Consider the following 57,671-nt stretch of genomic DNA (forward strand, 5'->3'; position numbering starts at 1 on the left):
CTATTCCCTATTCCCTATTCCCCGTTCCCTATTCCCTATTCCCCGTTCCCTATTCCCTATTCCCCGTTCCCTATTCCCTATTCCCTATTCCCTGTTCCCTATTCCCTATTCCCTATTCCCTATTCCCTATTCCCTATTCCCTATTCCCTATTCCCCGTTCCCTATTCCCTGTTCCCTGTTCCCTATTCCCTATTCCCTGTTCCCTGTTCCCTGTTCCCTGTTCCCTGTTCCCTATTCCCTGTTCCTGTTAGTTTAACATACTAAGTTCGATAGAACCAAAATTTTATTCAATAGGGATAGAAAAGAGTTATACTTTTAACCTCTATAACTAATTAAAATAATGCTGTGTTTTATTGAAACTCAATTTCCTGTATCCAAGGTATCCAAGGAAAGTTATAAGGAACGTAAAGCCAACTATTCACAAACTTTAACAGGTTTAGGTAAATGGTGGGGGCGAAAACCTTTAATTTTAGTTAGGGCTATTATTTTAGGATTATTGTTACCAACTTCAGATAATCCTAAAAAAGACCGCGAAATCTTTCTAAAAATTTTGACAATGGATGATGACGGACTTTGGCAACGTAAAACCAAGTCTATCTCGATGAAAGATATTTATAGCCGATTGAACCCAACCGAAAGAGTAAAATGGTTCGCTGATGATTCTACTGATGAAAAGCCTAAATATCAAAAAGGAATTACTCAAATACAAAAGCAAGAATTACAGCAAATTATATTTAATACTTTTTCCTATGACGAGAAGTTAGAATATTGCGATCGCCCAGAACAAATATCTGGACCAACAACCGAAACCTGGCAAGAAATTAATGCCCATCTCCAAACTACCGCAGAGAATTTACCCCAATTAATTCAACAACTAGGAGAGCGTCAATTTGGGCATACTCCCCGTGTGGGTGATGCTTTTTGTGGAGGTGGGAGCATACCTTTTGAAGCCGCTAGAATTGGTTGTGAGGTTTACGCTTCAGACCTAAATCCTGTAGCAGCATTACTTACTTGGGCAGCTTTAAATATCGTCGGTGGGGGTGAAGAAGTTGCCCAACAAGTGCGAGCAGCACAGCAACAAGTTTATGATGCTGTAGATGCACAAATCACCGCTTGGGGGATTGAACATAATCAGCAGGGTTGGAGAGCAGATGCTTATCTTTATTGCAATGAAACTAAATGCCCTGAATGTGGTTGGTTAGTTCCTTTAGCCCCCAGTTGGGTAATAGGAGAAAAAACCAAAACTGTAGCTAAACTTGTTCCAGATACAGAAAATCGACGCTTTCAAATTATTATTGAATCTAATGTTTCTGCTGGTGATATGAAAACCGCGAAAGAAGCAGGAACAGTACACAAATCAAGTTTAATTTGTCCCCATTGTCACCAATCTACCCCCATGACCATGATTAGGGGTGATAGGCGTTCTAATAATGGGACAGAATATGGTTTAAGATTATGGGAGAATGATGATATTGTTCCTCGTCCTGATGATGTTTTTCAAGAACGTTTATATTGTATCCGTTGGGTAAAAACTTATATAAATGATCAAGGGAAAGAACAAACAAATCGTTACTATTGCACCCCAGATGAAGATGATTTAAACCGGGAATCACAGGTTTTACAGTTATTAACTGAACGTTTCCATGATTGGCAAGAGAAGGGTTATATTCCTAGTCGTAAAATTGAACCAGGAGATGAAACAACGCGACTACTGCGTGAACGTGGGTGGACGCACTGGCATCATTTATTTAATCCGAGACAGTTATTGATATTAGGAATATTTGCAGTAATAATTCATAAAACGATTAATAATGATAATCAGAAAACTGCTTGTTGTTTAGGATTAAATAAAGTTATTAACTATAACGCTAAATTAAGTGCATGGGATTCAACATCAACAAAAGAAATGGTGGTGTGGGTCTTTTCCAATCAAGCATTAAATACATTAATGAATTATGGAAGTAGAGGTTTTATTGCTACAAGTACATCTTGGTTTTATGAATTACAAGCTTGCGAGGCATTTGGTAAATTTATTGTATACACATCTGATGCACGAAATATTCAAGAATTTTGCAATATTTGGATCACAGATCCCCCTTATGCAGATGCAGTAAATTATCACGAATTATCAGAATTTTTCCTAGCTTGGTATGAAAAACATATAACTAAATCATTCCCTAATTGGTACACCGACAGTAAACGCGCCTTAGCCATTACAGGAAAAGATGAAAACTTCCGTAAAAGCATGGCTGAATGCTACCGTAACCTAGCAAATAATATGCCAGATAATGGCATTCAAATTGTTATGTTCACCCATCAAGATGCAGCAGTATGGGCAGATTTAGCCCTGATACTTTGGGCATCTGGGTTAAGAGTAACAGCCGCTTGGTGTATTGCTACCGAAACAGATTCAGCCTTAAAAGAAGGCAACTATGTACAGGGAACAGTCATCTTAGTTTTAAGAAAACAAACCTCAGAAGATACAGCGTTTTTAGATGAACTTTATCCCCAAGTGGAAACAGAAGTTAAAGCCCAACTAGACTCAATGTTAGCATTAGAAGATAACGAAGATCCTAACTTTAGTGATACAGATTATCAACTAGCTGCTTACGCTGCTGCATTACGAGTTTTAACCCAATACAAAACTATTGAAGATTTTGATATTACTTACGAACTGTCTAAACCCCGGACAAAAAGCGAAACCTCAGAGATAGAAAAACTAATTGCTGATGCTGTTAAAATTGCCTGTGATTATCTTGTACCCACAGGTTTCGACTCTTTCATCTGGAAAGGTTTGACCCCTGAAGAAAGATTTTACCTCAAAGGGTTAGACATTGAAACTCACGGTGAATATCGGTCTGGTGCATATCAAGAATTAGCTAGAGGTTTTGGCATTAAAGAATATAAATCAATGCTAGATAGCGGTAAAGCTAACGAAACTCGCTTGAAAACCGCCAGCGAATTTGCAACCAAACAATTAGGGGATATTGGCTTTGGCGCATCCTTAGTTAGAAACACTTTATTTGCTATTCGGGAAATAGGACGCACCGGAGAAGCCCAAAAAGGTAAAACTTGGCTACGAGATGAAATCAAAGATTACTGGAATCAACGTAAAAATATTGTTGCAATCCTGCAATTTCTGTCAGCAATGGGACAAAGAACACCGCATTGGCGACTCGATGCAGAAGCAGCAAGATTATTAGCAGGAGCAGTCAAAAATGATAGTATTTAATACTTAAAAAAATTGATTTTATAACGTTTAATTAAAAACTTTTCATAGCATAAAAAATGGTGATTCATAGATTTTCTTCCCGGCGGATAAAATTAGATCAATCCTTCCTAAATCAAAGACTACGGGGAGCAAAATCTTATGACCGTATAGCAGGATACTTCAGTTCTTCTATGTTGGAGGTAGCAGGAGAAGCCCTAGAAAGCATTACAGGATTAATTCGCATCGTCTGTAATTCTGACTTAGATGTACGTGATGTAGAAACTGCTAAAGCTGCTAATTTTGCTATGCGTAGGGAATGGTGCGCCTCTGAACCAGAGAAATTAAGTGACTATAGTAAACCACGTTTTTCACGTCTTTACGAGTTTCTGCGCTCCGGTAAAATGCAGGTAAAAGTTCTTCCCCTAGAAAAGTTTGGTTTAGTACATGGTAAAGCAGGGGTAATTACCCTTACCAATGGCAATCAAACCTCATTTATGGGCAGCACCAACGAAACTTATAATGCCTGGAAGCTGAATTACGAACTACTTTGGGAAGATGACTCACAAGAAGCTATCCAATGGGTACAAGAAGAATTTGATAGCCTTTGGAATAGTCCTTTTGCTTGTAATCTGTGTGATTTTGTCGTTGAAGATATTGGTCGTATTGTTGAGCGCAAGGTAATTCCCAGTGTTGATATTTGGCGAAAGCAACCAGAAGCCGCTGCTGCAATTATTGAAACACCTGTTTACCGCCAAGAATATGGACTTTGGGAACACCAAAAATACTTTGTCAACTTAACCTTTAATGCTCATCGCACCACTCATGGAGCAAGATTTGTTTTAGCAGATATGGTGGGTTTGGGTAAAACTATGCAGTTAGCCATGTCTGCAATGTTAATGGCGCTCTATGGCGACAAGCCTGTACTTATTTTAGTTCCTAAGCCCTTATTATGGCAGTGGCAGGAAGAAATGAAAAACCTGTTAGATATGCCCTCAGCGGTTTGGGATGGTAAGCGCTGGACAGATGAAAATGGTATTGAGTATCCCATAACCGATGCTGCTGGTATTAAAAAATGCCCCCGTCGAATCGGACTTGTTTCCCAAGGATTAATTACCAGCAAGTCTGAATCTGTGTCATATCTCAAACAACTAACCTATGAGTGCGTGATAGTAGATGAGGCACACCGCGCTCGCCGGAAAAATCTTGGACAAGATAAGCACCACGAAAGACCAGAACCTAATAATTTAATGGCGTTTCTGTGTCAAATTTCTGCCAAAACTAAAAGTTTATTATTAGCAACCGCTACCCCAGTTCAACTTTATCCCATAGAAGCATGGGATTTAGTCAATATACTTGCCTCTACAGAAAATGAATCAGTATTAGGGAATATATGGAGTCCTTGGCGCAATGCTCAAGAAGCAATATCAGTTGTCACAGGTGAACAGAATTTACCTGAAGATGAACAGGACTTATGGAGTTGGATTCGTAATCCTTTACCACCATCTTCTGAACACCGATATTTTCAAATGATTCGCCGTTCTTTAAAATTACCTGATAGCACAGCAGTAGTCCCTGGAGGTGGGTGGTCTAAACTCAAACAATCAGATCAACGACGGGTAAAAGATTTAGGTAAAAATTTTGCTCAACAGCATAATCCATTTATCCGTCATATTGTTAGAAGAACAAGAGAATTTTTAGAAAATTCCATTGACCCAGAAACAAATGAACCTTATTTACAGCCAGTTAAAGTAGAATTATTTGGTGAAAGTGACAAAGATGCCATTAGATTACCTCCATATTTAAAAGAGGCCTATGAATTAGCAGAAGAATTTTGCCAACTACTTAGTTTAAGAATGAAAGGGGCTGGGTTTCTAAAAACATTATTACTACGGCGAGTTGGTAGTACTATTCATGCAGGTATGAATACTGCCAAAAATATGCTTCAAGATTGGAATGATGTTCAAAATGAAGATGGCAATGAAGATGAAATTATTCCAGTTGAAGAATCAAAATCTTTGACATCTAATGAGAGAGAATTACTGCAAGCATTTGTCAATGCTTTAAAAGCTAACCAAGAAAGAGATCCTAAATATCAAGTTATTGTAGATATACTTTTAAAACAAGAATGGTTACAACAAGGTTGTATTATATTTTCTCAATATTTCGATTCAATATATTGGTTAGGTAGCCAACTTTCTCAGGAAGTTATTCAGAAAGAACCTATTGGAATTTATGCAGGTGGGCAGAAATCAGGAATCTTTTTAGGTGGTGTATTTAATAAACAAAACCGAGAAGAGTTAAAACAAATGGTGCGCCGAGGAGAGATGCGATTACTATTAGGAACTGATGCTGCTAGTGAAGGTTTAAATCTCCAACGTTTGGGAACTTTAATTAATCTTGATTTACCCTGGAATCCAACAAGATTAGAACAGCGTAAAGGCAGGATTCAGCGCATTGGACAACTAAGAGATACAATCTGTGTATATAATATGCGTTACAAGGGGTCTGTAGAGGATAGGGTTCACGAATTACTTTCTAATCGGTTGTCAGCAATTCATCAGATGTTTGGGCAAATTCCTGATGTTCTCGAAGATATCTGGATAGAAGTTGCTATGGGAGAAATTGCAAAAGCTAACCAAACCATTGATGCTATTCCTAAACAACATCCTTTTGAAATTAAGTACCATAAACTGGAGAAAATAGCTTGGGAGTCTTGTAGTCAAGTTTTAGACAGTAGTGATAAAAAAAAGCAATTATTACAGAGTTGGTACAATTTTTTGGGTTAAATTCCGAAACTTTATCACTCTATTAAATAATACTTGAATCAAATTGCTTTTTGATATTTCGCCATTTCCCCAAACGGCAATCTACAGCGATCGCACATTCCATATTCCCATAATGCCGGAATCTTAAACCGCGCACCACATTTAGGACACTTGGATAGTAACCGCAAATTATGGCGATCGCATCCCCCCGTTTCCTTAAACTGCCATTCAATCCGGTGACAAGGTGTTTCCGCATAACAAGCACCACATAACCGACTAAGCCATTTTCCTCCCACTTTTTCACTAAACGCTGCACCGTGCGGACTGACACATCAAGCTTTGCAGCCGCCTCCTTTAACTTCTGCCCATAACTTGTGCGATCGCACGGTTTAAGCAAACTTTGTATTACCTCTAACTTCCATTGGGTTTCCTCTGGGAGTTCTGTAACAATCACATTCATCTCAGGAGGTGTGTTACTTTCTTCTCATAAAGTTTCCGCAACATCTACTGATGTATAAACAGTAAAATTAAATACACTATATTCCGTCCATGAAATAATCTGACATTTAATTTGTCACTGAACTGGATTGAAGTATAGTATGGTAAAACAACTAAAGCCTTTGTAAAACAAGGATTTGCATCATGACATTAATTTGTTATAATGACATGTAATTATTCACTGTACAAATATGCAACTTAAAAGATGGGAATCTCCCCGTAGACAAGGGAGAAACGATAAAGGTAGAGGTGGTTCAGCAAGAAAGCGACAACTCAAAAAGCAAAGGCAAATGTTACGCCAACAACTAAAAGAAGGTAACAAACTAAACAACAACAAAAATTACTCAAAGGGGGAAGAAAAAAATCTTCCCTCTTTTTTTATAGAGTTTGTTAGCAAGATTGACCAATTTCTCAAAATTTAATCTAAACCCTAAAAAAACTCTTCTTCGTTACATAATTTAACTGTTACAATCATAGGCTTACTGATAAGCAAAACTACTTTTTTAAGTCAGGAAAAACCAGGTCATTACGTAAGAGTATCCGACGGTAGTGTAATGTTTGCATAAATAAAATCCTGGATAAATATGAAGTAATGATGAAGTTAGTGTTTAATTGTGCAACAAGTAGTGACTCTCACAGTAAGTTAATATAGGTTTCCCAAAAGTTATGATAATACTCAGTGAATGGCAAAACTACTGAGATAAAAATTTAACCTCTATGTATTTACGTATGAGCATATGATCAGCCTATAAAAAATCAAAAAAGCTGTCTCATTTGATTTTTGACTTTTAGCAATTCCTGAAGTGATGACTAGTTATTATTCCTAACACAAGGGGAATTTTATAGAGGGAAAAGCATTTCTACCTAGTCAAAAAGTAATTGATTTTCCTATTACTGCTTTGCCTTTTGATGAGCAAATACAAACAATCAAATACAAACAATACTGAGATGGGCGATGGTAAGTCAAAGCAAGTATGTGTGTGTACCAAACCTACACATGCTCATGGAAGCTCACTGCAACCCAGACTTTGCTTACCTATTGCATCCAGGGTTAGTATACATAGGTGTGTTATTTTTTTGTTCTGTTCATAGAAAAAAAACATCAGCTCAGTCATGGGAGGACCGTGCCAAACTTGTAACATTATTTCTTCTAAATTTTTTTTTCTAAATTTCCCCTCAAAGTACTTGACATAATCCAGGAGAATAGTGCTATATTGTTGGATGTAAGTCTTTGGGGCGTAGCCAAGTGGTAAGGCAGCGGGTTTTGGTCCCGCCATCCCTAGGTTCGAATCCTAGCGCCCCAGTTAAGGAGTAGAGTAATCTGCTTCTTGCTTTTTTTTCTTCAAAAACAACCTGCCATCACCGGATCACTGTGAAGATTGGATACTGGTGGGGTGGTATTTGCTGAAACTATGAACACAAATATTTCTGAGTCAATTTCCCTATTAGGTTCAGGTTTATTTAGAGGTTTTTGAGGAAACATCTTAACACTGACGGAATAAAAGTTAACAAGCATCTTTCCGCATCAAGATAAATTTTGATAACAAATTTTAAATATATGAAATTTCTGTATAGCTTTCTTCCCAGAGGTAAGTAAGCAAACAAATTAAGCCAACACAATGTTATAGTGATATGGAATTGCTTTTAGTTTAACCATATTGTCAGCACTGCATTGAAAACAATGTGCATGATATCTAGGTTATTTTACGACAAATATACCGTACTAGCTTGTTTGTCTGATATCACTAATCATGCAGTAGTTGGGTGGAAATAAAGCAACATAAGGCAAGAATGTAGAAAGTCAAGTAAATACGTTATTTTATCAAGACTAAATCGAATCTTTGGTCTGTGTAAATAATTTCAGGAGTTTAAAATAGAAATATCATGCTCCAGTCAAACACATCTCCGCAACTGTTATCACAATTGAAAACCCCTCAATTAAATGATCATAATAATCATGATGATGAACTAAATCTGGGTCAAGTTATAGCAGTTTTACGTCGCCGATTGTTGTTAATTATTAGCATGACAAGCTTACTAGCAACTGTAGCCGTATTGAAAGCAAAAACAGATCCCCCAGTTTATCAAGCTAAGTTTGATATTTCAACGAAGCGCATAACCCGAGAAAGTCAGGTTATAGCCAATGTACCTCAAACCCTCAATCTCCAACTGAATGTCAATGCTGGTCAAGAACAACAAGAACTAGAAACAACAATTACAGTTTTGCAGAGTCCGTTAATTATCGAACCTGTGATTAAACAACTCAAGGAGGAAGACCCGAACTTTATTGAAAGGCTGAAAGTTCAATATCCAGAGTATGTTGCCAGTCTTGAAGCTGAATATGGAGAAATCACTCCTAATTTACTTTACAAATTTTTTATCCACAATTTAACTATTACTTCTGCACAACCAGATATCATCAATGTTGAATTTGTCAACTCAGATGAGAAACTAGCTATAAATTTTGCCAATTTATTGGCTAAAGCTTATTTGAGTTACAGTCTAGATCAGCGTCAGTCAGATGTTGTTCAAGGCATTAATTTTGTTAATGAACAAAGAAAGCCTCTAGATGAACGGGTCAAATACTGGCAAAACGAACTGAGAAAATTACCCTTAGAAAATAGCTTAATAGACCCAATACAAAAATCTCAAATATTATCTACTCAAGTTGCAACTTTGAGACAACAGCAAATTGATAACAAAGTAGAGCTAGAACAGTTAATAGCCAGATATCATGACTTGCAAAGTGAGTTAGCATTACAGCCAGGAGCAAGGGCTGGTAATTCCTTGCTCAGTGAGCATAACCGCTACCAAAGTATATTGAATGAAATTCAAAAAGTAGACATTGAAATTACACAGAAGTCAGCCATATTCCAAAATAACAATCCCGTCATGGTGACTTTAAAAGAGAAAAAAGCTCATTTACTTCCTTTGCTGGCTCAAGAAGAGTTGCGGGTACAAAAAGATTTACAAAGCCGCGTTCCCACCCTGTCAGGGCTTGATAATTCTTTGAGAGAAAAAATAATCAATCTCAATAATGAAATAAGTGGCTTGGCAACGGTTAGCCGTAATTACGCCAACATTGAACGGGAATTACAAATTGTCACTGATGCTTTTACCCAATTTACAGCTGAACAACAAGCTTTACAAACAGAGAAAAGTCAAAAGCAGCAACCTTGGTTACTACTTGATCCTAAATTAGCCAAAGCCAACTATCCTGGTACCGTATCAGAAAGTGCCAGGAGGAACCTAGGGGTGGGAACTGCTGTAGGTTTACTATTGGGTGTCGGAACAGCTCTAGTTGTGGATAAACTCAGCAACATCTTTTATACAGCCCAAGAACTCAAAGATACCACAAAACTGCCATTATTAGGCATAGTACCTTTAAGAAAAGAATTACAAACAAATCACCAGAAAAATAATTTATCTCCAACAGTCCAAAAAGCAAATAACGCCTCATTTTTTGAAGTTTTTCCGTCGCTGTACACCAATATTTTGCTGTTGAGTTCAGATATTCCCATTCGCTCTTTCGTGATCAGTTCACCGAGTCAGGGAGATGGTAAGTCTACCATTGCTATACAACTAGCACAAGCGGCTGCCGCTATGGGTCAAAAAGTGTTACTTGTAGATGCTAACCTTCGTTGTCCCAGCTTACATAATCGGGCAGGACTGATGAATATTCAAGGATTAACTGACATCATTTCCCACGATTTACATTGGCATAATGTCATCGAGCCATGGCCTTGGGAAGAAAACTTATATGTCATGACTGCTGGACCAATTCCACCAGACTCAGTGAGACTGCTTGCTTCTGGCAAAATGCAGGAATTAATATATAATTTACAAACAAGTTTTGACTTAGTTATTTATGACACTCCACCTTTGTTAGGGTTTGCAGATGCTCACCTCATAGCTGCTCATACTAATGGTATTGTTTTAGTCGCAGGTTTAGGTAAGGTCAAACGTACTGCACTACTGCAAGTATTAGAAGAAATTCAAATATCTGGCACTTTTATGTTAGGAATAATTGCTAACAGATCCAAGGAATCTATTGCTGTATCACACAACTACTATCATCAATATTACCAGCAGAGTATAAATACTCAAATATCCAGTGAACAAGCAGAAAGCAATAATGGTTCCATTGGTGCAATTATGAATAAAATGAGAGGAAGTTAACCAAAATCATCGGATACAAGCTTCGCTATGGTATAGTATTTGCCCCGCTGGGTTTTTAATCCTTGTGACTTTCCCCTCATCTCCATATCTCCCCAAGGTGTTAGGTTGCAAACTAACTAGAGCATTAGTAAGGGAAAATTAGCAAATCAGCAGCTAGTTAATTTCCTTTGAGGACAGCTTCTTTTTTATTCTCAATAATTAGTCAGGAGATTGTAAAGCTTGATCTAAAACTTGCCGTGCATATTCTGCTTTAGCTCGTGCTTCTTGGTAACGTAAGTTAGCCTGAGCAAAGTTTTTCAGCACTTTAAAACCTTCCTTCAGTCGAGCAATTTCTTCTTCAGTGATGGGACTATCGGAAAACAAAACATCAACAGCTTTACGAATTTCTAGTGCATCAGCCCGTGATTCTTGCACCTTGAGCTTAAGTGTCGCTAAATTATTCAAAATCTGGACAGCTTGCGTAATAGCATCCTCGCCACTAGCAGAATCATTAGCTGATTCTTTAACTTCAATTAATTGTTGAGGGCCAAATCCCTCCTCCAGTTCCGTGGAAAGCTTACCTCCATCCATCAATGCTATCAGTTGATCCATAGCTTTCTCACGGGCTTTGGCTGAATCCTTTCCAGAAACAGTGAGTATAATTTCTGGACTTTGAGCTAGAGTATACTGAACCATATTTAGAACAGAAAAATTGCTGATTAACCAAGCCAAGGCTCCTAATTATAACATAGATAAACCCCGGTATGTAGAGTCCACACCAGGGGGATTAACTTAACTCAACTTTACTTGATACGGAGTCAGTTCGTCCCCGCGCAAATATTTTCGCTCCGGTAGAAAGCCTTCATGATCTGCCCACTCCAGCACGATGTAATCTAAAATCCGAGATTCAATTTGATTTTGTAAAACCTCCAATCGAAAGCCAATTACACAACCAAACTTACCATCCTCAAAAGCCACTAAATCGTTAATTTGGTGCTTTACAGGTGGAAATAATCGAGGTGATATATTATTCATAGCTCTATCCTTTTCTACTAAGGTTTTGAGTTAGAGGGGCAGTAAATTTGGCAGATTTGCTGTCTCTTGTTTATTTATATATATAATTACTTAATTTTAACCTAATGTCAATGATTATCTCTATTTTACTCATTAAAGCTTAATTTTTCTCCATCATACAAAAAGAAGAGACATAGCCAATACAACACATTCCACAAAACAGTCACAGACCATCCATTCTCCCCAAAGAAAGAGACGTTCTAGCGTAACATCGGTACTGCTTGCATTGTCATTGACTACAAAATGATGATTATCTAAGGTTTATGTTACATTAATCACAGTTATTTGCTGCTACCAAACAATGAACTATCCAGACTTTGTACCACAGGGTTATGAAGTGACCAAGGAATTGGGACGCAACCGGGAAGGGGGGAGAATTGCTTGGTTAGCGTCACAGTTACAGACAGGTCAACAGGTAGTAATTAAGCAGTTCTGTTTTGCTCAGACCGGTTCTAGTTGGTCAGCGTATAAAGAACATGAGCGGGAAATTCAAGTGTTAAAAGGACTGAAACACCCCGGTATTCCTGAATATTTAGGCGCATTTGCAACAGATGACGGCTTTTGCTTAGTTCAAGAGTATAAAAACGCCCAGAGTTTAGCAATCCAGCGCAGCTTTGACCCGGAGGAAATTAAACACATAGCAGTTAAAGTTTTAGAAATATTAGTATATTTACAAAATCGTATACCTCCGGTAATTCATCGAGATGTGAAACCGGAAAATATCTTAGTAGATGAGCAATTGAATGTGTATCTCATTGACTTTGGCATGAGTCGCATTGGTAGTCAAGAGGTGGCGGCTAGTAGTGTATTTCAAGGTACGCCGGGTTTTATCCCCCCGGAGCAATAAGGTGTTCCCTGAGATACTCAAAGTAAAATACAATTATCCTCAACTCAAACCCCCCATTGAGTCCCTACAACCAGAAACCCCAACCTCAATTCTATGGATGTATTGAAGATAAAACATTCTTCCGCCATCCCCAAGCAACCAGAAAGGGAGCCAATAGAGTGAAATTCCTGCTAGATACTAATACCTGCATTATCTATATTGCGTGACCAAAAAATTAATAAAAATTCTTAGCAACTATTACAGCATAAGTATCAGATTATCTTCCTGTCATAGCCAATAGGAAGATCAGCTGTTGCGTTCTTCTACACCGCTAAATAAACAGTGATATTATGCTAAGTTCCTTACAGCAATTGCAATCATCCCTCTCAGCTGTTGTCGGTGGTATAGGCTTTGCCGCTTATGGTGGGGGGAACTGCTTTATGTATGCCATTGCTCATCAACGCAGTCAAACAAATCACACACCTTGGATTAGTATCAACTGGAATGCTGTCAGTTTATCAGAAATCACCACTTCCACAGGTCCAGCCTTAGCAAATTTGGCCATGACTCATCAGGAGATGTGGCAAGTCACAGAAAGGATTTTGGCCCAACCTCCAGCCCCACAAATCACAGTTTCTCATACTTGGAGAATCATAATCTACAGTGATGTTCCGGTAAATGTAATTTTCATAAACTCGTTGTGCCATGAGGTAGGCTACTAACCCCTACCCCTTGGCGAAAATCAAAACAGCTTGTCAATATAAGCATTTAAATCACTGCGTTTGATTCGCCACCCCCTACCAATCACTTTCGCGTTTAATTCCCCCGCAGTGATGGCATCTTTGAGAAATTCCTTAGACAAACCAGTTAATAACTGTGCCTCAGCCATGGTCAGCAGCAACTTATCCGCCACAGGTACTTCGGGCTGATGATCGTTTTTACTCAGCAATCCTTCCATAACTGACGACAGCTTATCTAAAAGACCAATCTCGGCAAACTCCATCATCCTACCAGGTTTTTGTACTTGAATACCTATGTTTTGCTTTTGCTGTGTTGCTATTTGACGAGATTCAAAAGCAGGTTGTACAATGCCCTGGCCTAATTCCACCTTGAAAGCTTCCAATTCTGCTTGTTGAAAATTAGCAGTGGGATAAGTTTTCCCCTTCTCGTACCTAACACTGATTCGCCCCTGCTGTACATACCGCTCAAACACATGGACACTCACACCCAGAAAATCTGCGGCCTCTTGTTTGTTCATAAAATTACCACTAAATGTTACCAAGTTCTATCATGTCATTTGACCCTATTGGTCACACCCGAAGGCCAGGGGAAAATGAAATAGCCTTTGTTTGCGGTGGCTTCCCCTTGACCAAAAACAGGGAAGCCGGTTGAGAGTCACCCTTTTCAAAGTGCAGTAAGTCTTAATTTTTTCCAGATACTCATGCTCAAAAAACTAAAATAAAACTTTATACTTAAAAAAGATTAAAGCAAATTTTCATAGGAGGGAAGAGTCGTGACTCCCAATCCCACCATTATCCAGGCTGTAGAAAAATTGGGTTACCGAGTGACTGCCGGTGATGTATCAAGTCAAGTAGGCTTGAATATCGCCGCAGCTAATCAAGGGTTGTTAGCACTCGCTGCTGATGCTGGCGGACATTTACAAGTAGCAGACACAGGTGATATTGTTTACCAATTTCCGCAAAATTTCCGCGACATTCTCCGTAATAAACACTTTTACATGCGGTGGCGGGAATGGTGGAAAAAGGTTTGGGGAGTTGTTTTTTACCTGATTCGTATTTCTTTTGGTATTTTCTTAATTATTTCTATTGCCATCATAACTCTTACCATCATTATCATTGTTACTGCCTCTAACACAGATCGGGATGATAACGATAGGGGTAGCAGTTCTAGATCTGGTGGGCCTGGGGTATTCTTTTTCCCATTTCCAGATTTACTTTGGTACTTCAGCCCCAATTATTATGAAACGCGCTACCAAGAAAGGCAATATCACAGACAGCAACAAACAAGCCAACAAAGGGATTTGAACTTCTTTGAGGCTGTATTTTCGTTTTTGTTTGGCGATGGTAACCCCAATTCCAACTTAGAAGAACGCCGATGGCAAGAAATTGCTGGTGCGATTCGTCATCAGCGTGGTGCAGTGGTAGCAGAGCAAATTACTCCCTATCTAGACCATCTCGGTGAAAGTTATACACAAGAATACGAAGATTATATGCTGCCCGTTCTAACTCGATTTAATGGAGAACCACAGGTAAGTCCCCAAGGGCAGATTGTCTATTATTTCCCAGAGTTGCAAGTCCAAGCAGTCAGAACACTTCCTCAGCCAGTCCCCACCCACCTAGAAGAATATCCTTGGCGTTTTAGTGCAGCGAGTTCAGGACAAATTATGCTGGCTGCTGGGTTGGGTGTACTCAACTTTGGAGCAGCATTAATATTAGGAGGCTTGATAGCTGATGGTACAGCCGCCGCCCAACTGGGGGGATTAGTAGCTTTTGTAGAAGGAATTTATTGGCTGTTGTTAGCTTACGGCGCAGGTTTTTTAGGTATACCCCTAGTGCGTTATTTTTGGATTAAATGGCGTAATAAAAAAATTGCTGCACGCAACCGTCATCGTCTAGAGCGGAGTAAACTGTTAGCAAACCCAGATGACACTTTACAGGAAAAAATCCACTACTCACAACAGTTTGCCTCAGAAAAAATCATCAGCAATGAAGATTTAGTCTATTCCACCGAAACCGACTTACTCCACCAAGAAGTTCAGCGTTCTCCACAAATAGAGGCTGAATGGCAAAAGCGGCTACAAGAAGGAACTGGGGAGTAGGAGGAAAGAAAGTTATTGGTCATTATTGACCAATGACCAATAACCACCCTCATTACCTTGTTTTAATTGGCGTTAGAGCCACTCCTTGGTAGTAATGTCCTAAAATTTGCAAGTGGTTGGCTCCTTGTCGAGCTAAGTTGTATGCTCCCCACTGACTCATTCCTAACCCATGACCAAAGCCTAAACCTTGTAGTACAAAGTTACTATTTGCATCTCTACTGATACTAAAACGAGTGCTTTTCAGTTTGAGGGCAGTACGCACTTCTTCACCTCTTAGTACCCTTGTACCTTTATCACCAACAATTTTTAAAACTTTAATGCTACGAAAAGGTGAATAGGCTTCTGGAATCATGTCTTTAACATTGCCCACACCAGAAATTTCAGAGCTAATTTCATCAGGGGAAAAAGTTTTCACCCAGTTACAGGCGCTGATATTTTGATCATAGTCTTGAACAGCACGCAGATAAGCTAGGGGATTTCCCCAAACATCCTCAACATTTTCAGTGTGTCCCCCAGAACAAGCATGGAAAACAGAAAGAATAATCTCATTGTTATGTGTTAGTACTTTCCCGGCTGTGGCATCAACTGCGGTGTAAATAGTAGGAGATTCGCTGATCACTCCTTTGTAAATTTGCCAACGGTCTGGACTATCCCCTAAGTCATAGGTGGGATGATTGCGCTGTTGCTTGCGCTTATAGAGAGCATAGGTACGAGCTGCAATAGCTTGAGCTTTGAGTGCTTCCTGTGGCCATCCAGAATCCATTTCGCCACCGATGACACTGTAGAGATATTCTTCTAAATCAACCCAGTTAATAACATCTAAACCTTTATCTGTAGGCACAACCAAGGTCCTACCACGATACCAGCGATCGCCAATATAAACAAATCCATCACCTGTGGGTTCAATCCAAAATAAACCAGACTGCCATCTATCCAAAGCCACACCACCGGGGATACTCTGGGCATTAAATGAACTCATGGACGGTAATTGTCCAAGAGTACGGCCCGTACTATCTTTAACAAGGGCAGTTGTAGAACTGCCAACTTTGACTTGATTAACTCCCCTCTCAATTGCCACGCGCAGGATTACAGATGCTTGAGCCGGGGCTATTAAAGCTATCCACAAGAAGATACCTATCCACCAATGACGTACTTTGACCTGGGAAAATAAAGAACCTAGTAACAGTTGAAATTTCATAGTGTTTACTACTTCAGATCAGACTTTTATCTAATGTGGGGAGTTGCCCTTGTTTCATAATTATGCATTAGTCATTGGACATTGGGTTTTTCCTGTTCCTTACTCACCACTTACATCATTGGCAATAATTCCCACTAAGTTCAACTTGCTCAAAATTGCTATGGCTTGAGTCAATTCCTTGGGGGTGACATAACCCATCCGCCCTACCATGACAATTCCCTGACACAATGATGCTAGAATCCCCGCATCAACACTATCTAAAATTGGCGGAGCATCAATGATCACTAAATCATAGGTCTGCTCAAAGAACTTAATTAACTCTTGCATTCGCTGTTGACTTAGCAAGTTAACTATATCTTCTGGTGTGGGGCCAGCAGTTAAAACATCGATAGCAGGGTGAATAGGCTGGATGTAATTTTCAATTTCAGCATTTGCTTCATCAAGCAATAATAAAGATAATCCCCAGTCATTAGATAATTGTAAGATGTTATGTAGCTGAGGATACCGCAAATTAGCATCAATCAATAATATGCGCCCATGCCTGCGAGCTGCACTAGCCGCCAGCCCCAGAGCTAGAGTTGTCTTACCTTCTCTAGATAATGCCGAAGTTAACATCAAAGACTTTAGGGGGTACGAATGGTTAAATACTTGAATGTTTTGGTAGACCATATCGAAGCTTTCGTGACATGGTAACCAAGTATTAGTTTCAACCAAAGACAGAGCTAAATTTTCTCGCTGCTGCCAAAACAACATGGGTAAACGCTTTTTGAAATTACGCAGCGCTAACTTTGGCACTGACCCCAATAATTGCACTTTTGTCAGCTTCTGTAATTCTTGTAAAGAATAAATAGTGTAATTAAACATTCCCCAAGTTAAAGCCACTGCAATACCTAAAATGGGGCTAACTACAAATCCCCCAAGTACAAGTATTGATCTGCGGTTACTGGTAGCAGTTCCCAAATTTGGTTCCTCTAACACTTGCCAATCAAACCCTCCCTGAGAAATCTTTAATCCCAAATATTGTTGCGCTTGAAGTAATTGCTCAAGTATTTTGCGTTTAGTTTCTACTACCGGTAGCAAGCGGTTATACTCAGCTATGAGGCTAGGATATTTCCTCAGTTGCGAACTGAGTCGCCTTTCTGACTCAGATAAACTATTGTTATGAGCAATCAGTCCTTTAATAATTGTTTGCACCTGAATAAACTCTTCCACCAGGGAGGGGATAACTTCTGCTGTTTCCCCTTGTATCAATAGTAATTTTTTGCTATTGTTGTCTATTTTTTTGTCACCTAGCAGTTCTTGCATTTCTTGCTGCAACAGCGTTTTTTGACTTTGATGTTGCTCCTTCAGATTTTCTAATATTGGTGACTCCTCTGTGTAGCGCATTTCCTCCTTAGCTATTGCCAATTCAGTCTTTTTAATTTCATTCAATAGCCATTGGTAACGACTTGACTGATTTAAACGAGAAGCAATTTCTGCGTTCTCGGACAAAGCAATAATTTTTTCTTCCAGGTTATTGTACTGAGCTTGTACATTTTTTAGCTGTGCCCGGGCAATTTCTCGCTGTTTTTCAATCTTGGCAAGAGACTCTAGCACAATTTTACTTTGTACTTCCGGATCCACTATATTATGCTTACTACGAAAATTTTCTAAGTTCTTCTCGGCTTGACTCAGCTCTTGTTTAATATGGGGTAAGCGAGTGCTGACAAAGTTAAGTCCTTGATTCAGTTGTTCTTTTTGTTGCTGTATATTGTGGTCTTGATAAACTTTTAGTAAAGCTTGTAACACTTTTTGTGTTTTAACGGGATCATCCTCATAAAAGGAAACTTCAAATACTTGACTTCGAGGTTCATTAACCCCAGTCCTAGCTGATAACTGCTGCACTACTAAAGGTGATTTTTTGTCGTTATTATTACCTTTAATATCTTCTATGGTCAGATTTGGATAATCAGAATGCAGAATATCTACAGCTTTCTGAATTAACTTAGAACTCACCATTAGTTTCATCTGAGCAATGTAGTCAAACATTGGTTGCTTGGATTCAGTTAACTCATTATTTTCACCTAATTGGATATTATTTAACCTGACACCTTCATATAAATTAGAATGTACCAATATCTGCATCGAGCTTTTGTAATTCGGTTTGGTATTAATAGCTAACAAGCCAAAGATTGACATAAATATGCAAGAAACACCTAAGCACAAAAAGCGTCGACCCAGTAAAATTTTAGGTAGTCGTTTGACGTATAACGCGTTTATTGAAGAGTGATGAACCAGTTTGTTGTGATTCATACTTGTGTTAGCCACTATCCAATTCCTCTAATATCTAAACACAGAAAAAACATTTATGAAGATTATGAAGTCAATGGCGAAAAACAAATTTTTTTCAACCTATAGACCAAACATAATACTAAATATTTCTCATTTCAATTATGAAGAATTTTTAGAAAAAATCATCCGGCTAACTTCACTACAAAAATTAAGTAATATTCACAACAAGAATTAATAAATTAACTAATTCATTCCCCACCAGACATAACTTTTTAAATCTGACTGTAAACACAATTACCTATCTATTCAATGAGCAGCATCAAGTGTTAATCTCTATTGCCAGTAATAGAGAAAGTTTATGTCAACCAGGGCGCGAATAACCGCCATCCCCTTTTGTTCATATTCAGTTTTTTTTAACTACTGATTTCCGTTAATTCTACTTCCCGTCGCCTGGGCACATTGTAAGCCATGAAATCATAAGCCATATCTGTATGGGGAAAAATTGCCCTGGCTTCAAACAGTAAATCTTTTAATTCTATAATGTTTCCAGGAGCATAACGGGGACTGAAATGAGTCATAATTAACCGATGCACCCCAGCTGCTAAGGCTGTTTGCGCCGCCATTGTGGTTGTGGAATGCAATCGCTGAAAAGCTAAATCTGCATCTTGGTGAGCAAAAGTTGCTTCATGAATTAATACATCGGTATCTCGTGCCAATTCCACTGCACCGTCGGAATAAATTGTATCTGTACAATAGGCTATTTTGCGTCCTATTTCTGTGGGTCCGCATAATTCAGCACCATTAATTACTCGTCCATTAGCTAAAGTCACTGTTTCACCACGCTTGAGTTGACCGTAAATTCGACCGGGGGGAATTCCCAAGGCTTTGGCTTTTTCCACATCAAAGCGTCCCGGTCGGTCTTTTTCTGCTACACGATAACCAAATGCTGTAATGCGGTGATGTAAAAGACCACAGCTAACAGTGAATTCATCATCTTCATAAACGATTCCCGGATGGACAACATGAACTTTCACCGGATAGGAAAAATGTGTGTGAGAGTAACGTGTGCAGGCTTGGATATACTCATTTAATCCCGGTGGCCCGTAGATATCCACTCGTTGTACATTACCACCTAAACCGCAACTTGCCAGCAGTCCCATTAAGCCAAAAATATGGTCACCATGCAGATGGGTGATAAAAATTCGGGACAGTTGGCTCATTTTCAGGTCACTCCGCAAAATTTGATGCTGAGTACCTTCGCCACAGTCCAATAACCATAGTTCTGCCCTTTGGGGTAATCTGAGCGCTACGCTAGAAACATTGCGCGATCGCGTGGGTACACCAGAGCTCGTCCCTAAAAATGTGATCTGCACAGCGTTTTTTGGCCTTCCTCTTACTGAACTTTACGCCTAGTATTTCTTACTCTCTATATTGGCACGGTTTTTGGGCAAAATACTTTCCTCTGGACTAGGATATGTTTTGATAGTAATTGCATAAACTGTAATTTTGTAATTTTGTGACCCTTGACCTCAACTCCTAGCTATTGGTATGAAGGGCGTTGTCCTCAAACTGGTGATTTATTGAGATTGCCCCGCACTGCTCTTGTAGAAGCCATTGCTGGTGATTTAATGCAGCAACTAGCCAGGGATGAAATTTATAATCGTGAAGGCAAAATGTATGGTGTCTTGCTGGTGGAACTACCTACAGGAGAAAGGCAAATTTTAAAAGCATTTTCTGGTCTGCTCAATGGTTGCAGTGTAATTGAGGGTTGGGTTCCGTCAATTCCCGGACGAGACGAAGTAGCCAAAGAAGAAGCCCGCACCTTGGCCGAACTAGAAGCTATCAAACAAGAAATAATTACTCTCCAGCAACTACCCGCAAGACAGCAGTATGAAACTCTATCTTACGAATTTGAGCAGCAATGGCAACAGATGAGCGATGGCCATCGCCATTGCAAACACCAACGTCACCAAAAACGTCAGTTATTTAACCAACAACTCACCCAAGAAGCACTGACTAATGCCCTAGAACAACTCGACGCAGAAAGCCGTCACCAAGGAATTGAGCGCCGCAGATTCAAAGCCAAGCAAAATGCAGCGTTACAACCTTTACAGGAACTGATTACCGCAGCAAACAGAGAAATACAGGAACTCAAACAACGGCGTAAAGGACTATCCCGCCAATTACAAAGGCAAATGCACGCCGCCTATTCCTTGATGAACTTTTTAGGGCAATCCCTATCCTTGCAACAATTAATGCCCGGCAGTTCCATGCCCACGGGTACTGGAGATTGTTGTGCCCCCAAGCTTTTACACTATGCAGCTCAACATCAACTTACACCCATAGCTATGGCAGAGTTTTGGTGGGGGAAATCTTCAGAAACACAGGACAAAGTACAGGGGCAATTTTATGGAGCTTGTGTTGAGCGTTGTCAGCCGTTAATGGGTTTTTTGCTGTCTGGCTTAAAATCTCGGCCCCCAGCCTTGGTAACCACAAGTGATCAAGGGTTGAATTTACCGATTATTTATCAAGACCAATGGCTAATTGCTGTAGACAAACCCCCAGGACTACTTTCAGTTCCTGGTCGTCATCACCATAGCCAAGATAGTGTTCTCAGTCGTTGGCATTATTTTTACCCAGATGATGAGGAAATTATGACGGTGCATCGGCTAGATCAGGAAACTTCTGGTATTTTACTACTGGCGCGAGTCCGGGAAACCCACCGACAACTAAGCCGGCAGTTTCAGAAACGCCAAGTTCATAAAGTTTATGAAGCTATACTTTCTGGTTCTGTCAGCAAAGATCAAGGTGTGATTGAACTACCACTATGGGGAAATCCTCAACATCGCCCCCATCAACAAGTAAATTGGCAACATGGTAAACCCAGTGTCACACGCTTTCGGGTAATGGACACAAAAGGAGACTACAGCAGAATTGAGTTTATACCCCTAACGGGACGTACCCACCAGATCAGAGTTCATGCTGCGGATAGGCGTGGACTAGGGATAACAATTTTAGGCGACAAACTCTATGGATGCAGCGCTCCTACCAATCGGTTACATTTACACGCGAGAGAATTGACCTTTGAGCATCCACAATTGAAGCAAACAATTCATTTAATCGCAAAAACCCCGTTTTGATTTTTCAGCTTTAAAGCAGAAGTACAGAAGAGAAAATCTTAATTAAACTGGTAATTCACATCTACCGACTTGTACCGGCCAAACAAAAATAGCATGACAGGCATGGAATTTAAAAGCTCTCCTCGATTTTCTCTCGGTATGGAAATTGAATTACAACTGCTCAATCCCAATACCCTGCAATTGGTAGATGGCATTTTACCTTTATTGGCACAAGAACCGCAAAATTCCTTGATCCAACCGGAGTTTAATCAAGCCTCTGTGGAAGTTACCTCCCCGGTTTGCGGGGATGTCTATGAGTTAGAAGCAAATATTTTAGATATTCTTTCTCGCCTTAAAGGCAAATGCCAAAACTTGGGTATGGATATTTGTACAGCTGGTACTCATCCATTATGCCATCGCCTTACCACTGTCACACCCATTCCCAGATATTTAGCCCAGCAAACTGTATCGGGCTATTTAGCAGATATGATGATGACTTTTGCTCTGCACATTCATGTTGGTATGCCCTCAGGTGATTCAGCTGTAGACATCATGGCTAGGCTAAAGCCTTATCTCTCCATTTTACTGGCGTTGTCTGCTAGTTCACCTTTTTGGTGGGGGCATGATACTAGCTTTGCTTCTTATCGCCACCGCTTTTTATCATCCATGAGAACCTATGGTGTCCCTCCCAAGTTTGCAACCTGGCAAGATTTTGCTGATTTCTTTACCACAGCCCAAAAGGCCGGTATGTTTGACATTATCCGGGATATTCACTGGGATTTGCGACCCCAACCTAATTTAGGAACTTTAGAAGTCAGGGTGATGGATGCTCAACCAACGGTGAAAGAGTCAATCATGCTGGCAGCTTTTGTCCACTCCTTAATAGTATATCTCTATAATTGCCGGGAACAAACAACCACAGGATTTTTGTTAGCTCCCTTACCTTGGTTGATGGAAAAAGAAAACCTTTTTAGAGCATCGCGTTGGGGTTTAGATGCCAATTACATCGAAGATTGCCAAGGTAACAGCAGACCAATCAGGAATATAGTTAAGGATATTTTAGAAGACCTGGCAATCACTGCCGATAGTTTAGCAGAACAGCCTTATTTGAATTTGTTGGCACAACGATTAGAAACAGGCCCTAGCTATATCCGCCAACGACGAGTATTTGAAAGTACAGGTTCTTTAAAGGCGGTAGTTGCTTCTTTAGTCAGGGAACTAGAACAGGAATTGACATTGCATCAACAATTGTAATTGACTTGATTCAGCAAAGCTTGTTTTTTAGCTACGATATATCTTGGCGCGAATTAACAGCTTATCCGTGGGTACACCATCCAAAACAATGACTATTCAAAAATCAGACTACAATCCCAGTGGCGTAGGTCAACTCAATGGCAACATTTTCGGTTTGCCATGTGATTATGAGTCTGCCAACTTGATTGTCATTGCTGTACCGTGGGAAGTAACTGTATCCTACGGTGCTGGTACAGCCAACGGGCCACAGCGAATTCTCCATGCTTCGGTGCAACTAGATTTGTTCGATTTCGACAATCCTGATGGTTGGAAACAAGGAATCTTTATGATGAAAATTCCCCAGGATATTTTAGAAAAAAACGCACATTATCGCACCTTAGCCGCAAAAATTATTACTCGACTGGAACAAGGTCAACCACTGACCACTGTACCAGATTTAACTTCGGTATTGTCAGACATTAATCAAGCCGGTCAACAAGTAAATGAATGGTTATTCACCCAATGTCAAACAGCAATACAACAGGGGAAACTTGTTGCAGTCATTGGTGGTGACCACAGCGTACCTTTGGGTTACTTCCAAGCATTAGCCTCTCATTACCCCAATTACGGCATTTTACACATTGATGCCCACGCAGATTTACGCCATGCTTATGAGGGATTTGAGTTTTCCCACGCATCTATTATGTTTAATGCCCTGAAAATACCGCAGATATGTAAATTGGTACAGGTGGGTTTGCGTGATATTTCTCATGATGAAGTAGCCATGATTGACCAATCACGCGATCGCATTGTTGGTTATTACGACCCAATCATCAAACAAAAACTGTACGCTGGTAACACTTGGATTGATTTATGCCGAGAAATTATCACTCATTTACCAGAATACGTTTACATTAGTTTTGATGTTGATGGACTTGATCCCAAACTTTGCCCAAATACAGGTACTCCTGTTCCTGGGGGGTTGGAACTAGAGCAAACTTTTACTTTATTCCGAGAATTAGTAAAAAGCGGACGTAAAATTATTGGTTTTGATGTCTGCGAAGTCGGTGATGCTGAGTGGGATGGTAATGTCGGGGCACGAATTGTTTACAAACTAGTGAATTTAATGGGTTTAACTAAAAATGAGGTTGCTCATAACATTGGATCCCGGAGCTAGTGGTCTTCACAATCCTTCGTTTTATCCCTTACTATGCAAAAATTATTTAATCACAGTTAAAACCTGAGATGAAAAAATCATCATCGCCACTCAATGGCATTTGGCTATTTCTGATTGTTTCCGCCACTGTAGTGGCAGCTCATAACGGCAAGATGAGCACTTTAACAGAAGCCTCCTTTAAAGCAGCTGAAAGTGCTGTAACCCTAGCTATTGGACTCATCGGGGCGATGGCTCTATGGTTGGGAATTATGAAAGTTGCCGAAACCGCAGGGATGATGCGATTCATTGCTCGCTTAATTCGTCCACTGATGAGCAGACTGTTTCCCGAAATTCCCGTTAATCACCCGGCTATGTCGGCAATGGTAATAAACATGGCAGCCAATGCCCTCGGACTAGGAAATGCCGCCACCCCCATGGGTTTAAAAGCAATGGCAGAGCTGAATAAACTCAACCCCCATCCAGGAACGGCTACAGATGCCATGTGTTTGTTTTTAGCCATTAACACCTCATCGGTAACACTGTTACCCCTCAGCGTAATTACTGTCCGCGCCAGTGCCGGGGCGAGCAATCCAGCCGCAATAGTCCTGCCCTCAATTATTGCCACTATTATCTCCACAGCGATCGCTATTATTGCTAGTAAACTTTTTGCCCGCCGTGCATCCTCTAGCCTGACTTCTGTAGAATATGAATTAGAAACTACCCCAGCAGACAGCAAAACCCCAGTCGATGAAACTCCCGAATCCGAATTAATTCCTCCCGGTATGATGGGCAATATTGTTTTCGCAGGGCTAATAGTAGCATTTTTAGCGGCTGTATTTTATCGCCTCTCAATCCGAGGATTGCCTTATATCTTTAGTATGGTTTTTATCAGTAACCTTTCTAACTGGTTACTCCCGATTTTAATTTGTTTATTTTTGTTATTTGGCTATTTCCGGGGTGTGAAAGTTTACGAAGTTCTCACAGAAGGAGCAAAAGAAGGCTTTGAAATAGCAATTCGCATCATACCTTTTTTAGTAGCAATTTTTGTGGCTATTGGAATGTTTCGTGCCAGTGGCGCTCTTGATATCCTCACAGCCATATTTTCTCCCATTACCTCACTCATCACCCTACCACCAGAAGCCCTACCAATGGCATTAATTCGCCCTCTTTCAGGTAGTGGGTCATTTGGGTTAATGTCAGAAATTGTTAAAAATGACCCTGACAGTTTTCTGTCTTTTCTTGTTTCCACTATGCAAGGTTCAACGGAAACTACCTTTTATGTAATGGCAGTTTATTTTGGTAGCATTGGCATTGTTCGCACAAGTTACACAATCCCGGCAGCGCTATGTGCTGATGCAGCTGGAATGTTGGCATCTTTGGTAATTTGCCGACTCATGTTTTAATAAAAATCAGGCATATAGCAGAGTAATCAATGCTTATAAATATCAATCTTTTAGATGAGCTTCTTCACCATTTTTAACTGAATTGGGGTTAAAATGGTGTTGCGACGTTGAGGATTTACAGGGCGCTGATTGACTAATTCTAAGTTATAGCGAGAAATAACGGTTGCTAAAGCAAGCTTCAGTTGATAAAAGGCTATTTCCCCTCCAATACAACCCCGCATTCCCCCACCAAAAGGTAGAAACTCGTAAGGGGAAAAGCGATGATTCAAAAAACGTTCTGGTTTAAAGACCTTTGGTTCTGGGTATATATCTTCCCTCTGATGAATGAGATAACTTCCCACAGTGACTAATATGCCGGGATCAACTTGATGACCGTTGATTTCAGTTTTTGATTTCACCAGTCTGGGAATCATAAACAATGATGGCTTGATCACGAATATTTAAGGCTGGAATACAATCAGCTTTCCAATAAGGAGTTTCAAACTTCATGGATTTATTAAGTGTAATTGGTCTATGAACTTTAATACCCAATTGCTTTAGTGTGTTTACTAGTTCCTCAACATCCTCATTCAACTCTTCCAGATATTTTTTCTTGAGGGTATGAGTTCTAGAATTTGCACTGTCAAAGGCACTTTCCTTGTTGCTACTTCCATAATAAGGATAACAAAATGCTGAATAGGCAACATCATGGAAAAATACTTTGAAAGACAGCTCTAAATCTTGGGTGTTGTAGTTGATTGGAGAACCAACAACTACTTCTTTCAGTTTAGACCACTCATTAAAACTATTGACCATATAAATCTTTCTTTGCAACTCGGTAGTAATGTATTTCAACTCAAAACTTAGGTTTCCCTGGCAAGAAATTTGCTGTATTTTTTGGTTTATCTGGGAGTTATGTATTCAGGTTCCACTAAAGAATTAGCTGTGTTACCACAGAACGTATCAAAATGTTCTATAACTTTTGCAACGCTTTTTTCCAGACTTTCTTCATCAGTTAAACATTCTACTTCTGGTTTTAATGGTGGCTCATAGGGATCATCAATACCTGTGAAAAACTTAATTTCACCCTGACGAGCCCGTTTATATAAGCCTTTGACATCACGGGCTTCACAAGTCGCCAATGGTGCATTGACATAAACTTCTATGAAATTATTACCAATTTTTTGGCGTACCTCTTGCCTGATATCCCGATAGGGTGAAATAGCGGAAACTAGTACTATGACACCATTGCGAGTTAATAACTGAGCAACAAAACCAATTCGTCTAATATTTTCATCTCTATCTGCTCGACTAAAGCCTAAATCTCTGGTAAGATTTTGTCGGACTATATCCCCATCTAAAATCTCTACTTTTAGTCCACGTTCCCGTAATATTCTAGCAACTTCCGCACTAATAGTCGTTTTCCCAGAACCACTCAATCCAGTGAACCAAATCGTTGCACCAATATTTTGCATTACCAACTCTTTTCTCAGATAAATTTACTCTTTTATTTTCTGTTTATTCAAGGCTCATAGCTATGGTCAATACGCCTAATATTACAACAGAGTTAAGATTATTTGTTTTGGCTATAGGGCAGAAACTACTTGTTAAGCAATTTCATCTAGTGAATCATCGCTCTGATGTTTTCACACTACACAGAATTTGTCAATACTTTACTTCTAAAAAAATAAACTTTATTCTGTCTGTGTAATACCATGGTAGAAAGTGGTTCCTTAACATTAGGAATAAATTTATGTGAACTTCTTTAACGAAAGTCATATATCATTGGAATTTGTGATACAAGTTGCAAACAATACTTCTTAAGTTTAAGTCGTAATAGCTCATTTAATTGCTTCCAGGTGTATTGATGACATTTTTACTTATAAAGTCAACTTAAAACCTGATTATGGTTATACTAAAAAATATCTTTTTATCAAACTTTAGTTATTTTACGGAAATATCTAATGAATATCCTCAAAACATTGGCTGCTGTAATTAAAGTTATATCCACAGTTTTTATCTCCAGTGCCATTGGCTGGGAATTATGGAATATTTATGCACTCATGAATAACATTAGTATTCCCAGTAGCCTAAATTTTATTTTTTGGTGGGAACGGTTTGCGATTACAGCACACTTAATTGCAGCGGTAATTGCAGCGTTTTATGCCCCAACAAAAGAAAAAAGACCTATGAAATATGCGATTTATACCTTTTTTGTGGGTACAGTTTCTTTAATAGAACTCTTTGCTCACGAAGAAAATAGTAGCAAGAAACCAACATATTTGAATGATTTGTGAAATCTCACTGACCGTCAGAAAGTCTATAACGATAAAGAATCATGTTTTTATTTTCATACGCCTCTGACATTCTTCTTCGCAGTGGAGAACATTTAATATTAGTAAGTATAGCCATGATAGTGGCTATTTGTATTGGTATACCTACGGGGATTTTTATCAGTCGTCAACCTCAACTAGCACCTCCTATTCTAGGTTTAGCAAATGCTATCCAAACTATCCCTAGTTTAGCAATATTTGGGTTTTTAATTTCCGTTCCATTTTTAGGAGGAATTGGTAAAAATCCTGCCATAGTTGCTTTAACTCTTTACGCTTTATTACCCATAATTCGTAATACTTATATTGGTATTAATAGTATAGATCCCGCCATTAAAGAAGCTGGTGTAGGAATGGGGATGACCGATAGAGAATTATTATTAAAAGTAGAAATCCCCCTGGCTTTAGGAATAATTTTAGCAGGTGTAAGAGTGGCAACGGTAATATCCGTAGGAATTGCCACTATTGCTGCTGCTATTGGTGGTGGTGGTTTAGGAGTGTTTATTTTTCAAGGAATTGCTACCGTTAATAATCAATTAATCTTAGCAGGAGCAATACCCGCCGCTTTTATTGCCTTAGTTGCGGATTTTACCTTGGGTTTTTTAGAAAAAAGACTAACTAAACAAACACAAAATAAAGCTATAACTGCTATTGCTATAGTAATCTTAGCTGTAATTATAGGTAGTTTATTATTATTTAACTATCAACAAACACCAGCTATGATTTCTATTGGCTCAAAAAACTTTACTGAACAACTTATTTTAGCCGAAATTTTAGCACAACAAATAGAAAATCACACGAACTTAAAAGTAGACCGTCGGTTTAATTTAGGGGGAACATTTATTTGTCATGAAGCAGTGAAAGCTGGAAAAATAGCTGGTTATGTGGAGTATACAGGTACAGCATTTACAGCCATTTTAAAAGAAAAACCAATTACAGACCCTCAACTTGTCTATGAAAAAGTCAAAAAAGCATATGAAGAAAAATATAAATTATCAGTTATGCCATTTTTGGGATTTGAAAATACCTATGCTCTCATTATTAGAGGAGAAGACGCTAAAAAATGGCAAGTTAAAACAATTTCTGAAATTGCTAAATATACTCCACAAATGCAAGCAGGTTTTGGGTATGAATTTATTGTGAGGGAAGATGGTTATCCAGGATTAGCAAAAACATATAATCTCAGCTTTACCCAATCACCTCAACAAATGGAATTAGGGTTAATGTATAAATCTTTGCTAGAAAAGAAAGTAGATATTATTGCAGCTAATTCTACAGATGGCTTAATTCCGGTTCTAAACTTGGTGATTTTGGAAGACGATAAAAAATACTTTCCACCTTATCAAGCTGTACCTGTTTTTAATCAACAAATTCTGCAAAAATATCCAGAGTTAATAGAAACTATTAATCAATTAGCTGGTAAAATTTCTACTACAGAAATACAAAACATGAATTATCAAGTAGATAATCAATCTCGTCCCGTACAAGAAGTTGTCAGAGCGTGGTTAAATTCTCAAGAATTATGATTCAATAAATACTTATATGGTGGGAAAGAATGTAAAGACATTCCAGAGAAGTTCTCTACAATGGTATGGAATAATCAGAAATCAAATATGGCAGAAATATCATATTATTTCGGGAACAAGGAACATAACTTCATTTTTTCAAATTAAGGCAATATGGGCCACTACTCTTTGGATCATGGGTTGAGAGTATTTTTCCATCAACCCAGAAAAAGAAACATCATAATGTTCCTGAATTGTTAATCCATGGATTTTCATGACTGATATCTTTATCACTTACCATCCCCAAGTACCTGGACCACCTTTGAATGGTCCGACAATATCCGCAGTGATCCATCCGCCATAAAAATCACCAGCTTGGGGTATGACTAGCTGACCATTGACATAACAAGCATCCATTAAAGCGGCGGTAAAACCATAATACTTTTCCATGGAAAGAAAATTAGGCGTTGGAGCAAAATATCTCCAAGCTGCATATTTTATCTGCTTATCACCAATATGAATATGATAGTATTGGTATGCACCTTTCCATTCACAGATATTTTTCCTAGGTGTTTCAACCAGATATTCTAGTTTGATGTCTTCTGGGGGGAAATAATAGGTAGGAGGATGACTGGTTTCTAAAACTCTCTTTCCTCTAGTGGTTTCTCCTAAAATAATACCATTACAAATGACTTTTAAGTGTTTGTCAGTATCTTGTAAAATAGCAGGACGGGGATAATCCCAAACAGATTCTTGTCCTGGTTGTGGGGGGATAGGTTCTGGTCTCATGGTTAATAATTTCCTCTGTTCAAGTGGTAATTAAAATGTTAAGGAATTTTTGATTAACTCAGGTTTTGCACCCCTACCTACTAACCCAGGTAAATTAAAAATATGCGCGATAAAGCTAAGTCATTTTTATGGCACTTCCTGGGTAAATGAAGGGTTTTGCTTTTTTACTGAGTAGTAAAGTTACATCAATTTTTACTAGTGGAACATATAAGTTAATTACATTCAAACTGTATCATTTCTTGAGTTTTAATCAAACCCCTGGGGATGACTGACATTTCATGCTGATATCCCTACCCAATACCTCTTAACCAAGCCAGCCACGATTCCTGAGTCAATCCTCTAACAATTTCAACAAATGCACTTCCACCACCACAGGGAATTCACAGAAGAATTCCCCCCAGGCAAGCAAATATCTGGACAACAAGTACACTGAATAACGGTAAAATTAACAGCTCATCTCAAAATTGCCTACTTGTTAACCCCATGTATTGCGACTACCTGGTACAAATTCTGACCGCCCGTGTGTATGATGTTGCTCAGGAAACACCATTGGAGTATGCCCCTAACCTCTCCACACGACTGAATAATCAACTGTTGCTGAAGCGGGAGGATATGCAGTCAGTTTTTTCTTTTAAGCTCAGGGGTGCTTACAACAAAATGGTCAATCTTTCACCGGGATTATTGGCGCGGGGTGTAATAGCTGCATCAGCGGGAAATCATGCTCAAGGTGTAGCCTTGGCTGCTAGTCGGCTAGGAACACAAGCGATGATCGTTATGCCCGTCACTACCCCCCAGGTGAAAATAGATGCAGTCAAAGCCAGGGGGGGAGAGGTGGTCTTACATGGCAATACCTACGATGATGCTTATGCTTACGCCCGGCAAATGGAAGCCCAAAAGGGACTCACTTTTATTCATCCCTTTGATGACCCTGATGTTATCGCTGGACAGGGGACAATTGGGATGGAAATTTTGCGGCAATATCAGCAACCCATCCATGCTATTTTTGTCGCTATTGGTGGCGGAGGATTAATTTCGGGAATTGCAGCTTACGTCAAACGATTGCGTCCCGAAATTAAGATTATCGGCGTTGAACCTGTGGATGCTGATGCTATGTACCAATCAATCAAAGCCGGATACCGGGTGCGGTTGCCCCAGGTAGGTTTATTTGCCGACGGGGTCGCAGTGCGGGAAGTGGGAGAAGAAACTTTTCGTTTGTGCCAAAACTATGTGGATGAAATTATTTTAGTTGACACAGATGATACCTGCGCTGCCATTAAAGATGTGTTTGAGGATACTAGATCCATTTTAGAACCAGCAGGTGCTTTAGCGATCGCAGCTGCCAAAGCCTATGTTGAAAGAGAACAAATCCAAGGACAAACCTTAATTGCCGTTGCCTGCGGTGCCAACATGAATTTTGATCGTCTGCGTTTTGTGGCAGAACGGGCCGAGTTCGGAGAACGTCGCGAAGCTATCTTTGCAGTGGCCATTCCCGAAGAACGGGGTAGTTTGCGGAAGTTTTGTGAATGTATTGGCAACCGCAATCTTACTGAATTTAACTATCGCATTGCCGATGAAAAAGAAGCTCATATTTTTGTAGGTGTGCAAATTCAAAATCGTGCTGATGCCCTCAACATAGTAGAAACCTTTGAAAGTTCAGGTTTCAAAACCATTGACTTAACAGATGATGAACTGACAAAATTACACCTTCGCCACATGGTAGGTGGACATTCTCCCCTGGCCCATAACGAATTACTCTATCGTTTTGAGTTTCCCGAACGTCCCGGTGCGTTGATGAAATTTCTCGGTTCCATGAGTCCCAACTGGAATATTAGTATGTTCCACTACCGCAATAACGGGGCAGATTACGGACGAATTGTGGTGGGAATGCAAGTACCTCCCCAAGAAATGCAGGAATGGAAAGCATTTCTCGATACCCTCGGTTATCGTCATTGGAATGAAAGCCAGAACACTGCATACAAGCTGTTTTTAGGTTAAATTCCGTAAGACCGAGGATAGGGCTTGAGCAGTGTCTGAGCTTGATAAACGTGAACGATGTTGATTTGCACCCCACCTCGGTTAATTGGTATGGTTGCAATCTCAGTTAAGCTGCTAAAGTGATGGCGATAACTAGCCATTAAGTCTTCTCTGTTGTTAAAGGCTCCAGTGGTAATGTAAAGTGCGTCTTTTCCTAACCATTGGTCGGGTTTTGACCAAAAAGCAAAGCCACGCAAATCTTGACCAATGTCAAAGCAAGTAATGGGTGTGTTAGTTATGGGTTGAAGGGACATGGCAATGAGTCCACCGAGGTAATAACGATTAGTAAATATAAAGCTGGATTTCTCTAAAGCTTCCCGCAAAATAGGAGATTTAACAAAGCCATACCGTATTTGCTCAATATCAATCAGTTCTGTGGAGGGGTCGTTTTCAGGAGCTAAAAATCCTCCCATAATGCTGTATTGGCTCGGTTTTTGGACTATTCCTGTGGTCACTTGCAGTAGAAGAATCAGCAAAATAGTACCAACCATTAACCCGGAACCTAAAAGCCATCGCTTTACCCAACACCGCCATTGCTGTTCCCAAATAGTTACTTGTTGTCCCAGCAACAAAGTTACTCCCCAAAATCCTGGCATTGCCCAAGCTGGTAAAATTTGCCGATATCCCCCCATGAGGGTAAACCCTACAGTTAAGGGCAGAGATAACCATAAAATCAATAGTTGAGCATCTCCTAAATTTTGTTGATAGGTTCGTGATTTCTGGAAAAAAAATTGAATAGTTTTAGCTAGGGCTACGCGCAAACTCACCCACCAAAGGGGCAATCCTATGGTTGGGAACAGATAACCAATTTCAGCTAAACAAACACCTGCTACACCCAGGAGACTATAGCCACCTGTGGGTACTGCACGTTCTGACTGAAAACGCAAGGATACCCAATCATGGTGTAGATTCCACAACAAAATAGGAGATATGGTAATTATGAACAAGCCTAACCCTAGCCATGTCCAAGGGGAAAGCAGTGCACGGCGATGACCTGGACTTGTTAAGCAAAAACCAACTAACCCAAAGCCTAAAACAAAACCATGATATTTACTTAAACAGGCTAATCCTACCACAATCCCCAGTATGGCTAAACGGTAACTGGGTAAGTAGATGGAAGATGAGCCGCTTTTTTCCTTCAACACATCGGGCTGAGGAAAAAATTCCTCGGCTGCACAATATAAACCACCTGACCAAAACAACATCAATGGAGCATCCGGCAGACTCAGAATACCAAAGCTAATGGCAAAAATGGGACTGATAGTTGCGATCGCTAAAGTAAACAGCGCAGCTTGAGGAGAAAATAATTTTCCCCCAGTCAAATACAATAACACCAGACTGCCTGTGTAACAAATCAGCGCACCCAGGCGAATTGTGAACTGAGAAACAACTCCAGTTAACCACGGCCCCAAGCCAGTTGTCAGCGCTACCATCACTGGATGATCAAAATAGCTCCAGTTTAAGTGCAAGCTGTAGAGATAGTAATAAGCTTCATCAAAAGTAGGGTAGAGCCAGAAAGCTATCAAGCCTCGAAACAGTAGTCCCCCAACTAGCAAAAAAAGCAACGACTGATTAGCTTTTTGAACTAACCATTTTTGAGCTATTTGCATTTACTGGCATTCCTAAAAAAATTTAACTGGATCATACTATAGACATCTCCAGAAATCAAATATGGGTCTTCGGTTAACCGTTGTAAACACATTCCGTAGAACCTCTCTACATTCTTGGTTAGAGATGTCTAAATATATTACGTGAAAAACTCGAGCAGGAAAAAAAGTAACTCTACCCTGCACCCTAGGTCAGTCTATTGCAGAGCGAAACGCCGGAGTCGGGAAAAAGTTCTGAAATGCAGCCAACCTCTGATTTGCAGGTTCTGGGGCAGAGTTCCAAAGAGTTTCGTAGTAGAAGAAGGTTACACCTAAGCCCCGTGCTTGGGTAGCCCTTACCTGAGACTTAATTTGCTGCATAGAAACAGGTCGATTTCTTAAACCTGTCATAATACCGATAGCCGTGGGAATTTTTTGTTGGGCTTCTTGAATTTCTCTGCGGGAAATCTTACTAACAAAGCTTTCCAAATCAGGACGATAAATCTGCACAATCAGCTCGTCTACAATATTCTGCCCTATCCAAGCCAGCCAGTCTTGTAGTTGAAACTTATAAGCAAAATCGTAGTAGTTGGGAGCCACCGAGAAAATGGCTTTGGGTTTTCTGGCCTTTACAGCTTGATGGATTTGCGCCATCAAGGCTGTGATTTTATCTGCTCGCCACTTTATCCAGGCTTCATCTTGAGCATTAGTAGGGGGAGGATTTTTGGTTTCTTGGGTATACAAGCGAATTGTGTATGGATCATAACCAAATTCATGAGGTAAACTCATATGATCATCAAACTGAATCCCATCGACATCATATTGAGTGACAACCTCGACAACAAGATTGGTAATAAATTGCTGTACTTCTGGATGGAAGGGATTAAGCCATACAACCTCACCAGCAGCACTAATGGAGGTTTGAGTACCATCTTGCTTTTGTGTCAACCACTGTGGATAATTCAACGCCAATTCTGATGTTGGCGGAGCCATGAAACCAAACTCAAACCAAGGAATGGCCAGCAGTCTTTGGCGATGAGCTTGGTTAATCAAGTCGGCGAGAATATCATGTCCATCTGAACCTTGAAAAACAAAGGGTTGAATCCCCGCGCGTTGTGCTACAGCACTAGGATACATGACATAACCAGAATTCCATATCACAGGATAAATCGTGTTAAAGTTTAGCTGCCGTAATTGAGTCATAGCCCACTGCACTTTGGCGCGATCTTTAAGGGTGTCAAAGTCATTGTTGGTAATCCAAACTCCGCGAATCTCCGGACGCGGTAACTGTGGGATATCTATATTGCTCGTAGCTATGGCAGGATTTAAACTTTTCAGTAGCACTACCGTAATAAATGATATGAAAACTAGAATTGGAAAAAGACTCTTGACCGACCTCATAAACTTAAATAATGCATTAGCTGCCCACGCCCGCAAGATTTTTGGGCGACGAAATTTACTAGCCATATCATTTACGAACATCTATGCTAACTCAAGGATTTGTTAATTGATAATTAGTGGTTTTCCATGCATGCTAAATGTTTGCATTCCAGAAGCCGAAGCAAACTTAGCATAGTTAAATATATGACGTAACTAGTAATATAGAAGTGCCCGCTAGAAAAATTTTTCTTCCAGTATTATAAATCCTTTGTTTAGTAACCATAAGGTTTTTTAGTTACAGGTAATCCTAGCTATACCAATCCCTGGTTTCAGAAATACTATTTAATTTTGGGTATAAGTTAGCACTAAAAATTATGAATAATCAAAAAATATCTGGGCGAAATCACATCAGGCCTAGTCAAGAGAATATTTTTGCATACTCTTAGCAGTACTTACTTTCTTTACCATAAATTGTCATATTATTTGCACTATCTTGTTTGTCGCCCTGTCAGCTTTTTTGGTTGATTACTTTGTCTTGATGTCACAGACTCGATGGCGAGATTAGTGCTATTTTATTTTTGCACAAACTCCTTTACTCTAATCGCGATACAAGCTATGACACTCAATTTATATTTACTGCGACATGGAGAAACTACTTTTAGTCAAACTGGTCATTTCTGCGGTGAAACTGATGCCGAGTTGACAAAAGAAGGGATACAGATGGCAGAGAGTTTTGCTGATGTTTATCAAAAATTGCAGTGGGAGGCCATTTATGTTAGCCCGATGAAGCGCACAATTGCAACTGCCAAGCCATTGTGTGATGCTATGGGTATGGATATGCAGTTGCGTGACGGACTTAGAGAAGGTAGTTACGGCCAGTGGGAAACTAAGAGTAAATCCTTTGCCCAGGAAAATTACGCAGAAAACTATGTCAAATGGTTAACGGAACCTGCTTGGAATGCACCACTAGGTGGAGAAACTGCGGTAGATATTGCTAACCGTTCTATGCCTGTAATCGCTGAAATTCAAGAAAAACATCCCCAAGGTAATGTTTTAGTAGTTTCCCATAAAGCCACAATTCGGATTATACTTTGCAGTTTACTGGGTATTGATTTGGGACGCTATCGCTATCGGGTGAATATTTTGGTCGCGTCAGTAAGTATGGTTAAATTTGACGTTCATGGTCCTTTGTTAGAAATATTGGGCGATCGCCATCATATACCGGATCATATTCGCTTTCGTCCGGGAACATAATAGTCCCTGTTAGTAGTTTTGACATACTCACCGTCCTCAAGGAGCATTCGGTAGTTCCGGCGGAACGTCTCCACTTCGGTAGTTCCGCCGGAACCTATGCAACACCGATTTTCAGACCAACTTGCCGATAATTTTCAAACATTCTCTTAACTATTTCTTTACCCATAATTTTATATTTTCCACTTAAAATAAATTGTCTAAAAAATCTAAACCTTAAGAAATACCCATTTATGCAAGTTAAAAAAATAATTAATTTTTTAGTTTGTTTACTATTTTCAGTATTGCTAATTGCCACTCCCGCTTGGGCAATAAATGTTTTATCTGGTGATCAAGTAGAGTTGAAAACCACATCTAATCTTGGTGTACCTCTTCATAGAATTTCTTCAACTAGTGTAGTCGGACGCGCTGCAGATGGAACAATTGCCGAAGTGGTAGGAACTGCTAATAATAACAATTGGGTGGAAATTAAACTACCAGATGGTGAAGAAAGATGGATTATAGAGAAATATATCAGTCGAGTGATTTCTTCTGAACCTACACAATCACAACAAGAAGAATTACCATCCGCATCTCAAGATAAGAGCGAAAAAACAGCTATTTTCCCCGGTCTAAGTGGAGAAGCATTGAAATCTCAGTTAGCAGCAGAATATCAGGTAAAAAATAGCCTCAATTACGATTTAGCTAGAGACTATATGTATAGTCAACTAGATAACGATCATGGGATAGTTAGAGGAATTTATTCTGACTATGCTGTTCAAGTGAATCCTAATTCATCCAGTCCTAGACGCGATGCTTTTCAAGGAGGAATTAACGCTGAACATTCCTGGCCGCAAAGTAAAGGTGCAACAGGAATAGCAAAAAGTGACTTACATTCTCTCTTTCCCGCCAGAGCCAAGATCAATAGTCTGCGTAGTAGTCTACCTTTAACAGACATTGATGACCGTCAAACAAATTTGTGGATCATCAAAGATCAAGAGTTTCGTTCTATTCCCAGCGTCAGTATTGATGCTTACAGCGAATCTGTTGCTAGTGCTTTTGAACCGAGAGAAGAAGTCAAAGGTAATCTTGCCAGAGCCTTATTTTACTTCTACACAATGTATGAAAGCCAAGCAGATGCGAGTTTTTTTCGTCAGCAGAAACAAACCTTGTGTAAGTGGGATTCCTTAGATCCATTAGATGCACAAGAAATCAAACGCAGTCATGCTATCGCACTCAAACAAGGAAATGAAAATCCCTTTGTGCTTGATTCCACCCTGGTAGACAGAACCTACTGTAATCAGTAACAAATAAGGAACAAATAACTCAGTTTTAACCACAGAACAAAGAGCAATTTCATTCGCTTCTAGAATATCCGCTTATTTCCAACTCCCTTACCGGATAATTAACTTTTAGGGAAGTCTACAATGAGTAAATATGCAGATGAGCCAACAACTATCCATCCCCAGTATGGGCTGTGGCACTTGGGCATGGGGTAATCAATTCCTCTGGGGATACAATGAAAGCATGGATGAACAGTTACAAGCTGTTTTTAACCTCTGTGTCAGCAACGGTGTAACCTTGTTTGATACCGGCGATTCCTACGGAACCGGCAGATTAAATGGCCGCAGTGAATCACTCTTAGGACGATTTAGCAAAGAATATCAAGGCGTAAATCAACATCATATTTGCATCGCCACCAAACTGGCGGCTTACCCTTGGAGATGGACGCGCCAAGCAATGGTCAAGGCTTGTCAGTCATCTGCTCAACGCTTAGGCAAAAATGTGGATTTAGTTCAAATGCACTGGTCAACAGCCAATTATGCACCTTGGCAAGAATCAGGCTTATTGGATGGTCTTGCTGATTTATACCAACAAGGTCTAGTCAAGGGGGTAGGCTTATCTAACTATGGCCCGAAACGACTGCAACGAGTATATAAAAAGTTTGCAGCGAGAGGAGTCCCCATTACCACCCTGCAAGTACAATACTCTTTACTGTCTACCTATCCTGTGACGGAATTAGGACTGAAAGATGTTTGCGATCAATTGGGGATAAAATTAATTGCCTATAGTCCCTTGGCCTTGGGCATATTAACCGGGAAATATAGCGAAAAAGGCAGTTTACCCCCTGGTATCCGGGGTTTATTATTTAGGCAACTATTACCAGGAGTGCGATCGCTTTTAGAATGTTTGCGAGACATAGCAGAATCCAGAAACAAAACTATGTCTCAGGTAGCAATCAATTGGTGTATCTGTAAAGGAACTATTCCCATCCCTGGGGCAAAAAGTTTAGCACAGGCAAAGCAGAACGTTGGTGCTTTAGGTTGGCAGTTAGATTGTGGCGAAGTTGCCGCTTTAGATCAAGCTGCTGCAAATACAGATAGAAAAATGGTACAAAATATCTTTCAAACCCAGTAAAAAATCCCCCACTCCCCAGACCCTGACTTTAGAAATCTTCAGGGAAAATCCATTTAGGCGGTTCCGTCATTTTTTTTAGCAGACGTTCTTCCGCCATTTCTAGCATTTGGTCTAAAGAAGTTTCTTCAATAAATTTGCTTGTGGCTTCTCTAAATTCGATATGGGGGCACTTATCCCCTAAAATACAGCCGTTAACGCAAGCTTCAACGCAATTAATTTTTTGTTCCACAGTTAGTTCCTCTCTTTAAAATATAACTTAAGAATTGTGATTTATCGCGGAAATCCTTTATCCCAACCTTGACGTAAATCAGCTAATACTTTTTGTGGGACATTTTGTGGGACATTTTTATTAGTTTCGTAATACCAATAGTTAAGGAACTTCACCTCGGCAATCAACTTTTTATTTTTTATGTAAATCAATTGCCCATGGAATTTTAACAGTTTTATCCGTTTTACGAAGTTCTAAAACTTCCATAATCTGACCATTAGCCCAGTTATAACCATGACCTCCCACCCCAGGAGCTTTTCTAAATGCCGTTTCTTGGTTGTTATTTGGTATTAAGGGTGTTTTGAAACTAAGTAACATTGCTCGACCTCCAATGTTTTTTACTATCTCCCTAACTAATATATCCCCATATCTACCTAATGTCAACAAGTTTAGGTAGATTATTGTACAGCTTTGGCTACATTTGCCAGAACCATACAGCCTTGCTGAGAACACTGTGATTAACTCGATTACCTACGTCACTAACTCTTGTACTTTCTTGGTTAGTACCACAGCATGAACATAGGTAGGTGTGGTCAAGCTGGATATTCAAAACTTTATAAAGTTCTAGAAAATACAGCCAAAACCAAGAAAAGCCGTCGTAGAACCACACAGTTTTCAACCCAAATTTTAGACAAAACTGCTGCTAGGCTAAAAGCATATATATATTGTTTTGCTAAAAAGTTAGCTCATGTCGGAACTCTTAGCTGTTACTGGAACCATCGCCGCCATCGCTACTGCTGTCATACCTCAACAGGGTAGTGTAAATATTGTCCGGGTATCTGGTTCCCAGGCAATAGCCATCGCTCAAGCTTTATTTTATGCACCTGGCTATCAAGTTTGGGAAAGTCACCGCATTCTTTACGGTCATATCCGCCATCCCCAGAAAAAGCAATTGGTGGATGAAGCTTTATTATTAATCATGCAAGCCCCCCGTTCTTACACCCGTGAAGATGTAGTAGAATTCCACTGTCACGGCGGAATAATGGTGGTGCAAGAGGTTTTACAACTGTGTTTAGAACAAGGCGCTAGACTTGCTCAACCAGGAGAATTTACTCTCCGGGCTTTTTTAAATGGGCGACTGGATTTGACCCAAGCCGAAAGTATTGCCGATTTAGTGGGAGCGCGATCGCCCCAAGCCGCTCAAACTGCCCTAGCTGGTTTACAAGGCAAATTAGCTCACCCCATCCGCCAGTTACGCGCCAACTGTTTGGACATTTTAGCAGAAATTGAAGCTCGCATTGACTTTGAGGAAGACTTACCTCCCTTGGACAATGAAACTATCATATCAGATATTCATCGCATTGTCGGAGAAATTACTCAATTATTAGCCACAAAAGACAAAGGCGAACTGCTACGCACGGGTTTAAAAGTGGCAATTGTCGGGCGGCCAAATGTTGGTAAATCCAGCTTGTTAAATGCTTGGAGCCAGAGCGATCGCGCCATTGTTACTGATTTACCCGGTACAACCCGCGACCTTGTTGAATCCCAGCTAGTTGTCGGTGGAATTCCTGTCCAAGTGCTGGATACAGCCGGCATTAGGGAAACAGTAGACCCAGTAGAAAAAATTGGCGTAGAGCGATCGCGCCGTGCGGCTAGTGCGGCTGATTTAGTATTATTAACTGTTGATGCTGCCGCAGGATGGACAAAGAGTGACCAAGAAATTTATACACAAGTACAACACCGTCCCCTAATTCTAGTCATCAATAAAATTGACCTGCTAGAACCAATAACTATTGACTTCAGCAAATATCCTAATAAGATTGAAAAAATAGTCACCACAGCAGCAGCCCAAAATCAAGGTATTGAAGCGTTAGAAACCGCTATTTTAGAGAGCGTCCAAACAGGAACAGTGCAAGCTGCTGATTTAGATTTAGCCATTAACCAAAGGCAAGCAGCAGCCTTAACTCAAGCTAAAATATCTCTAGAACAAGTACAAGTCACAATTGCCAACCAATTACCCCTTGATTTCTGGACAATTGACCTACGTGGTGCTACTCAAGCATTAGGAGAAATTACCGGAGAGAAAGTTACAGAATCAGTACTTGATCGGATTTTCAGCCGTTTCTGTATCGGGAAATAAATTAGCAAACCAGTCTATTTTATCATCACTTGATTAAATTAAAAAATGTCCCATATAGCTGAAATTAATGCTTCCAATTCCTTAATTGTAGGAGCTAGTCAAGGTATCGGTTTAGGTTTTGTCAAAAAATTGCTAAAAGATGATAGAGTTGCCAAGATTTATGCAACCTATCGTGAACGTGAATCAGCAGGGGAATTAATCACATTAGAAAACCAATATGCTGACAAATTAACTTGTGTATCCTTAGATATTACCGAAGAATCGCAAATTGCCGAAGTTGCCCAACGCATCAAAAACGAAGTCCAAAAATTGCACTTAGTAATTAACTGTGTAGGCATATTACATGACGACACTTTGCAACCCGAAAAAAGTTTAAAACAGATTAATTCTCAAAACTTACTGCGCTACTTTCAAACTAACAGTATAGGAGCTATACTACTAGCTAAACACCTGTTAGCCTTATTTCGCCACAGTGAAAACAGCATTTTTGCCAGTATTTCCGCCAAATTAGCTAGTATTGGCGATAACCACCTTGGTGGTTGGTATGGCTACCGAGCTTCTAAAACCGCACTGAATATGTTTATGCGAACAGCTGCTGTAGAGTATGGGAGAAACTGTCCGAAAACATTGGTAGTCACTTTACATCCAGGGACAACAGATACACGCTTGTCTCGCCCATTCCAGAAAAACCTACCTGCGGAAAAGCTCTTTTCAGTAGAACTCACTGCTACTCAGTTGCTGTCTGTAATTGAACAACTTGAGGAGGGTGATAGTGGACAATTTTTCTCCTGGGATGGAAGTAAGTTACCCTGGTAATTAGTAATTTGCCTCGTTGAGGATTGTGTTTTATTGGAGTGAGAAAAGAAGCGAACCCGCCAGCGCGGGTGAAAAACTTTAATCTTCGGTTGAGTGTTAATTCGTAAATTCAATTAACTTGAATCCCCAAGGTTTCATAGCCGCAAGTGCGATTTCTCTATCTATACCTTCATAAGCTTCCCATTCAGAATGCTGATCTTTAGGATGTCCATCACCTACATGACCTGCAACTTTAATGACCGGAACGCCCCCCAATTCATTGCGCTCCATTCCTTTGGGAATCACAAGTTGAAGTTTGTGTCCTACGAACTTTGATATACTCGAATTAGCTACAGATTCACGGACTAAACAAATATCAGCAGCAGTTCCCCAAGTAGTTTTGTAGATGTGGAGAAAGGATATATAGGTTTCCGGTCTGTTCGCTCTTTTGAGAACTTCCACTTTTCGTCATCCTTATTTATGTACTATTCTGATGAAAAGACAAACTGTGAATTATCGTTTTTATGATAACTCTAACTCTGTCGCAGATGATACGAGTAATTAATACCTTAAACCTTATAACTGAGGTTAATTATTCATTCTCCCATGAACAATTATGATCCATTCATGAATTCAACGAGGTTTTATCAAAAGTTTTTCTAACGAATCTTTTCCGGAACACCGAGCTAATCAGGTAACTTCCCCAGTGGATTCAACATCTAGCCGTCAGCATCCAGATACCACTTTGACCCCAACAACGATTAAGCGAGTACAACAAGGTGTGGCTGCGGCCAACCATCGCTCTGTAACTCAAACAATTGCGGAAGTTCTACAACGGTTAGAAGCTATAGCTCAAGGACATCCAGAAACCAGAGTTCATGCTTTAATACGTCGCTGTGTATTGCGATCGCTCATTCATGTTTTGTTTCGGGTACGAATGGAAAACCTCCACAGAATACCGGAAAAACCAGCAATTCTAGCGGCTAACCATCTTCACCATCTCGACCCCTTGCTGTTGCTGGGGGAACTCCCCACCCATCCCCACTACTACGTTCTCGGCGATGCTCGTACCCTCTATAACAAGTTCTGGAAACGTTTGACCCTGGGTTTAGTGGGAGGTGTGATTCCATTAAAACGCATATGGAAAGAAGAAATCGCTGTTATGGAAGCTGCAAAAGCCGGACGAGAAGACCTAATGGAACTAGCTACAGCAATTGAGGAGACTGTACCCACAGGGGGAGATATACAAACACTACGACAAATAGAGCGTATTGTCTTGGGAATTTTGTCTCAGGGGGATGGATTAGTACTGTTTCCCGAAGGACGCTTAGGAAGCGCTGAAGGACATTTACATCTCCCCCTCAAACGAGGAACCGTGATTTATGCTTTGCGGGCTGGTGTACCAATAGTACCAGTTGCAATCATTGGTACCCATGATCTTTATTTAAGAAAAGACTTAACTGTGCGCTTTGGAGAGCCACTATACTTTGCTCAAACTTCCAGAATCAATCGCCAAGAAGTAGATACAGCTTTAGAAGTACTACAAAACGCCATGCTTAATCTATTACCCACCAACTATCAAGAACCACCAGGACCGAAAGTTTTACGTAATTTCCTCAATCATATGTTGTTATGACTTTTCCCCCACAGAAAACCTTCAGTGCAAGGTTTTCAATTCCTGGGCTTAGGGGAATTTGATACTCCCCCCACTAGAACTTGGGAGAGCGTGAATTAACTTATACTTCTAAAAAGCTATCCACTTTGAAATTTGACGTTCCCTCCCAACAGTGGTTTAAAGATGCACTAATTTGAGCATCCGCTGATTCCAGGGATTCCCTAGAAGCATTAAACTGTACTGCTGTGACAACATACTCAAAAATAATTACAAACTGCTTTTGAGGAGAAATTCTCTCGACCACGATTGTTTCTCCAACTTTGGGAATTTGCGGTAAATTCACCACAAATCTTTCCTGTTTCGGTTTATCTAATGGATTTTTAAAATTGAAGTATTTGCAGTAAACAATAATTTTCATGACCAAAAAATCTCAATTCAAACATCCAAGTTTGAAACATAAAAATTAATTATAGTAACTATTCTGCCAACTTGTGACATGGTAACCAAATCAGGTAAAACCCAGCAGTTATCAGTGGTTTCTAGGAATAATTCGACACCAGGGAGCGAACTGATAGCTGTCAAATACTTGTAATTTTAATCTTATTTACCACTCCATAACCTTTGTAAAAACTGAAAAACTTTCACAATTATCTCTTCAAGCCAGAGTATAGCACGATCCAGCCACTCTAAAACTTGTTCCAAAGCATCCTTGTCATAGCCGATAAAAGTTGCTTTAACCTCTATCCACTCAGGCTGGGACTCAACTTGGCTATGGAGGGGATTCTCTGTGATAGCTTGGAGATTCAGGTTTTCAGAGACATTAACAGCATTTTTTGGTGTCAGAGTGACATGGCGGCTCGATTGCGAATTTTGTAACCAATTAGATGTGGCTTTTGGGTTACTTTTCACACTGTTTTGCGATGTAATTGACTGATCAGCAAAACTATGAGCATCACCAAATAAATCACTCCAATTCAACCAAGTATCTTTGGTTAAATCTTCATTTTGTAACTGTCTGCTTTGAGGCAAAACTTCCAGAGGGATAGGTGATTTTATCTGACTATTTTTCTCAGGAATTTTTTTATATTTTCTCACACCAAAAAAGTAATTAATTGCCGCTTCAATCAAAGCGGGAATATTGATTTGATGAGTTTTTAAACCATCAGTATTAACTGTAATATCTCCTCTAGCACCTACCTGTTCTTTGCCGTAAATAAATATATTTAGCTGAACTTGTGCAAGTCGAATAATTTCATGGCTACGCTGTTGCACTGGTAATAAAGCACTGTTTTCCCAGTGGGCAATAGATGTATCTAAGAATGCTATTAATTTATCAATTTGAACTAAATTTGTTGGTGTGCTTGCAGGCAGTGCTGGTACATTAACTGCAATTCTGCCAGTGATTTTGGCGAAAATATCGTTAATTTTCCCTAGTAATTTACTCTGTGGTTTATTTGCATTTAACTGCCAATAATGCCAGTAATTACCAACTTCACTGATAATTCGCGCTTCTAATTTTGCCTGTTGCTCAGGTGTCAAAATATCCAAAATTTCATTGTCGGTAGTGACAAGTACCACATGACCACTAACCAAATTTGTGGCAACTCCGCGCACTTTTGGCAAATAGCCCTCGATATTTGCGCGGGGATTCTGCGAAGTTGTCCATTGCGCCGAGGTAGGTTGGGTAGGGGGATGACGCAAAACTTTGGAGGACACAAAACCCCAAAAAGTCAAAGGAGCAGATTTTGGCTGGGAGGATAAACTTTTGACTGCTTCTAGGACATTTTCAATTGGTGTATCAGCAGTTGGGAAAGTTTCGGGTTGTGGTGCTTGAGACTTGAGAATTTTAGGAACTGATGACCTAGGATTCAATAACAGGTATATGGGGTAAAGTAATAGTTCCACACCCCACTGAGTTGCAACTTGCAAATGCCGAAAGGTGTGATCCCACTGTTGTGTCAACCGCCGAGATTGCAGGTGGACAAACTTAAGTAGTCTGCTTTGATAACGGCCAGAGGAACCAAGAGACATGATAGTGATTTGTAAGTTTGAATCTTGTTGATTGGTGAGACTCCCGCCAAACAATAATTATTGTAAGTAACCTGATCTTAACGAAAATATGACCCCGCCCATATCAAAATCCCATACTAAATTTATCTCAGCAACTATTGACCAACTGCGTTCTTTTTGTCAAGTTAATATTCAGTCTTGTTGGCTATACCAGGAATCTGACTGCAATATTGCTGATCTCGCCACATCTGATTTGTCTGCTTGGCATCCTGTCCAACTCAATACTCAAGAACATATTGCCTGGACCAGGGGAAAAAATATACTTTGGCTAGTACAAAAATTGGTAGTTCCCCAAAATTTACACGGTTATACTTTAACTGGATTGTCTTTGCGGCTGGTGTTGCTTTGGTGGGCAGATTTAGCTGAGATTTATGTGAACGGGGAGTTAGTGCTGGAGGGAGACTTATTTGATTGTTCGCCAAGAGTGCTGCTTAGTCAAGGGGTAACTCCTGGTGACGAGTTTGTTGTGGCTTTGCGTTTAGTCAGTCCTGGTCATGATCATGGTGCTTTAGTGCGATCGCTTCTTGTTTATGAATCCAATGATGATAATAATCCTGATCCGGGTTTTTTAGCCGATGAGTTAGCGGTGGGACAACTTTTTTTAGAACGGTTTGCGCCAACAAAGTTAGATGCTTTGGCTGAGGTTTTACATCAGGTAACTCAGGATTTAGGCCCAGAACAGAGAGACAAGGAGGAAGTTTTTGCCGTCCTGCGTACTCATTATCGGCGTGTAACGCACTGCATGGAGGGTTTAAAAAGTAAAATCCATAAAATCTATTTATTGGGTCATGCCCATTTAGATTTAGCATGGCTTTGGCCTGTGAGTGATACTTGGCAAGCTGCACAAAATACTTTTGAGTCAGTGCTGAAGTTACAAGCTCAGTTTCCCGAATTGGTTTTTTGTCATTCCACTCCAGCCCTTTATGCTTGGGTTGAAGAACATCGCCCGGATTTGTTTGCCAAAATTCAACAACAGGTAGCGGCTGGACGTTGGGAAGTTGTGGGCGGTTTGTGGGTAGAACCGGAACTGAATTTGATTGCTGGTGAATCCATTGTCCGTCAACTGTTATATGGTCAGCGCTACACCCAAGCAAAGTTCGGTCACCTTGCTGCTGTGGCTTGGTTACCCGATACTTTCGGTTTTTGTGCAACTTTACCCCAGTTTTTGGTGAATGCTGGAATTAAGTTTTTTGTCACACAAAAGTTGCGCTGGAATGATACTACTCAGTTTGAGTATGAAGCTTTTTGGTGGCGATCGCCTGATGGTAGTGAAATTTTTAGTGTCATGTCTGCACTCATCGGTCAAGGAATTGACCCGGTAAAAATGGCAGCATACGCCTGTGAATGGCAAAACAAAACCGGCTTACAAGATAGTCTCTGGCTTCCTGGTGTTGGCGACCACGGCGGCGGACCTACCCGTGATATGTTAGAAACTGCCCAACGCTGGCAAAAATCTCCTGTGTTTCCAGATTTAGAATTTACCACTTCACAAAAGTATTTACAGCATATCCAAGACCAAGCAACCAAGCCCTTCCCCACATGGAACGATGAACTATATTTGGAATTTCATCGCGGTTGCTACACCACCCACGGGGATCAAAAACGCTGGAATCGACGTTGTGAAAACCTATTATATCAGGCTGAATTATTTGCTACATTAGCAACTCTTACCTGTGGCGCGATGTATCCCCAAGAAGAAATTGCCACAGCTTGGAAGCAAGTATTATTTAACCAGTTTCACGATATTTTACCTGGTTCTGCCATTACCCCAGTTTATCAAGATGCACTTCCAGCCTGGCAGCAAGTCGAAGAAGTAGGAACCAAGATATTACAAACTTCTCTACTGGCCATCGCTTCCCAAACTATTCTACCTCCACCCCCCCATCCTCAAGCACAACCAATATTTGTTTTTAATGCTCTCAATTGGCAGCGTTGTGAGGTAGTATCTGTCACATTACCTTCATCTCATCAACAATGGCAAGTCCAGGATATTTCCGGTCAGCCAATGATTTCTCAATTGTCAGCATCTTCAAAACTGCTGTTTTTAGCTGCGGAAATTCCTCCCGTTGGCTACCGCATATTTTGGATTTTACCCACATCTTCATCTCCCCAAGTCCCCAATTCCCCAGACTGGACTTTAGAAAATGAATGCTTGCGGGTGATAATTAATCCTGACACCGGAGATTTATCTAGCGTTTTTGACAAAATTCATCAACGGGAAATCTTAACTGGTGCAGGTAATCAACTACAAGCCTTTGAAGATAGCGGTCAATATTGGGATGCCTGGAATATTAATCCAAATTATACTCAATATCCTTTACCACCCACACAGCTAAAATCTATTCAATGGATAGAACAAGGAATAGTAGAAAGTCGTATCCGGGTAGTGCGTCAATTAGGTGCATCGGAATTTTGTCAAGATTACATTTTACAAGCAGGTTCACCAATGTTAAAAATTGCCTCTACTGTCAATTGGCAAGAAAATCAAGTCATGGTGAAAGCAGCTTTTCCTTTGAATGTAGAAGCAGATTTTGCTACTTATGAAATTCCTTGCGGTGCAATTCGTCGCCCAACTCAACCCCAGACACCCGCACAACAGGCTAAATGGGAAGTTCCCGCTTTGCGTTGGGCTGATTTAACAGGGAAAACTGAGAAAGATACTTACGGTGTCAGTTTACTCAATGATTGTAAATACGGTTATGATAGCCAACCGCATCAATTACGCCTCACCCTACTACGCAGTCCCAACTGGCCTGACCCAGAAGCCGACAGAGGACTTCATCAGTTTACATACGCTTTGTATCCCCACGCCCATAGCTGGGAATCAGCAAACACAGTCAAGCGCGGCTATGAATTGAATATTCCTTTACAAGTAATTATCAATCCCTTGATTACTCAAAATCAACTCACACCCACAGTACCCAACACCTCCGCAGAAGTGAGATTTCTGGATTTATCCGCTGAAAATTTAATCTTAATGGCCTTCAAACCATCTGAGGATCATCCCCAGCAATTCATCCTGCGGTGTTATGAATGTCACGGAAAAATAGCCGAGTTATCCTTACAGAGTGATTTAAGGCTGAGTTTAGGAAATGAAGTAGATTTATTGGAATTTAACTCATCTGGGCAACAAAACTTAATCATACAGCCGGGCAAAATTGCCACTTTCCAAGTAAACAGAGAACAGTGAACAGGTTGAGCAGTTCTCAGCCTGTTCACTGTTCCTACAATCTAGTCTTCGTGCTCTTCAAAGGGGTCGGCTAATTGCTTACTAGGAGGTCCGAAGGAAATGTAAATTGCATAACCAGTAATGGCAACTAAGGCAGCGCCAACGGAAATGCTAACAACTATTGCAGGTTCCATAAATTAACGATTAATTATGAGTGCTATTCTTATAGAATATTACAGAAGATGAAAAAAAGCTTTGGTAACTGATCTTAGGTGAACTATGGCACAACGCACTAGGTTAGGAGATATTCTCAAACCGCTCAATTCCGAGTACGGTAAAGTGGCTCCGGGTTGGGGTACTACGCCTTTAATGGCTTTTTTTATGCTCCTATTTTTCGTGTTTCTGCTCATTATTCTGCAAGTTTACAATAAGTCTTTATTAATTGAAGACGTAATAGTTGATTGGCGGAGTTTAGGCGGCTAACTCAATACAATGAATCTGTACCCGGCTTGTCCGGGTTTTTTTATGGGTTTTAACATCTTCCTTTTAAGTACCGAAAATGTCCCAAGGAAAACGTTAGCCTTAAATAAGTAAGCATGGTATAGATGAAGAAAGGATGTCAGTTCCGACTCTGCACCACCCAGCTAGACTGCATTGTGTATTTAAAGGAGAAACCGCATGAATATATTTGGTATCGGTTTGCCGGAAATGGCTCTAATTATGGTAGTAGCATTGTTAATCTTTGGGCCAAAAAAGCTGCCAGAAATTGGTCGCAGTATTGGTAAAGCAGTTCGCGGTTTTCAAGAAGCTTCCAATGAATTTCAAAACGAGTTTAAACGGGAAGCTGAACAAATAGAACAGGCGGTGAAAACTTCTGCTCAAATCGAACCCAAGCAAATCGAAGCAGCTAAATCTGAACAGGATGCTGCTGGGTCTTCCCCAATGAGTTAGGGAAGACATTGGGAACAAATTGATTTTAGGCAAAATGACCGAAGCTGTGACAAAACAATCTCTGGTAATTCCGCAACTAATTGTCGGGTTGGGAAATCCAGAGCCTAAGTACGACCAAACACGCCATAATATTGGCTTTGCTGCTATCGATGAACTCTCTCGTTCTTGGCTAATTCCTTTAGCAGAAAATCGTAAATTTCAGGCTGAGTATGGTGAGGGTATAGCCCCAGGTAACGGTAAAGTCCGCTTACTCAAACCGTTGACCTACATGAATAAGTCTGGACAGTCAATCCAAGCTGTCACTAATTGGTATAAATTACCGCCAGAGTCGGTGCTGGTGATTTATGATGACATGGATTTACCCCTGGGTAAGACTCGTTTACGCTTGTCTGGTTCCGCTGGGGGACACAATGGCATGAAAAGTGCCATCGCTCATCTTAACAGCCAAAACTTCCCACGGTTGAGAATCGGTATTGGTAAGCCAAATCATAGCACTAATGGGGATAACTCCGAATCTATCTCTCATGTTCTCGGCAAATTTTCTCCCTCTGAAACTCAACTGACATCTCTCATTCTTGGTTTTGTCGTTGAGTGTGTGGAATTTAGCCTCAAACAGGGAGTGGAAAAAACCATGAATCTTTGTAATAGCCGCACTGTTGAGCTTTCTGCATAAGTTCTATGTCTGGGCAAAGTAATATACCCTCACCTCTTAATTAGGATGGGGGTATATTAATCAATTGTATAGGGATTGCCCTCATCTCCCCTGTCTTGATTGGGTGGGGAGGGTCAAGTAAGAATATAAGGTGAAATGTTATTGCTTATTTGAGGCTCTGCCCTAAAGCAATGTTAGTACTTACCCAAATAGGTTAATTAAAAACGTCGCTTGCGTCTAGCTGATACCGCCTTACGCTTGCGCTTTTCTAAAGGTGTTTCAAAATGCCGATGGAATTTTACATCAGCTAATATACCAGCTTTAGAGACCTGGCGTTTAAACCGACGCAAAGCTGAATCTATACCTTCGTTTTCTCCTAGAACGACTTGGGTCATTCTTACCGTGTCCTCATAATCAATAATTTCCATTTTAATATTAGCCTCAAACTTAGCCAAACATTCCCATCTATCGTCAGCATCAAAGGTGATTTATTGATTTAAGCCTGCTGATTTGTATTTGATTATCACTGTAATTGTCACTTAACTGGAAATTACAGTTAGTACACCTAAGCTAAAACTGAAGATATGATTTAAAACAGTTCAAAATTCGATAATTAAAGCCTTTTTCACCGGTTAATTCAACCTTGCCAATGTAATTATGTAGCAACTTGAAAAAATTGATATATCGGTCAACTAAACTTAGTTAAACTTACTCCTGTTTTATCCATGACTACGGTAATTGCTTTTCCATTTAATGCTCTCTTGACTTTCTCTAATCTTCGGTTCCTTACTTTTTCTACTGACCACTAGGAATTGGCTATAAAATAATGATTTTCTTTTGATTGTTGAAATTATTCCCAAATGTAAATATTTGAAGCACTCATAATTCCTTACTTCTTTGAATATTTCTCTGTACTCCTCACAACATTCATCTATGACTTCCACTGTCGGGTGAGCATCTCGACGTAAATCTTTCAGGATTTGTAATTCTACATCCATTGCTCTACCTACCTTTCAGGGTTTTTTCTTTTAAATATTATTTATTCTCGGAAGGTGACACAAGAGGCTTAATCTACTTACTCAGGATGGGGAGCTAAAGAAAGAGCCAGTTGATAAAGTTGACGACGGGGAAGGGAAGTGATTTTTGCTAATTGACGGCTAGCTTGAGATCGGGATATTCCCTGACTTATGAGTTGAACTAGTTCGGCTTTGAGTTGTTCTTCAGTGAGTTGGGGTTGGTGAGGAGGAATTCCAGCCACAACTAAGGTATATTCCCCTTGGGGTTCACGTTGGCTGTAATAAGCGATGGCTTCAGCAATGGTTCCCCGCCAAAATTCTTCGTAAATTTTAGTTAACTCTCGTGCCAGGACAATTTGCCGCTCACCTCCCCAAACCGTGGCCAAGTCTTGTAAACTTTCTCGCAAACGATGCGGTGATTCGTAGAAAATTAAAGTGCGGGATTCTCCCTGAAGAAACTCTAAATATTCACGTCGTTTTTGTCCTTTAGCCGGAAGAAAGCCTTCAAAAACAAACTTATCTGTAGGTAAGCCAGCCCCACTTAAAGCCGTAATAGCCGCACTAGCACCAGGAATTGGCACAACTGGTAGCCCCGCATCCACACAAGCTTTCACCAGTTCATAGCCGGGATCAGAAATTCCCGGCATTCCTGCATCACTAACTAAAGCGATCGCTTGCCCATTACCCATATACTCTAATAATTCCGGGATGCGGCTCTGGCGATTATGTTCGTGGTAACTTATTTGTGGTGTTTTAATTTCAAAATGCTGTAGTAGTTTCCCTGTGTGGCGAGTATCTTCCGCCGCAATCAAATTTACCGTTTGCAAAATTCGCACTGCCCGAAAGGTAATATCTTCCAGGTTGCCAATGGGTGTACCGACAACGTAAAGTGTTCCTGGTTTGGGATCAGTCTGCATGAGTGAGATGAATAATAGAAAATCCCGACGGGGGTTATTTGTGGGCTTAGTCACCTTGGATTTAATTTACCTTGCTGATTCTGCCCCTAGAAATAATCAAAAGATTGTCGCTGCTGACTATACTCTAGCAGCAGGTGGCCCAGCTACCAATGCATCCGTAACTTTCAGTTATTTAGGTAATCAAGCTCAACTTTTAGGGGTGCTGGGTTCTCATCCCATGACGCAACTGATTCGGCGAGATTTGGCAAACTATCAAGTAGGGATCACCGATCTTCAACCTAGCATAACTACAGCACCACCTCTCTCTTCCATCATTATTACCCAAGCCACAGGTGAACGAGCAGTGGTTTCCATCAATGCTGCTAAAACTCAAGCCAGTAGTACATCCATCCCACCAAATATTCTACAAGATATTGATATTGTATTAATTGATGGGCATCAAATGGCAGTTAGTCTTTGCCTAGCCCAAAGAGCTAAAGCTGAAAATATCCCCATAGTCATTGATGGTGGAAGTTGGAAACCAGGATTTGAGCAAATTTTGCCTTTTGTCGATTATGCCTTGTGTTCAGCAAATTTCCACCCTCCCAACTGCCACAATCAAGCTGAGGTGTTTACTTACCTGAATGCATTTAACATTCCCCACATTGCTATTACTCACGGGGAAAACCCTATAGAATATCTATCTTATACTCAAATCGGTGTTATGAGTGTACCCCAAATTCACCCAGTCGATACCCTCGGAGCAGGAGATATTTTCCACGGAGCATTCTGCCATTATATTTTACAGGCAAGTTTTATTGATGCTCTAGCACAGGCAGCTAAAATTGCCGCTAAATCTTGTCAATTTTTTGGTACGCGTCGTTGGATGGAAATTTCTTACTAGTAAACTTAATTATGTCGGTATCGCAAAGAAGACAAATAAATTCCCCGCAGCCTGACAACAACCATAGGAGGAAGAATTGATGAAAGACTTGTTAGAAATATTAGCCATCGCCCGTCAAATAAGTTGGGGTGCATCAGATATACTTAGGTCTTATTACCAGGGGGGGGCAAAAGACCCTAATCTAGATGTCCAATACAAAGACAATGAGCCTGTAACTCGTGCCGATCTAGCCGTAAGTCAGTATATTCTGGAGCAGCTACAAACCGCTTTAGGTCATGAAGATTTTGCCTACATCAGCGAAGAAACCTATAAATCACCACTCAGCAAAAAATCCTCTCAATGGGTGTGGATTATTGATCCTTTAGATGGTACACGAGACTTTATTGACAAAACTGGGGAGTATGCCATTCACATTGCTTTAGTCAAAGAGTCACGCCCAGTTTTAGCAGTAGTTGCTGTTCCAGAAGCTGAAAAGTTATACTTTGCCACAAAAGGCGGGGGTACATTTGTGGAAACCCGTCATGGATTTTTTCCCATACAAGTATCGTCAGGTAAGCGAGTAGAAGATTTAACTGTAGTTACCAGTCGCTCTCACCGCAATGAACCTTTAGATTACTTGTTACAAAACTTGCCCTGTAAAAATCATAAATATGTGGGCAGTGTAGGTTGTAAAATTGCCACAATTCTAGAGCAACAGGCCGATATCTACGTTGCTCTTTCAGGAAAATCTGCCCCTAAAGATTGGGACATAGCAGCACCAGAGCTGGTTTTAACAGAAGCTGGTGGTCAATTTACTCACTTTGATGGCAGTTTGTTGCAATACAACACAGGTGACATTAATCAATGGGGTGGCTTGCTGGCCAGTAATGGGGAACATCACCAAGAGCTATGTGAGACAGCAGAAAAGTTGATATCACAGTTTGCCGAAAAATACAAGTCTGAATATTAACAAATGTGAAGATTGACCATAACTAAAATTATATTTTTCAAGTTACTGTGTGTGAGAAAATGTAAAAATCCTGTGCTATATTCGAGGATATAAAGATTATTTTCGGCTGAGTAACTCCTTTAGGTTTCTAAAAAGCATCTCTCCGAATTTAACTCTCTACACTTGTCGGAATTCGGAGACATTGTATGTCAATTTACGTCGGTAATTTATCCTATCAGGTGACTGAAGAAGACCTGAGGATGGCTTTTGGTGAATATGGGAAAGTTAATCGTGTTCAGTTACCCACCGACCGGGAAACAGGTCGTCCCCGTGGTTTTGCGTTTGTAGAGATGGAATCCGAAGCAAATGAAACCGCCGCCATTGAAGCTCTTGATGGTGCTGAGTGGATGGGGCGTGAGTTAAAAGTAAACAAAGCTAAACCTCGTGAGGATGCAGGTCGTCCCCGTAGTGGTGGTAACTGGGGTGGTAACCGCCGTGGTGGTGGCGGCGGTGGTGGACGCTACTAAGCCTTAACTATGGCCTGAATATTTGCATAATTGTCACAATTCCTCTCATTGTAAGCTTAGTTTACAGTGGGGGGGATACTATTATTTATAGTCTCGTGGCTCGCGGAACTAACGACGATCAATAGATGTTTCCTTGTATACTCTGCAACTTCTGGCTGAGGATTATCACAAAAAATGTTGCGTGTTTATCATCTTTTTCTTGGTGTTATTTTATTGGCCTTGACGCCAGTGGGAGTAAAAACTCTGCTCCCCAGGTTTTCTGGTGAGGTTGTAGAAAATCAGAGTCCTGGAGCAACAGCAACTCAAAGCAAATCTCCTCAAACCACTCCTGCAATAACTCCTACTCCCAAAGAAGGAAACACTTGGAACAAAATTTTGGGAAACACACCAATTCCCAATGGCTGGGAAGTTATACCTTGCGAGGGAAACGCTCCCCTGCTATGTATTTCCTCCCAAGGAGAACTTTTGGGTACGGTGGAAATCGCAATTTACCCGCTGAAAAATAATCCAAAATTCCAAAAAAATCTTACAGATGCCGGTATTCCAGTGGGTTCTCAGGTAGACTACCAAAGTCCTGAGTACCAACAAAAATTATTAACAGCACTCAAGGCTTGGGTTGCAGATTTAAACGCTAGTTTTGCCCAGGACCGCCGGACTAGCTACGGAAATACAATTCTATTTTCCAGCCACCCGCCACAACAGGTACCAGTTGGTAAACTTCAGGGAATACGCTACGGATTTATCGGAATTAAACCAGAAGGTGGGGTGGAAGAGCAACATATTACTCATGTTACCTTCGATGGTGAGGCTATGTATGTCATTGCCACAGCCTTTGATCCAGGCTCCATCACAGGTAAATTCGATCAACTAGAAGACCTGGCAATTTTTCAACCTTATTTGTCAGCGATTATAGCTGATTTAAAATTACCAAAAAATTAACGAGATTGTTTTAGACAGCAGTTAGGGGCTTGTCCTTGTTCTTATTTATCAGTTACTAGCCCCACCCTATAGACGGACGGATGGGGAATTGCCCGAGGTTAGTTAAATTTCAGCCACAGCGCGTTCAATCAAGCGCCGCGCTAAGGTTTGCGTCCCTGTGTGTTCGTAGTAATTGGTGGCCACATCTAAGAAAGCAGCCAAGTAGTCTAACTTATCATCAGCCAGTTGAACAAAACTTTGCAAATTGCCCACTACTTTTTGTGGTGTTAAGTCATTTTGGGTAACTAACCCACTCATCCAACCTTTAACTGAATCAAAGCTTTCGCCAATAAAGTTTAATTTACCCCCAGCACTGTTACCTGGAATTGCATCTTGGATACCTTGGAAAGTTGTATTTTGTTCTAACTCATGGGGATTGATTTGATTCAATCCAGATAACACCTTATGAATGAAGTCTGGCCCTAGGGGTATTAAACCATCAACACACACTAAAGCTACCATTCGTATTAAAGACTCACCACTATACTCACCTAAAGAAGCGACAAAATCGCCAATGCTGTCTCCCGGAATGCCGTTAATTTGGCAAAAGGCTACTAATTCAGCCACTAATTTCAGACACAAATCAATAGTTTGGGCTTTGTCGGCCTTAGGAGTTAGGGCGTTTAAAAAACCGAATAAAGGAATTTTTTCCCCCACTTTGTTAGCCAATGCAGCTGCACCCAAGGCTTTATCTGTCCTGTCAACAGTTTGATAAAGCCACATTGCTCGTTGGTATCCTTGGGAGCGATCATTGTAAAGGTGTATCGCTCTTTCACCAATTTGCTGAATTAAATCTTCGTCGCTTTCACCCGTCACGGTTTTAATGGTGTTGACAAAGCCTACAGTGTTTTGCCACTGACCAGGAGCAACAAAATCTAGTGAGTTCAACATGGAAACAGTCAAGCCGCTAGTTGGTAATTCATCAACTAACTCAAAAATCGGTTTGCTCATCAGTATCTTCCTATTTAGAATTGTTCAACTTATTTCAATGCAGCTAGACCATTAAGATTAAACTTTTCAATCCAATCTGCGCGATCGCTGGCAGTAAATGACGGATCACGGGATAATACTTTTACTTGATAACGATTATTCACCAAAACTGCTGTTTGAGTATTACCAATTTCCCGGGCTGGATAACCTGCAATGGTTTTGGTGCTATTGGAATAACTTGCGGCTGTTGCTGGTGTACTACTGGTATCAGAGACCGCTAGCATGGCTAAATCTTTGCCATCTTTTTTTAACTTGGCCTCGGCAAAACCTTTTTTCTCTTGGGTAAATACTCTCTCATAGCCATTTTCACCGTTTGGAAAGAATTGATTAAATTCTGAACCTTGGGTAGCAGTTTTAACCACTGCTTGACCGCTTTTTTGTTGAGTACTTTCTTTTTGTACCTCGTCAAAACGACCCGGTGCTTGTGGTGTACAAGCAGTAGTCAGTAGTAAAACTGACAGTAGCAAACTAGCTAAAATTTTAGACACGCGAGAGAAATTCATCTTTGGCTATTCCTTGTTTTTCTTGTACCCCACAAAGTGAGGTGGTCAGATTACTAATATTTCTACTCCAGACTCAAGACAAAGAACGGTGTGCTAGCACAGCATAGAATGGATCCCCTCCCCCAACACCCAACCACTTTAAAAAATTCGGTATTGTCGATTTATTAACAATTACCTCTGGAACTGTAAATCCAGGTACAGAGGTAAAGTAGTGCTTGACTAATTCCACCCTAGTTGCTTCTGAACCATCTCGCCAGGCTTGAATCGCTTTTTGGAAAAACATCCGATTAGAAAAGCTGATAATTGCTACACCACCGGGTTTGAGAA

Annotated in this window: 52 protein-coding genes, 1 tRNA gene and 2 pseudogenes (1 of these 55 running past the window's edge); 30 read left to right on the forward strand and 25 right to left on the reverse strand. The window is 40.3% G+C overall.

Translation table 11 applies throughout. The annotated features are described in order from the left end of the window. The first annotated feature begins 340 nt into the window (after nucleotides 1-340). Together NWP25_RS07645 and NWP25_RS07650 are read left to right on the forward strand one after the other, a co-directional pair. Complete coding sequence (locus NWP25_RS07645; RefSeq protein ID WP_280699128.1) at nucleotides 341-3,232, forward strand: anti-phage-associated DUF1156 domain-containing protein; 2,892 nt, start codon at nucleotides 341-343, stop codon at nucleotides 3,230-3,232. 56 nt (nucleotides 3,233-3,288) lie between these two features. Next, on the forward strand, nucleotides 3,289-5,997 hold the full coding sequence (locus NWP25_RS07650; RefSeq protein ID WP_280699130.1) for a phospholipase D-like domain-containing anti-phage protein: 2,709 nt from the start codon (nucleotides 3,289-3,291) through the stop codon (nucleotides 5,995-5,997). A 22-nt stretch (nucleotides 5,998-6,019) separates the two neighbouring features. Here the strand turns inward: NWP25_RS07650 and NWP25_RS18520 are convergent, their stop codons facing one another. Continuing rightward, a complete protein-coding gene (locus tag NWP25_RS18520) occupies nucleotides 6,020-6,436 on the reverse strand; it encodes a helix-turn-helix domain-containing protein (RefSeq protein ID WP_313959067.1) in 417 nt (138 codons plus the stop codon). A 229-nt stretch (nucleotides 6,437-6,665) separates the two neighbouring features. Between NWP25_RS18520 and NWP25_RS07665 the strand changes: the two genes are divergently transcribed. The 4 genes and pseudogenes from NWP25_RS07665 to NWP25_RS07680 all read left to right on the forward strand — a co-directional run bounded on the left by NWP25_RS07665 (nucleotide 6,666) and on the right by NWP25_RS07680 (nucleotide 10,653). Further along, a complete protein-coding gene (locus tag NWP25_RS07665; protein ID WP_280650529.1) occupies nucleotides 6,666-6,896 on the forward strand; it encodes a hypothetical protein in 231 nt (76 codons plus the stop codon). 420 nt (nucleotides 6,897-7,316) lie between these two features. Beyond that, nucleotides 7,317-7,516: pseudogene (locus NWP25_RS07670) on the forward strand (WecB/TagA/CpsF family glycosyltransferase); the annotation flags it as partial. Nucleotides 7,517-7,706: 190 nt separating this feature from the next. Further along, nucleotides 7,707-7,778, forward strand: a tRNA-Gln gene (locus NWP25_RS07675). 580 nt (nucleotides 7,779-8,358) lie between these two features. After that, nucleotides 8,359-10,653: a GumC family protein gene (locus NWP25_RS07680; protein WP_280699132.1), complete on the forward strand. Its 2,295-nt coding sequence runs from the start codon at nucleotides 8,359-8,361 to the stop codon at nucleotides 10,651-10,653. A 198-nt stretch (nucleotides 10,654-10,851) separates the two neighbouring features. Here the strand turns inward: NWP25_RS07680 and NWP25_RS07685 are convergent, their stop codons facing one another. Together NWP25_RS07685 and NWP25_RS07690 are read right to left on the reverse strand one after the other, a co-directional pair. Further along, entirely contained in the window at nucleotides 10,852-11,328 is a 477-nt protein-coding gene (locus NWP25_RS07685) for a hypothetical protein (RefSeq protein WP_280650527.1), read from the reverse strand. Between the two features lie 96 nt (nucleotides 11,329-11,424). After that, entirely contained in the window at nucleotides 11,425-11,667 is a 243-nt protein-coding gene (locus NWP25_RS07690; RefSeq protein WP_280650526.1) for a hypothetical protein, read from the reverse strand. Nucleotides 11,668-12,007: 340 nt separating this feature from the next. Here NWP25_RS07690 and NWP25_RS07695 point away from each other — a divergent pair, with 340 nt between their 5' ends. Beyond that, a complete protein-coding gene (locus NWP25_RS07695; protein ID WP_280699134.1) occupies nucleotides 12,008-12,553 on the forward strand; it encodes a serine/threonine protein kinase in 546 nt (181 codons plus the stop codon). Nucleotides 12,554-12,882: 329 nt separating this feature from the next. Next, entirely contained in the window at nucleotides 12,883-13,254 is a 372-nt protein-coding gene (locus NWP25_RS07700) for a KR domain-containing protein (RefSeq protein WP_280657561.1), read from the forward strand. 20 nt (nucleotides 13,255-13,274) lie between these two features. Here NWP25_RS07700 and NWP25_RS07705 read toward each other — a convergent pair whose 3' ends face one another. After that, nucleotides 13,275-13,790, reverse strand: coding sequence for a helix-turn-helix domain-containing protein (locus tag NWP25_RS07705; RefSeq protein ID WP_280652280.1), 516 nt, complete (start codon nucleotides 13,788-13,790; stop codon nucleotides 13,275-13,277). 255 nt (nucleotides 13,791-14,045) lie between these two features. On the opposite strand from NWP25_RS07705, the gene NWP25_RS07710 reads away from it, so the two are divergent. After that, nucleotides 14,046-15,371 carry a hypothetical protein gene (locus NWP25_RS07710; RefSeq protein WP_280652281.1) on the forward strand — a complete coding sequence of 442 codons (1,326 nt, stop codon included), beginning with the start codon at nucleotides 14,046-14,048 and terminating at the stop codon, nucleotides 15,369-15,371. A gap of 52 nt (nucleotides 15,372-15,423) precedes the next feature. Here NWP25_RS07710 and NWP25_RS07715 read toward each other — a convergent pair whose 3' ends face one another. From NWP25_RS07715 to NWP25_RS07725, 3 genes are all read right to left on the reverse strand, one after another. Beyond that, nucleotides 15,424-16,569: a SpoIID/LytB domain-containing protein gene (locus NWP25_RS07715; RefSeq protein WP_280657558.1), complete on the reverse strand. Its 1,146-nt coding sequence runs from the start codon at nucleotides 16,567-16,569 to the stop codon at nucleotides 15,424-15,426. A gap of 99 nt (nucleotides 16,570-16,668) precedes the next feature. Beyond that, nucleotides 16,669-18,861 (reverse strand): GumC family protein, encoded by a 2,193-nt coding sequence (locus tag NWP25_RS07720; RefSeq protein WP_280699167.1) that lies wholly within the window; start codon nucleotides 18,859-18,861, stop codon nucleotides 16,669-16,671. A 392-nt stretch (nucleotides 18,862-19,253) separates the two neighbouring features. Beyond that, nucleotides 19,254-20,213: a ribonuclease Z gene (locus tag NWP25_RS07725; RefSeq protein WP_280652283.1), complete on the reverse strand. Its 960-nt coding sequence runs from the start codon at nucleotides 20,211-20,213 to the stop codon at nucleotides 19,254-19,256. Between the two features lie 150 nt (nucleotides 20,214-20,363). Between NWP25_RS07725 and NWP25_RS07730 the strand changes: the two genes are divergently transcribed. From NWP25_RS07730 to NWP25_RS07745, 4 genes are all read left to right on the forward strand, one after another. Then, nucleotides 20,364-21,980 (forward strand): RluA family pseudouridine synthase, encoded by a 1,617-nt coding sequence (locus tag NWP25_RS07730; RefSeq protein ID WP_280699136.1) that lies wholly within the window; start codon nucleotides 20,364-20,366, stop codon nucleotides 21,978-21,980. A 102-nt stretch (nucleotides 21,981-22,082) separates the two neighbouring features. Beyond that, nucleotides 22,083-23,213, forward strand: a complete 1,131-nt coding sequence (locus tag NWP25_RS07735; protein WP_280699137.1) for a carboxylate-amine ligase — start codon at nucleotides 22,083-22,085, stop codon at nucleotides 23,211-23,213. Between the two features lie 88 nt (nucleotides 23,214-23,301). Next, the gene (locus NWP25_RS07740) at nucleotides 23,302-24,369 is read left to right on the forward strand and encodes an agmatinase family protein (RefSeq protein ID WP_280652286.1); all 1,068 of its coding nucleotides are present in this window, start codon (nucleotides 23,302-23,304) and stop codon (nucleotides 24,367-24,369) included. Nucleotides 24,370-24,437: 68 nt separating this feature from the next. Further along, a complete protein-coding gene (locus tag NWP25_RS07745) occupies nucleotides 24,438-25,751 on the forward strand; it encodes a nucleoside recognition domain-containing protein (protein ID WP_280699138.1) in 1,314 nt (437 codons plus the stop codon). Between the two features lie 50 nt (nucleotides 25,752-25,801). Here NWP25_RS07745 and NWP25_RS07750 read toward each other — a convergent pair whose 3' ends face one another. The 3 genes from NWP25_RS07750 to cysC all read right to left on the reverse strand — a co-directional run bounded on the left by NWP25_RS07750 (nucleotide 25,802) and on the right by cysC (nucleotide 27,205). Beyond that, on the reverse strand, nucleotides 25,802-26,149 hold the full coding sequence (locus NWP25_RS07750) for a cytochrome P450 (RefSeq protein WP_280699141.1): 348 nt from the start codon (nucleotides 26,147-26,149) through the stop codon (nucleotides 25,802-25,804). Continuing rightward, on the reverse strand, nucleotides 26,133-26,564 hold the full coding sequence (locus NWP25_RS07755; RefSeq protein WP_280699142.1) for a hypothetical protein: 432 nt from the start codon (nucleotides 26,562-26,564) through the stop codon (nucleotides 26,133-26,135). Before NWP25_RS07755 ends, NWP25_RS07750 begins: the two co-directional genes overlap by 17 nt. 68 nt (nucleotides 26,565-26,632) lie before the next feature. Beyond that, on the reverse strand, nucleotides 26,633-27,205 hold the full coding sequence (gene cysC, locus NWP25_RS07760; protein ID WP_280699143.1) for an adenylyl-sulfate kinase: 573 nt from the start codon (nucleotides 27,203-27,205) through the stop codon (nucleotides 26,633-26,635). 489 nt (nucleotides 27,206-27,694) lie between these two features. On the opposite strand from cysC, the gene NWP25_RS07765 reads away from it, so the two are divergent. Together NWP25_RS07765 and NWP25_RS07770 are read left to right on the forward strand one after the other, a co-directional pair. Continuing rightward, nucleotides 27,695-28,027 carry a hypothetical protein gene (locus tag NWP25_RS07765; RefSeq protein ID WP_280699145.1) on the forward strand — a complete coding sequence of 111 codons (333 nt, stop codon included), beginning with the start codon at nucleotides 27,695-27,697 and terminating at the stop codon, nucleotides 28,025-28,027. A gap of 41 nt (nucleotides 28,028-28,068) precedes the next feature. Further along, nucleotides 28,069-29,586, forward strand: a complete 1,518-nt coding sequence (locus tag NWP25_RS07770; RefSeq protein ID WP_280652112.1) for a glycine betaine ABC transporter substrate-binding protein — start codon at nucleotides 28,069-28,071, stop codon at nucleotides 29,584-29,586. A 273-nt stretch (nucleotides 29,587-29,859) separates the two neighbouring features. On the opposite strand, the gene NWP25_RS07775 is transcribed toward NWP25_RS07770, so the two are convergent. Further along, nucleotides 29,860-30,354, reverse strand: coding sequence for a DUF427 domain-containing protein (locus NWP25_RS07775; RefSeq protein WP_280699146.1), 495 nt, complete (start codon nucleotides 30,352-30,354; stop codon nucleotides 29,860-29,862). A 483-nt stretch (nucleotides 30,355-30,837) separates the two neighbouring features. On the opposite strand from NWP25_RS07775, the gene ilvA reads away from it, so the two are divergent. Beyond that, nucleotides 30,838-32,349: a threonine ammonia-lyase, biosynthetic gene (gene ilvA, locus NWP25_RS07780; RefSeq protein WP_280699148.1), complete on the forward strand. Its 1,512-nt coding sequence runs from the start codon at nucleotides 30,838-30,840 to the stop codon at nucleotides 32,347-32,349. On the opposite strand, the gene NWP25_RS07785 is transcribed toward ilvA, so the two are convergent. Together NWP25_RS07785 and NWP25_RS07790 are read right to left on the reverse strand one after the other, a co-directional pair. Next, complete coding sequence (locus NWP25_RS07785; protein ID WP_280652109.1) at nucleotides 32,346-33,998, reverse strand: ArnT family glycosyltransferase; 1,653 nt, start codon at nucleotides 33,996-33,998, stop codon at nucleotides 32,346-32,348. The two genes, ilvA and NWP25_RS07785, sit on opposite strands and share 4 nt — an antisense overlap. 189 nt (nucleotides 33,999-34,187) lie before the next feature. Then, nucleotides 34,188-35,441: a glycoside hydrolase family 10 protein gene (locus NWP25_RS07790; protein ID WP_374913068.1), complete on the reverse strand. Its 1,254-nt coding sequence runs from the start codon at nucleotides 35,439-35,441 to the stop codon at nucleotides 34,188-34,190. Between the two features lie 528 nt (nucleotides 35,442-35,969). On the opposite strand from NWP25_RS07790, the gene NWP25_RS07795 reads away from it, so the two are divergent. The 3 genes from NWP25_RS07795 (at nucleotide 35,970) to NWP25_RS07805 (ending at nucleotide 39,002) form a co-directional block, all read left to right on the forward strand. Then, nucleotides 35,970-36,608: a histidine phosphatase family protein gene (locus NWP25_RS07795; RefSeq protein WP_280652108.1), complete on the forward strand. Its 639-nt coding sequence runs from the start codon at nucleotides 35,970-35,972 to the stop codon at nucleotides 36,606-36,608. A 230-nt stretch (nucleotides 36,609-36,838) separates the two neighbouring features. After that, complete coding sequence (locus NWP25_RS07800) at nucleotides 36,839-37,891, forward strand: endonuclease (RefSeq protein ID WP_280699150.1); 1,053 nt, start codon at nucleotides 36,839-36,841, stop codon at nucleotides 37,889-37,891. A gap of 130 nt (nucleotides 37,892-38,021) precedes the next feature. Next, nucleotides 38,022-39,002: an aldo/keto reductase gene (locus NWP25_RS07805; protein ID WP_280652106.1), complete on the forward strand. Its 981-nt coding sequence runs from the start codon at nucleotides 38,022-38,024 to the stop codon at nucleotides 39,000-39,002. A 28-nt stretch (nucleotides 39,003-39,030) separates the two neighbouring features. Here the strand turns inward: NWP25_RS07805 and NWP25_RS07810 are convergent, their stop codons facing one another. Together NWP25_RS07810 and NWP25_RS07815 are read right to left on the reverse strand one after the other, a co-directional pair. Next, complete coding sequence (locus tag NWP25_RS07810) at nucleotides 39,031-39,231, reverse strand: hypothetical protein (RefSeq protein ID WP_280699151.1); 201 nt, start codon at nucleotides 39,229-39,231, stop codon at nucleotides 39,031-39,033. Between the two features lie 171 nt (nucleotides 39,232-39,402). After that, nucleotides 39,403-39,588, reverse strand: a complete 186-nt coding sequence (locus NWP25_RS07815; RefSeq protein WP_280699153.1) for a helix-turn-helix domain-containing protein — start codon at nucleotides 39,586-39,588, stop codon at nucleotides 39,403-39,405. A 370-nt stretch (nucleotides 39,589-39,958) separates the two neighbouring features. Here NWP25_RS07815 and mnmE point away from each other — a divergent pair, with 370 nt between their 5' ends. Beyond that, entirely contained in the window at nucleotides 39,959-41,350 is a 1,392-nt protein-coding gene (gene mnmE, locus NWP25_RS07820; RefSeq protein WP_280652103.1) for a tRNA uridine-5-carboxymethylaminomethyl(34) synthesis GTPase MnmE, read from the forward strand. Between the two features lie 45 nt (nucleotides 41,351-41,395). Beyond that, a complete protein-coding gene (locus NWP25_RS07825) occupies nucleotides 41,396-42,166 on the forward strand; it encodes an SDR family NAD(P)-dependent oxidoreductase (RefSeq protein ID WP_280699155.1) in 771 nt (256 codons plus the stop codon). Between the two features lie 96 nt (nucleotides 42,167-42,262). Here the strand turns inward: NWP25_RS07825 and NWP25_RS07830 are convergent, their stop codons facing one another. Beyond that, nucleotides 42,263-42,607, reverse strand: a complete 345-nt coding sequence (locus NWP25_RS07830; protein WP_280652101.1) for a hypothetical protein — start codon at nucleotides 42,605-42,607, stop codon at nucleotides 42,263-42,265. Nucleotides 42,608-42,851: 244 nt separating this feature from the next. On the opposite strand from NWP25_RS07830, the gene NWP25_RS07835 reads away from it, so the two are divergent. Beyond that, nucleotides 42,852-43,781 (forward strand): lysophospholipid acyltransferase family protein, encoded by a 930-nt coding sequence (locus NWP25_RS07835; protein WP_280652100.1) that lies wholly within the window; start codon nucleotides 42,852-42,854, stop codon nucleotides 43,779-43,781. Between the two features lie 100 nt (nucleotides 43,782-43,881). Here NWP25_RS07835 and NWP25_RS07840 read toward each other — a convergent pair whose 3' ends face one another. Both NWP25_RS07840 and NWP25_RS07845 read right to left on the reverse strand, forming a co-directional pair. Beyond that, nucleotides 43,882-44,178, reverse strand: a complete 297-nt coding sequence (locus tag NWP25_RS07840) for a hypothetical protein (RefSeq protein ID WP_280652099.1) — start codon at nucleotides 44,176-44,178, stop codon at nucleotides 43,882-43,884. 182 nt (nucleotides 44,179-44,360) lie between these two features. Next, on the reverse strand, nucleotides 44,361-45,791 hold the full coding sequence (locus NWP25_RS07845; protein WP_280699156.1) for a hypothetical protein: 1,431 nt from the start codon (nucleotides 45,789-45,791) through the stop codon (nucleotides 44,361-44,363). Between the two features lie 88 nt (nucleotides 45,792-45,879). On the opposite strand from NWP25_RS07845, the gene NWP25_RS07850 reads away from it, so the two are divergent. Next, on the forward strand, nucleotides 45,880-49,020 hold the full coding sequence (locus NWP25_RS07850) for an alpha-mannosidase (RefSeq protein ID WP_280656296.1): 3,141 nt from the start codon (nucleotides 45,880-45,882) through the stop codon (nucleotides 49,018-49,020). Between the two features lie 41 nt (nucleotides 49,021-49,061). On the opposite strand, the gene psbN is transcribed toward NWP25_RS07850, so the two are convergent. Beyond that, nucleotides 49,062-49,193 carry a photosystem II reaction center protein PsbN gene (gene psbN / locus NWP25_RS07855; protein ID WP_280652096.1) on the reverse strand — a complete coding sequence of 44 codons (132 nt, stop codon included), beginning with the start codon at nucleotides 49,191-49,193 and terminating at the stop codon, nucleotides 49,062-49,064. Nucleotides 49,194-49,278: 85 nt separating this feature from the next. Here psbN and psbH point away from each other — a divergent pair, with 85 nt between their 5' ends. The 3 genes from psbH to pth all read left to right on the forward strand — a co-directional run bounded on the left by psbH (nucleotide 49,279) and on the right by pth (nucleotide 50,623). Beyond that, nucleotides 49,279-49,482: a photosystem II reaction center phosphoprotein PsbH gene (gene psbH / locus NWP25_RS07860; protein WP_280652095.1), complete on the forward strand. Its 204-nt coding sequence runs from the start codon at nucleotides 49,279-49,281 to the stop codon at nucleotides 49,480-49,482. 195 nt (nucleotides 49,483-49,677) lie between these two features. Continuing rightward, entirely contained in the window at nucleotides 49,678-49,950 is a 273-nt protein-coding gene (locus tag NWP25_RS07865) for a TatA/E family twin arginine-targeting protein translocase (RefSeq protein ID WP_280652094.1), read from the forward strand. A 34-nt stretch (nucleotides 49,951-49,984) separates the two neighbouring features. Beyond that, entirely contained in the window at nucleotides 49,985-50,623 is a 639-nt protein-coding gene (gene pth / locus NWP25_RS07870) for an aminoacyl-tRNA hydrolase (RefSeq protein WP_280652093.1), read from the forward strand. Nucleotides 50,624-50,820: 197 nt separating this feature from the next. Here the strand turns inward: pth and rpsU are convergent, their stop codons facing one another. The 3 genes and pseudogenes from rpsU to rsmI all read right to left on the reverse strand — a co-directional run bounded on the left by rpsU (nucleotide 50,821) and on the right by rsmI (nucleotide 52,535). After that, a complete protein-coding gene (gene rpsU, locus NWP25_RS07875; protein WP_200990068.1) occupies nucleotides 50,821-50,997 on the reverse strand; it encodes a 30S ribosomal protein S21 in 177 nt (58 codons plus the stop codon). A 317-nt stretch (nucleotides 50,998-51,314) separates the two neighbouring features. Further along, nucleotides 51,315-51,600: pseudogene (locus tag NWP25_RS07880) on the reverse strand (IS701 family transposase); the annotation flags it as partial. A gap of 77 nt (nucleotides 51,601-51,677) precedes the next feature. Then, entirely contained in the window at nucleotides 51,678-52,535 is an 858-nt protein-coding gene (gene rsmI, locus NWP25_RS07885; protein WP_280652092.1) for a 16S rRNA (cytidine(1402)-2'-O)-methyltransferase, read from the reverse strand. Nucleotides 52,536-52,542: 7 nt separating this feature from the next. On the opposite strand from rsmI, the gene NWP25_RS07890 reads away from it, so the two are divergent. The 4 genes from NWP25_RS07890 (at nucleotide 52,543) to NWP25_RS07905 (ending at nucleotide 55,812) form a co-directional block, all read left to right on the forward strand. Next, entirely contained in the window at nucleotides 52,543-53,418 is an 876-nt protein-coding gene (locus tag NWP25_RS07890; RefSeq protein ID WP_280699158.1) for a sugar kinase, read from the forward strand. Between the two features lie 79 nt (nucleotides 53,419-53,497). Then, nucleotides 53,498-54,367: a 3'(2'),5'-bisphosphate nucleotidase CysQ family protein gene (locus NWP25_RS07895; RefSeq protein WP_280652090.1), complete on the forward strand. Its 870-nt coding sequence runs from the start codon at nucleotides 53,498-53,500 to the stop codon at nucleotides 54,365-54,367. 185 nt (nucleotides 54,368-54,552) lie between these two features. Continuing rightward, nucleotides 54,553-54,873: an RNA recognition motif domain-containing protein gene (locus tag NWP25_RS07900; RefSeq protein WP_280652089.1), complete on the forward strand. Its 321-nt coding sequence runs from the start codon at nucleotides 54,553-54,555 to the stop codon at nucleotides 54,871-54,873. Between the two features lie 174 nt (nucleotides 54,874-55,047). Next, entirely contained in the window at nucleotides 55,048-55,812 is a 765-nt protein-coding gene (locus NWP25_RS07905) for a hypothetical protein (RefSeq protein ID WP_280652088.1), read from the forward strand. A 102-nt stretch (nucleotides 55,813-55,914) separates the two neighbouring features. Here the strand turns inward: NWP25_RS07905 and NWP25_RS07910 are convergent, their stop codons facing one another. The 3 genes from NWP25_RS07910 to NWP25_RS07920 form a co-directional block, all read right to left on the reverse strand. Beyond that, complete coding sequence (locus NWP25_RS07910) at nucleotides 55,915-56,802, reverse strand: hypothetical protein (RefSeq protein WP_280652087.1); 888 nt, start codon at nucleotides 56,800-56,802, stop codon at nucleotides 55,915-55,917. Between the two features lie 29 nt (nucleotides 56,803-56,831). Beyond that, nucleotides 56,832-57,344 (reverse strand): hypothetical protein, encoded by a 513-nt coding sequence (locus NWP25_RS07915; RefSeq protein ID WP_280652086.1) that lies wholly within the window; start codon nucleotides 57,342-57,344, stop codon nucleotides 56,832-56,834. 73 nt (nucleotides 57,345-57,417) lie between these two features. Further along, nucleotides 57,418-57,671, reverse strand: partial view of a class I SAM-dependent methyltransferase gene (locus NWP25_RS07920; protein WP_280652085.1) — the 3' end only. The gene runs 424 nt beyond the window's last position; 254 of the gene's 678 nt are visible here — the last part of the coding sequence; its start codon lies off the right edge, out of view — the gene reads right to left on this strand; the stop codon is at nucleotides 57,418-57,420.

This window comes from Umezakia ovalisporum Ak1311, assembly GCF_029891685.1.
GTDB classification, from domain to species: Bacteria; Cyanobacteriota; Cyanobacteriia; order Cyanobacteriales; family Nostocaceae; genus Umezakia; species Umezakia ovalisporum.

What these genes read in the sequence shown, in the direction of transcription:
- NWP25_RS07645 (WP_280699128.1), top strand. Translation starts at nt 341, where the DNA reads ATGCTGTGTTTTATTGAAACTCAATTTCCTGTATCCAAGGTATCCAAG.
- NWP25_RS07650 (WP_280699130.1), top strand. Translation starts at nt 3,289, where the DNA reads ATGGTGATTCATAGATTTTCTTCCCGGCGGATAAAATTAGATCAATCC.
- NWP25_RS18520 (WP_313959067.1), bottom strand. Translation starts at nt 6,436, where the DNA reads ATGAATGTGATTGTTACAGAACTCCCAGAGGAAACCCAATGGAAGTTA.
- NWP25_RS07665 (WP_280650529.1), top strand. Translation starts at nt 6,666, where the DNA reads ATGCAACTTAAAAGATGGGAATCTCCCCGTAGACAAGGGAGAAACGAT.
- NWP25_RS07680 (WP_280699132.1), top strand. Translation starts at nt 8,359, where the DNA reads ATGCTCCAGTCAAACACATCTCCGCAACTGTTATCACAATTGAAAACC.
- NWP25_RS07685 (WP_280650527.1), bottom strand. Translation starts at nt 11,328, where the DNA reads ATGGTTCAGTATACTCTAGCTCAAAGTCCAGAAATTATACTCACTGTT.
- NWP25_RS07690 (WP_280650526.1), bottom strand. Translation starts at nt 11,667, where the DNA reads ATGAATAATATATCACCTCGATTATTTCCACCTGTAAAGCACCAAATT.
- NWP25_RS07695 (WP_280699134.1), top strand. Translation starts at nt 12,008, where the DNA reads ATGAACTATCCAGACTTTGTACCACAGGGTTATGAAGTGACCAAGGAA.
- NWP25_RS07700 (WP_280657561.1), top strand. Translation starts at nt 12,883, where the DNA reads ATGCTAAGTTCCTTACAGCAATTGCAATCATCCCTCTCAGCTGTTGTC.
- NWP25_RS07705 (WP_280652280.1), bottom strand. Translation starts at nt 13,790, where the DNA reads ATGAACAAACAAGAGGCCGCAGATTTTCTGGGTGTGAGTGTCCATGTG.
- NWP25_RS07715 (WP_280657558.1), bottom strand. Translation starts at nt 16,569, where the DNA reads ATGAAATTTCAACTGTTACTAGGTTCTTTATTTTCCCAGGTCAAAGTA.
- NWP25_RS07720 (WP_280699167.1), bottom strand. Translation starts at nt 18,861, where the DNA reads ATGAATCACAACAAACTGGTTCATCACTCTTCAATAAACGCGTTATAC.
- NWP25_RS07735 (WP_280699137.1), top strand. Translation starts at nt 22,083, where the DNA reads ATGGAATTTAAAAGCTCTCCTCGATTTTCTCTCGGTATGGAAATTGAA.
- NWP25_RS07740 (WP_280652286.1), top strand. Translation starts at nt 23,302, where the DNA reads ATGACTATTCAAAAATCAGACTACAATCCCAGTGGCGTAGGTCAACTC.
- NWP25_RS07745 (WP_280699138.1), top strand. Translation starts at nt 24,438, where the DNA reads ATGAAAAAATCATCATCGCCACTCAATGGCATTTGGCTATTTCTGATT.
- cysC (WP_280699143.1), bottom strand. Translation starts at nt 27,205, where the DNA reads ATGCAAAATATTGGTGCAACGATTTGGTTCACTGGATTGAGTGGTTCT.
- NWP25_RS07765 (WP_280699145.1), top strand. Translation starts at nt 27,695, where the DNA reads ATGAATATCCTCAAAACATTGGCTGCTGTAATTAAAGTTATATCCACA.
- NWP25_RS07770 (WP_280652112.1), top strand. Translation starts at nt 28,069, where the DNA reads ATGTTTTTATTTTCATACGCCTCTGACATTCTTCTTCGCAGTGGAGAA.
- NWP25_RS07775 (WP_280699146.1), bottom strand. Translation starts at nt 30,354, where the DNA reads ATGAGACCAGAACCTATCCCCCCACAACCAGGACAAGAATCTGTTTGG.
- ilvA (WP_280699148.1), top strand. Translation starts at nt 30,838, where the DNA reads ATGTATTGCGACTACCTGGTACAAATTCTGACCGCCCGTGTGTATGAT.
- NWP25_RS07785 (WP_280652109.1), bottom strand. Translation starts at nt 33,998, where the DNA reads ATGCAAATAGCTCAAAAATGGTTAGTTCAAAAAGCTAATCAGTCGTTG.
- NWP25_RS07790 (WP_374913068.1), bottom strand. Translation starts at nt 35,441, where the DNA reads ATGGCTAGTAAATTTCGTCGCCCAAAAATCTTGCGGGCGTGGGCAGCT.
- NWP25_RS07795 (WP_280652108.1), top strand. Translation starts at nt 35,970, where the DNA reads ATGACACTCAATTTATATTTACTGCGACATGGAGAAACTACTTTTAGT.
- NWP25_RS07800 (WP_280699150.1), top strand. Translation starts at nt 36,839, where the DNA reads ATGCAAGTTAAAAAAATAATTAATTTTTTAGTTTGTTTACTATTTTCA.
- NWP25_RS07805 (WP_280652106.1), top strand. Translation starts at nt 38,022, where the DNA reads ATGCAGATGAGCCAACAACTATCCATCCCCAGTATGGGCTGTGGCACT.
- NWP25_RS07815 (WP_280699153.1), bottom strand. Translation starts at nt 39,588, where the DNA reads ATGTTACTTAGTTTCAAAACACCCTTAATACCAAATAACAACCAAGAA.
- mnmE (WP_280652103.1), top strand. Translation starts at nt 39,959, where the DNA reads ATGTCGGAACTCTTAGCTGTTACTGGAACCATCGCCGCCATCGCTACT.
- NWP25_RS07825 (WP_280699155.1), top strand. Translation starts at nt 41,396, where the DNA reads ATGTCCCATATAGCTGAAATTAATGCTTCCAATTCCTTAATTGTAGGA.
- NWP25_RS07840 (WP_280652099.1), bottom strand. Translation starts at nt 44,178, where the DNA reads ATGAAAATTATTGTTTACTGCAAATACTTCAATTTTAAAAATCCATTA.
- NWP25_RS07845 (WP_280699156.1), bottom strand. Translation starts at nt 45,791, where the DNA reads ATGTCTCTTGGTTCCTCTGGCCGTTATCAAAGCAGACTACTTAAGTTT.
- NWP25_RS07850 (WP_280656296.1), top strand. Translation starts at nt 45,880, where the DNA reads ATGACCCCGCCCATATCAAAATCCCATACTAAATTTATCTCAGCAACT.
- psbN (WP_280652096.1), bottom strand. Translation starts at nt 49,193, where the DNA reads ATGGAACCTGCAATAGTTGTTAGCATTTCCGTTGGCGCTGCCTTAGTT.
- psbH (WP_280652095.1), top strand. Translation starts at nt 49,279, where the DNA reads ATGGCACAACGCACTAGGTTAGGAGATATTCTCAAACCGCTCAATTCC.
- NWP25_RS07865 (WP_280652094.1), top strand. Translation starts at nt 49,678, where the DNA reads ATGAATATATTTGGTATCGGTTTGCCGGAAATGGCTCTAATTATGGTA.
- pth (WP_280652093.1), top strand. Translation starts at nt 49,985, where the DNA reads ATGACCGAAGCTGTGACAAAACAATCTCTGGTAATTCCGCAACTAATT.
- rpsU (WP_200990068.1), bottom strand. Translation starts at nt 50,997, where the DNA reads ATGACCCAAGTCGTTCTAGGAGAAAACGAAGGTATAGATTCAGCTTTG.
- rsmI (WP_280652092.1), bottom strand. Translation starts at nt 52,535, where the DNA reads ATGCAGACTGATCCCAAACCAGGAACACTTTACGTTGTCGGTACACCC.
- NWP25_RS07890 (WP_280699158.1), top strand. Translation starts at nt 52,543, where the DNA reads ATGAATAATAGAAAATCCCGACGGGGGTTATTTGTGGGCTTAGTCACC.
- NWP25_RS07895 (WP_280652090.1), top strand. Translation starts at nt 53,498, where the DNA reads ATGAAAGACTTGTTAGAAATATTAGCCATCGCCCGTCAAATAAGTTGG.
- NWP25_RS07900 (WP_280652089.1), top strand. Translation starts at nt 54,553, where the DNA reads ATGTCAATTTACGTCGGTAATTTATCCTATCAGGTGACTGAAGAAGAC.
- NWP25_RS07905 (WP_280652088.1), top strand. Translation starts at nt 55,048, where the DNA reads ATGTTGCGTGTTTATCATCTTTTTCTTGGTGTTATTTTATTGGCCTTG.
- NWP25_RS07910 (WP_280652087.1), bottom strand. Translation starts at nt 56,802, where the DNA reads ATGAGCAAACCGATTTTTGAGTTAGTTGATGAATTACCAACTAGCGGC.
- NWP25_RS07915 (WP_280652086.1), bottom strand. Translation starts at nt 57,344, where the DNA reads ATGAATTTCTCTCGCGTGTCTAAAATTTTAGCTAGTTTGCTACTGTCA.